The following is a 57,671-nucleotide window of genomic DNA, read 5'->3' as shown; positions in this document are numbered from 1 at the left end:
CCAACGTGACTACCCCGACCGGGGGCGACGACCTGGGATCCCAATCGCCCCGATCGACCGCCCTGCCCACATCCTGACGGAGTTTCCCTTGCTGAACGCTAGGGCCGTGCCGCGCCAGCGCCATCGGCCCCAACGATCACAGGCCCGGCTTTCGGTGACTCCTCCGCAGGCAGCGAGACGGGGCAACCGGGCAGAGCCGGCGCGCCCGGCCCACGCCACTGCGCCGTGCGCCTCGCGCCGGGCAGCAGGATTTGCGCTTCAGGACTTGTGATTCACATCACAGGGGAACATCGCCAACAGTACCCTTTCGGGGAATATCCGAGTCGCCGGTAGGGGCTCGCCGGATCAACGGCAGGCTGGGTTGACCGCCCCACTATCACCAGCCTCGGACATTTCCCGCCGCCAGCAGTCGCGATCCATCGGTGCGCACAGGAACCTTCAAGGGCTTGCGCGCCCGCCTCGCGACCCAGGGTCGACCACTCGCCTCGGACGCGCCCACTGGCCAGCCAATGCCCACAGCAATCGGTCGCAAGTCCCAGCCCTGCCACCGTGCTTCGCCTCCCTGACAGTGCGGCTTGCGCCCTCGCTCACCGTACACGGGCCGTCTGACATCTGGTCCAAGATCCCTATGACTGAAGGCACTTGATCATTTGTCAGAAATTTCCCAAGGTGCCTATGGTCCCTCCATCGCCCATCCGACGGCTCGCCTGATCTCGGCGGCGAAGAGCCTGCGCCGCCAGCTCCCGGTTGCCGTCACTTAGTTGTCGAGGAGGAGTGGCGCCTTGCCTTCGCTGCCCGGTTTCAGTGTGGTGGCTTCGCCGTGCGTCCTGGTACGGATTCGCGCCGACGCCGACGACGGAGAGGTGGCCGGGCTAGTGCCGGGCGCCCTCCCGGGTGAGGCCGTCCAGGTGAGCGTGCGCCAGGTGCTGGTGGCCGCGCACCTGATTGCTGACCTGCAGGTGCCGCATGTCGCCGTCGAAGCAGCGCTGCGGCGGTTCCTGACCGCTCTGGCCGTGCGCGTGACGGGGCTGGACGTGCCGGACGAATACGAGTGGCAGGACGTGCAGCAAGCCCTGCTGCTGGCCGGCCGCTTCGACGCTGCAGCAGTGGACGGCTACCTGGATCAGTTCCCGGGCCGGTTCGACCTCTACGCCCCGGCAAGGCCGTTCCTCCAGGACCCGCGCCTGGCTGCCGAGTGCACGAAGGCCGCGGCGCCGGGACGGTTGGCGATGACCCGCCCGTCGGGCAACACGCAGCCATGGCGCAGCCGGGTGCCACAGGAGGTTCCGGTGGCGTCGGCGGACGCCTTCGGGTGGCTGCTCGCGTGGCGGGATTACGGGCCGTGCGGGATGGCCGCCTTGCGCAGTCACGGTGGGCAGAGCACGAAGTCGTCGAAGGCGGGGCCCAACCGGCGGACGGTCTCGTACTTCCCGATGGGCGAGAGCCTGTTCACGTCGCTGGTGCTGGGGTGTCCGCCGCCGTCGCGGTGGCCGCAGCTGCCGGGTGAGGACCTGGCGCCGTGGGAGCGCGAGGAACTGCCGGATCCGCTGGCTCCCGTCGCGGCGTGCGGGCCGGTGTCGTTGCTGACGGACCGGGCGGCTCACTCCGTGCAGCTGGCGCCCGGGGTAGACGGTGCGGAGACGACTTCGTGCTGGATCGCCTGGGGTACGCGCACCGATCTGCCGGCGGCCGTCGATCCGTTCACCATGACGACGTCGGCGGGCAAGGCCCGGCTGGCGAACGCCGGCCGGTCGCTGCTGCGGGACTTCGACGCGCTCGCGCACGCGCAGGACGCGTCGGCGAGCGCCAAGGTGTCGAGCGTGCCGCCGGTCTGGCTGAGCACGTTCGCGGACCTGCCGCCGAAGGTCTTGAACGTCCTCTCGGACGTCCGGGTGCGGGTGCTGGGGTGCCAGCAGGCTGCACAGGCCGGCGGCATGGAGCACTGGTGGGCCGAGACTACCCCCGTGGCAATCGCCCCGTACCTGCCGTCACGTGATCCGCAGCGGTCCGCGCTGGTCTGCCGGACCCGCAAGGCCGCCGAGGACGCAGCCAAGTCGCTCGGCGCCGCTTTGCGGGCCGCGTGGCGGGACATGGGCAGCAACCCGAAGCAGAACGCCTGGACGGAGGCGGCGGACGCCGCGTTCTGGGACCGGGCCGAGGCGCCGTTCTGGGCTGCGATCACGGCCGAGCCCGCGGTCGAGGGTGCCCCCGAGGACGCTGTCGAGGACGGGCCGCGGCCGTCCGGTCTGGGCTTTCGGCGGATCGCGCTGCAGGTCTACGACGCCGTGACCGCGCCGCAGGCCGCCACGGTCGACGGCATGGATCCGATCGCCTCCCACCGCCGCTCCATCGTCTCCCCTCCCGCTTCCCGCCGTGGAAAGGCCAAGCCCGTGACCGTCGACACCGCGCCCGCCGAGCCGCCCACGGCGACGGCCGCTTCCAGCCGGCCCAGTCCGCTGGAGGTGTTCGACGATTTTCTGCGCCTGGTCGCCAAGGTCTGCTCGACGTCCGGCGGCCGGGCCCGGCTCGCCGACGGCCTGGCCTGCGATCTGACCGAGGGCGCCCCGTTCCACCTCGTCGAGGTGCTGCTGGACGCCGAGCCCACTGACCGTGTCCGCAGGTCCATCGTCGATCAGCGGCAGGCCCGGTTGTTCATCCTGATCGCCTGCCTCTACGCATTCCATGACGCCCCGAACCCCAAGACGTCCGGAGAGCGCAGGCCCCGGCCGCCGCGGCCGGGCGTTCTGCGGCACAACCTCGGCTGGACCTACCGCGAGGCGGCGAACCGCGGCATGCGCGCGGGCAACGCCCGCGACGCGCTGCTCTCCCTGGCCGGCCTCGAACTCGACGACCTCGTCCTCACCCTTCCCGGCGCGATCAGTCAGCTGCGCTCGCAGAAGGTTCCCGTCACCTGGTCCGTGCTCCTGCGCGATCTGACCCGCTGGCCCCGCCACGCCGATGCGATCCGCCTGGACTGGATCCACGCCTTCCACCCCGCCACCGCTTCGAAGGAGAACGCCGCATGACCACCATCATGGACGCCAAGGCCACCACGGGCACGGTCTTCGACCCGGAGCAGAAGGTGCACGTCGACGTCCACCTCATCCAGTCGTTCCCGTACTCCAACCTGAACCGCGACCGCCAGGGCGCGCCGAAGACCGCCAACTACGGCGCAACGGTACGCGGACGGCTGTCCGCGCAGAACACCCGCCGCCACACCCGCACCGATCTGGAGAAGACCCTCGGTGTCCGGGCGCTGCGCACCCGGCAGGTGCCCAAGGAGGTCGCGGCGATCCTCGCCGAACGCGGCTGGGACGCGCAGGAGGCCCTGGCCACCACCCAGATGCTCATCTACTGCGCCCACGTCAAGGGCCTGGGTGTGGCGGACAACGGCGGCACCAACGCCCTGCTGTTCCTGCCCGAAGCGGCCCTCACCGACTTCGCCGACCTCGCGGAGGCCGAGCGCGAGCAGCTGGCCGGGGCCCTCGGCAAGGCCGAGGCCGAACTCGCCAAGGCCAAGAAGAAGCGGCCCGCCAAGAGCAGCGACACGGCCGACGCCGACGACCAGGGCGAGGCGGACGACGAGGACGAGGAGGCGGAGTCCGCCGCCGGCACGGTGATGGCCAAGCACGCCCCGAAGGAGCTGAAGACCCCGGTGCTGGCGATCCTGCGCTCGCGCAACGCCGCCGTCGCCGCCTACGGACGCATGCTCGCCAACGAGGCGGAGTCCAGCGTCAACGGCGCCGTCCAGGTCGCCCACGGCCTGACCACCCACCGGCTGTCGGTCCAGGTCGACTTCTTCTCCGCGGTCGACGACGTCCTCACCGGCGGCACCGAGACCGGCGCCGGACACATCGGTGACCAGCGGTACACCACCGGCGTGTACTACCGCTACGCCTCGCTCAACTGGCACGAGCTGGTCCGCAACCTCGACGGCGACGAGGCCACCGCCCGGGAGGTCCTGGAGGCGTTCACCCGCTCGTTCATCACCACGGTGCTGCCAGCCAAGGGCAACAACACCGCCGCATTCACCCTGCCGCACCTCGTCTACACCGCGGTACGCACCGACCGTCCGATCAACCTCGTCGGGGCGTTCGAGACCCCGGTTCGGGCCGCCGAGGAGGGCGGGTTCCTGCCCGGTTCCCTCACCGCGTTCGGCAAGCACGCCGCGGCCACCGACCGCTTCCTCGGCACCAAGGGGCGCGCCTTCCACGCCCACACCGGCCTCGTCGACGACGACATCCCGTCCCTCGGCAAGCGCCTGGACGGCCTCGACGACCTCATCGACGGCATCACCGGTGCCATCGCCGACCTCGGCAAGCCCGCCAAGTAACCCTCCCTGTAGCTCTGTTCACGGGGTGCCCGCCGCCCACCGGCGGCCCGGGCACCCCGCCCCGTCGTCCCTGGAGGCCCCGTTGACCGGCATCCTCGCCCACCTGTCCGCGCCTTGGCAGTCCTTCGGCCTGCAGGCCGAGCACAACATCCATCCCACCGAGAAGCACCCCACCCGCGGCGCCCTGATCGGCCTGATCGCCTCCGCGATGGGCCGCTCCAGCCACCACCCCAACTCCGACCTGCAGCACCTGGGCTTCACCATCCGCATCGACCGCGCCGGCGAGCGGGAGGTCGATTTCCACACCATCGGCGGCGGCCTGCCCGCGCACCTGGCCGTGCCCAAGGCCGAGGGCGGCCCCCGCGACGAGGGCACCAGCACCATGGTCACCGAACGCGCTTACCGCGCCAGCGCCGCGTTCACTCTGGCCATCACCGGCCCCGCCGACACCATCGCCCATGCCGCCCACGCCCTGGCCAACCCCGTGTACGGGCCCTATCTGGGACGCCGCTCCTGCCCGCCCGACGTGCCGATCTTCCTCACCACCAACCCCGACCCCGTGGCCGCCCTCGACCACATCCCGCTGCACCGCCCCGCCCCCGCGCCCTGGGACGAGCGCCAGGGCGTCGGGTTCGTCTACGACAGCGCCCCCGAGCCCGGCGCCCGGCCCGACCGCCAGCTGCGCGACCAGCCCATGCCCGGACGGCACTTCACCGACCGCGACGTTTGGTACCGCACGCGCCACATCCCCGCCCCGGACGCCGGCCTCGGCACCACCTACCTCACCGCTCTCACCGACTACCTGGAGAACGCCCGATGACCGCCCTCACCGAAGGCCTCCACCTCGCGCGGCTCTCCCTCAACCCCTACTCACAGGAGGCCCGTGACGACCTGAAGGAACGCGGCTCGCTCCACCGCCGCATCCAGGCCCTCTTCCCCGACCAGCTCGGCGCCGAGCCCCGCGCCGCCGCCCGCATCCTGTTCCGCCTGGAACGCACCATCCAGTCCGCCACCGTCCTCATCCAGTCCGCCATCCCCATCAACCGCAACGCCCTCCCCACCGGCTACACCAACGCCGACGTCGAGTACCGCGACCTGACCCCGCTGCTGGACTGGGCCGGCACCGGCCGCATCGTCCAGTACCGCATCGACGCCTACCCCGCCCGCGCCGTGCGGGCCCCGCACGAACCGGGCATCGCGCGCCCCCGCGGCAAGCGCGTACCCCTGCAGGGGCAGGACGCGATCGACTGGTGGCACCGCCAGGCCACCCTCGCCGGCCTCCAGCCCCACGTCGTCCTCGACCTCGAACAGCCTGCTGTCACCGCCAACCGTGACAGCGGCAAGCGGATCTCCTATCGCGTCACCCGCTTCGAAGGCACCGCCACCATCACCGACCCCGACTCCCTGCAGGAAGCGCTGCGCCAGGGCATCGGCCAGGGCCGCGCCTTCGGCCTGGGCCTGCTCTCCATCGCCCCCACCCGCGCCTGATCACCCCGCACCGGAGAACGACCGACGTGCCCGCACCGCTCGACCCTCGCCTGCCCGCCAAGGAACACGGCCTCAAGGAGCCCTACCCCACCGGCTGCCACGCCCTGGACGCCGGCGCCATGGCCGAACGCCTGTGGAACACCTACCTCACCCCCGCCCAGCGCCGCGTCATCGCCACCGGCTGGGGACTGACCGAAGACCAGGCCCGCACCCTGGTCGTCTTCCTCGCCGCCCTCCACGACCTCGCCAAGATCAGCCCCACCTTCCTCCGCGGCCTGGGCGACGCCGACCAGCTCACCGGCACCCCCGGCTACCCCGCCGCCCCGCCCGGCGAGCGCCTGCGCCACGACCGCGGCGTCCACCTCGCCCTGCCCGACCTCCTCCACCGCACCCACCAACTCCCCCTCGACGACCGCCCCCTGCGCCTGGTCGCCCACCAGCTCGCCCAGATACTCGGTGGCCACCACGGCCTGTGGCATCCCGCCCTGTCCCACCAGGGCAACCAGCTCACCTGCCCCCTCGACGCCGCCCCCGGGCTCGGCCGCGAACAGTGGGACAACCAGCGCGCAGCCCTCCTCCGGCTGACCGCCGACCACCTCGGCGACCCGGTCATGCCCAATCGGGTCGCCCCCGCACCGGCCGCCGTCCTCGTCACCGGCACCGTCATGCTCGCCGACTGGCTGGTCTCCCAGATCGGCTGGATCCGCGCCCGCCAGCGCCAGTGGAAGAAGAACCCCGGCAACTGGACGGCCCACCTCGCCGCCGCCCGCCGCGCCGCACCCCGCGCCCTGCGCCGCGCCCAGCTCACCACCGCACCCCGGCCCAAGACCACCGCCTTCACCGGCCTCTTCCCCCACCTCGCCGGCCACCCGCTCCACCCGCTCCAGGAAGACCTCGAACAGCACCTTCCCGCCCTCATCCAGGACGGCGGCGCCGGCCTGCTGCTCGTCACCGCCCCCACCGGCGACGGCAAGACCGAATCAGCCCTCCTCGCCAGCGCGATCCTGGCCGCCGCCAGCGGCGCCGCCGGCCCGTGCATCCTGCTGCCCACCATGGCCACCACCGACGCCATGTGGAAACGCCTGCGCGACCACTGCCGCCACCTCGCCGCCCTCACCGGCCGCCGCCACCCCACCGCCCTCCTGCACTCCGCGGCCTGGTACCACGCCGATTACAACCCCGCCGGCGACACCGCGCACTGCGACCACGCCACCGTCGACGAATGGCTGCGCGGCCGATACCGCGGCCTGCTCACCCACGCCTGCGCCGGCACCTGGGACCAGGCCGCAACCGCCGTCCTCCCGGTGAAGTACAACGCCATGCGCTGGCTCGGCCTGTCCCGCCACGTCGTCGTCATCGACGAAGCCCACGCCTACGGCGCCTACGAGCACTACCTCACCGCCCGCCTCCTCGAATGGCTCGGCGCCCTCGGCACCCCCGTCGTCCTGCTGTCCGCCACCCTCACCGGCCGCACCGCCGCCAGCCTCATCAACGCCTACCGCACCGGCCAGAACCCCAAGGCGATGCCCGAGAAGATCCAGCCCACCTACCCCGGCTGGTCCTACACCGACAGCAACGGCACCACCACCGTCTCCCGCGACGACATCCCCTCCAGCCGCGCCCACCAGCTCACCATCACCATGCCCGACGCCACCCCCGACGACGACCCCACCACCACCGGCAGCCGCACCCACGCCCTCCTCAACGCCCTCGCACCACTGCGCGACACCCACACCGGCAGCGCCCTCGTCGTCTGCAACACCGTCGCCGCCGCCCAGGACACCCACCAACTCCTGCGCGCCACCTGGGGAACCGGCCCCGACACCCCCCGCCTGCTCCTGCTCCACTCCCAACTGCCCGCCCACCGACGCACCGCCATCACCCGACGCATCGAACGCTGGACCGGACGAGGCCGTACCCGCCCCAACCGCCCCTTCATTGTGGTGAGCAGCCCCGTCTGCGAACAGAGCCTCGACGTCGACTTCGACCTCGTCATCTCCGACCTCGCCCCCGCAGCCCAGCTCCTCCAGCGCGCCGGCCGCGGCCACCGACACCACCGCACCGACCGACCCACCTGGGCCCAGCTCCCCACCCTCGTCGTCCTCACCCCACCCGGCGCCATGCCGCCCGCCTGGCTCCACATCTACGACAAGAGCCTGCTCCTCAACACCCGCCAGCAGCTACGCGATCTCGACCCCACGAAGACCGGGACCGCCTCCCTCGCCGTGCCCCAGAAGGTCCAGGAGCTCATCGACGCCGTGTACGCGGACGACTTCACCACCCCCGACGGCCGCGCCCGCGAAGTCCAGGACCACCAGCGCACCGCCCAAGCCGCCATCACCGCCATCAACCCACCCAATAAGGTCCACGACCTCCACCTCCTCTCCGAAGGCCTCGTCGACGACCCCGCCACCCGCCTCGGCGCCGACAGCCTGCGCATCCTGCCCGTCTACACCCAGCCCGACGGCACCCGCTGGCTCAACCGCCGCTGCACCACCCCACTCCCCGAAACCATCAACCCCGACGACCTCCACACCATCCGCCACCTCATGAACCTCACCCTCCCCATCCGCGCCAACCTCCTCCAACACCACGCCCCCGACACCAACCCACCCCCCACATGGCGAACCATCGGCGGCCTACGCCACCTCACCCTCCTCCCCCAACCCACCACCCCAACAGGAACCCGCCCCTACCGAACCCCCACCACCACCCTCCACCTCCACCCCACCCTCGGACTCACCACCACCCGATGATGACGACCACGTAAAGTCAGACCAGGTCCAAACAGCCCACGTTCCTTGATAAAAAACAGCAAAACCCTCCTAACACCGCAGGTCGCGAAGGGCCCTCTCCGCCCGCGCGGAGGTTGGCCGGGCGGTTACGGCGACGCCCTTTCGGAGGTGCGGTCCTCTCCGCCCACGCGGAGGTTGGCCGTTGGTGATGTACCGGGACAGCGCCCCGACGTAGTCCTCTCCGCCGCGCGGAGGTTGGCCGACCACCGCGATACAGGTGGCCGCCGACGCCGTCTCCTGTCCGCCTGCGCGGAGGTTGGCCGTCGACCTGCTCGGCGGCGCGGATCGGCGTCACGTGCTCTCCGCCCTCGCGGAGGTCAGCCGACTGCCACAATGTTAATGACGGCGCTCAAGCTGTGCTCTCCGCCTTCGCGGCGGAGGTTGGCCGGCCCTGCACCACCGGCTCAAGTGAGCACTGGCGCACCCTCCGCCCGTGCGGGGGTTGGCCGGACGGCATCCCAGTCGCGTTCACCAAGCGCGGGTGCTCTCCGCCTGCGCGGAGGTGGGCCGATCATCACCATCTTGATGACGCCGATCAGCAGGTACCTCCGCCCGCGCGGAGGTTAGCCGGACGCCGTGGAGACCCTGGCGACCAAAAATGTTTTCTCCGCCCACGCGGAGGTTCGGCGAGGTCCTCCTTCTCCTGGGCGTTCCTAGCCTCGTGCTCTCCGCCCACGCGGAGGTTTGCCGATCTTCGCGGCCTCGTCCTTCGGAGCGTACATGTGCCCTCCGCTCGCGCGGAGGTTGGCCGCCGACGCCGCCCTTGAGCAGGCCGCCAATGCTGTGCTCTCCGCCGACGCGGAGGTTGGTCGCCGCACCTGATGCTCGCCCAGACGCCTTGGCCGCGCTATCCGCCCGCGCGGAGGTCGGCCGCAGCCGTCAAAGGTTCGGATATTGAGATCGACTCACTCTCTGCCGCACAGAGGTTGGCCGCTGTTCGGGCACGTCCGCGGCCTGAATGCCCGGCTCTCTCCGCCCGCTCAGAGGTTGGCCGCACCCGTGGATGATGGACAACGTCGTGCGCCAGTCCTCTCCGCCCGCGCGGAGGTCGGCCGTCGACGGCGCTCGCGGTGCCGGCCGTGCTGCGGTGCTCTCCGTTCGCGCGGAGGTTGGCCGAACCCCGCCCTGCAAGCGCAGATTGCCGCACAGTTCTCTCCGCCCGCACGGAGGTTGACCATGCTGCACAACCAGAGTCCGTGTCAGAATGATGTCTCCACCTACGCGGAGGTTCACCGTCGTAGTTCCAGACGGCGGCCTGCTTCACAGTGCTCTCCGCCTGCGCGGAGGTTGGCCGTAGGCGTTCGCGAACTAATGCGTCCCGACGACGTGCACTCCGCCCACGCGGAGGTTGGCCGGGCCGGTTCGGGGGCATGAACGGGATCATCGAGCCCGCTCCGCCCGCGCGGAAGTTGGCCGGACCGCGCCCAGGGTTTTACCACTGACACTGCGTGCCCTCCGCCCGCGCGAAGGTTGGCCGTCCGTCATAGAACAGACAGTTCGAGCCCTGGTGTCTCTCCGCCCTCGCGGAGGGTGTCTCGGCAAGGGTGAAACTGACCCCTGAGCGGCGATGGTCGATCACCCCGACGACTCGGAAGCCGCACTGCTTGGCGAGGTCGGCGGTCCGGGGCACCTGGTCGATGCTGCCCTCGCCCCCGTGCCGACCGCGGCAAGCCGACCGCCGCGGGCGGAGAGGGGCAGCTTGGTCGGCGGGCGGCGGTGGTTGGCCGCGACGAGGATCGCGACATCGAGCGGGAATTCGGTGACTGCGACGGCCAGCGCCGTGATCGCGGGCGGCAGCTGCGTGGGAGCTACCTACGGTCGCCCTATGACGGCGCTGCCGCCCCGCCCGGCCGCTGCGGAGGGCCGGCGCCACACCCCGCTCTTGTGCAGTGTCAACAACGGGGCGGAGCCATGCGGACGGTGTCGAATTCGGCAGATCGGCCCGCATTTGGGCTGTGGACCGGGCGAACTTCCGATTCCTGGCTCCAGGGTCGGAACGCATCCACTACCCGAGCCGGAATCCGTTTCCCGCCGCCACCCGGTGTTGCACCGTGGAGACGTCCTGAAGCCCAGTGGAATTCGCCGAGCAGGGTTTTCACGCGGCCTGCGCCGCCGGTACCCTGGCCGAAAGGGGACACGTGGGCCTTCGGCTGGCTGGTCCCCGGGGGCAGCTCCTCACGGCCCGCCCGGAGGGTCCTGGTCCCCAGCTGGTCCCCAGCAAGATCGTTTAGGGGTGTTCGCAGGTGGCTCGTTTCCCTGACGGGGCGTCATGCGAAAGGCCGCTGACCTGGGATTTCTCCCGGCCAACGGCCTTTCCGACTCGCGTCGGGACGACAGGATTTGAACCTGCGACCCCTTGACCCCCAGTCAAGTGCGCTACCAAGCTGCGCCACGTCCCGTGGTCTCGGCGCCTGCAGCGGGGCCTGGGGGGCTCTGCTGTGGGCTTCTCGACCTTGTCTCCGGTTGTCCCGGCGACGTGGAAAACAATACAGCACGTCGGGGGGTGCTCGCTGCCAGGTTTGGGTGGGTGGGTCAGGGGGTGGGGTGGCGGGCGTCGTAGGTGAGGAAGGCGGGGCGGCGGGCGGCGAGGAGGAGGACGGCGGCGACGCAGGCGAGGCCACCGGTGATCACGGAGGTGGCGGGGTTGGTGAGGGCGGCGACGGTGCCGGACTCGAAGTCGCCGAGGCGGGGGCCGCCGGCCACGACCACGATGAAGATGCCCTGGAGGCGGCCGCGCATCTCGTCCGGGGCCGCGACCTGCATCATCGTGTTGCGGAAGATCATGCTGACAGTGTCGGCGCAGCCGGCGACCGCGAGCAGCAGGAGCCCGAGCCAGAGGTTGTGGAGGGCGCCGAAGGCCGCGATGGCCAGGCCCCAGGCGGCGACGGCGGCGAGGATGGCGGCGCCCTGGCGGTGCACGCGGCCGACCCAGCCGGAGAAGAGCGCGCCGATCAGGGCGCCGACGGCCGGGGCGGAGACCAGCAGGCCGACGGTGCCGGCGTCGCCGCCGTAGAAGGTGACCGCGATGGCCGGGAAGAGGGCGCGCGGCATGCCGAAGACCATGGCGGCCAGGTCGGCGAGGAAGCTGGTTCGCAGGTTGGGCTGGTCGCGCAGGAAGCGGAGGCCGTCGAGGACGGAGGCGCGGCCCTTGCGTTCGCCGAGCGGCCGCATGGCGGGCAGGCGCCACATCGCGTAGAGGGTGCCGGTGAAGGCGACGGTGTCGATCAGGTAGGCGGCCTGGGCGCCGTAGGTGCCGATGAGGACGCCGCCGAGCATCGGGCCGACGGTGAGGCCGAGGTTCATGCTGACGGTGTTCAGGGCGTTCGCCGCCGGGAGTTGGTGGCTGGGCACCAGGCGGGGGATCATCGCGGACCGGGCGGGCGAGCTGATCGCGAAGAACCCGGCCTGGGCGGCGACGGCGGCGTACAGGACGGCGACCAGCCCGAGGCCGGCCAGTGCCTGCGCGGCCAGGGCGGCGGAGACGACGGCCAGACCGGCCGAGCCGATCAGGCCCAGCCTGCGCCGGTCGACGGTGTCGGCGATCGCGCCGCCGTAGAGGCCGAAGGCGACCAGCGGGACGAGGGAGAAGATGCCGACCAGGCCGGTCGCGAAGGCGGAGCCGGTCAGTTCGTAGACCTGGACGGAGACGGCGACGGCCGTCATCTGCTGGCCTATGGAGGAGATGGCCTGCCCGGCCCAGACCCGGCGGTAGTCGGGGTGGTCGCGCAGCGGGCTGAGGTCGGCGAACGCCCGCCGGTACCAGGGTGAGCCGGCCGCCGGTCCCGGCCCGGGTCCGCCTCCCGGCCCGGGATCGGGTTCTGACTCGGCGGCGGAGTGCGAGGAGGTGGAGGGGGCCGGGGAGGGCGTGGACGCCGAGGGGGCCGAGCCGTGCGAGGTGGGCGGGGCGGGCGACGAGGACCGCGACGACGACGGGGACGACGTGGAATGTTGATTGTTCGACATAGTCCCCCATGCTCCGCTCCGCCCCCGGACGGTCTCCCACCGGGGCCCGTGCCAGGGCCCGCCCGTGCCAGGGCCCGCCCGAGCCGGAAGACGCCCGGGCCGAGCCGCGGCCCGGACCCGCCCGAGCCGAACCGCAGCCCGGCCTCGCCCCGTCCGGGCCGCTACCGGCTCAGCACCTGCCTCTCCCCCGCCTCCACCGCGAAGTCCAGCCGGTTGCCCGGCGGCGGGAAGGGGCAGATGAAGTGGTCCGAGAAGGCGCACGGCGGCAGGTAGGCCCGGTTGAGGTCGAGGACGGTGCGGCCCTCGGCGTCGGGCGCCGGCAGGGTGATGAAGCGGAAGCGGTAGGTGTCGATGCCGCTGGTCGCGTCGGCGATCACGCCGCTGAGCCGCCCGCCCGACCCGCTGACGGTCAGGGTGCGGTGCTCGCCCGCCACGGTGAAGGCGATCTGCCCGGAGACGGCCAGCGGGCGTTCCCTGCCGTCGGCGTTCGGGACGACGACCGACCGCGCGTCGTCGTCCTCGAACGGGGTGAAGACGGCGGGCACGGCCCACTCGGGCGCGTACGGGTAGGCGGAGATGCCGGCGAACGCGACCCGGCGGGGTGCGGCCGGGTCGAAAACCCGCAGGGCCAGCTCGCCCTCGCGCTCGATCGGGACGAGCAGCAGGGCGCCCAGGGTGGCGGTGTCGGCGGCCGGGTCGCTGTCCGGGCGGAGCAGCACCTCGCCGTCCACGGGTGCGCCGGCGCCGTCGACCGTGATGCCGTCGGAGGCCGCGGCCCGGACCCGCACGCCCTCGGCGTCGGCCCACCAGTGCCCGGGCAGGCCGGGGACCTCGGCCGGCTCGGGCTCCAGCCAGTGCGTGCCGGTGAGCGCGAGCTGGCCGTGCTCCGCGCTCACCGACGCCGCCCGGCCGTCGCTCCAGTGCTTCCAGTCCTCCGCGGCTGTCGCCGTCATCGGTCCACCCTCCCGGTCGGTTCGCGGACGGCCCGCCGTTCGGGCCGCCCCTCTCGGTCATCCACAACACCGTCCGCTCGGACGGATCATTCCCGTCGGCCCGGAACCGCCGGAACCGCAACACGGCGGCAACGCGCCGACACGCGGCACAACCCGGGGCACGGAACCGGCCGCACGCATCGCCTACCGGTCACCTACCCGTCGCGGCGCTTCAGCGGACGGAACAGTCCCTCCTGCATCACGGACACCACCAGCCGACCGTGCCGGTCGAAGATCTGTCCGCGTGCGAGGCCGCGCGCGCCGTGCGCGATCGGGGACTCCTGCTGGTACAGCAGCCAGTCGTCCGTCCGGAACGGCTGGTGGAACCACATCGCGTGGTCGAGCGAGGCCATGTCGAAGTTCCGGTCGCCCCACAGCGGCTCGACCGGGGCGCGGACGGCGTCCAGCAGCGTCATGTCGCTGGCGTAGGTGAGGGCGCAGACGTGGATCAGCGGGTCGTCCGGCAGTCGGCCGTTGGTGCGCAGCCAGACGCCGCTGCGCGCCTCGACGCCCTCCAGTTCCTCCTCGGTCCAGCGCAGCCGGTCGACGTAGCGGATGTCGAAGGGCTGGCGGCGGCTGATGAACGGGGGCAGCTCGCCGAGCCGGGAGCCGACCTCGTCCAGGGCGCTGGGCAGGTCCTCGGGGGCGGCGACGGCCGGCATCGGGTACTGGTGCTCGATGCCGCCCTCCTCGGGTCTGTGGAAGTCGGCGGTGAGCGCGAAGATCGACCGGCCGCCCTGGATGCCGAGCACCCGGCGGGTGGTGAAGGAGCGGCCGTCACGGATCCGGTCGACCTGGTAGACGATCGGCACGCCGGGGACTCCGGGGCGCAGGAAGTAGGCGTGCAGCGAGTGGACCGGGCGCGCGTCGTCCACCGTGCGCCCTGCCGCGACCAGTGCCTGCCCGGCGACCTGGCCGCCGAACGTCCGTTGCAGCGCCTCCTCGGGACTGCGCCCACGAAAGATGTTGAGTTCGATCTGCTCAAGGTCGAGCAGATCGACCAGGTCGTCGACGGGGGTACCCATGCGCACGCTTCCTCTCCGGACTCCGAATGCATTCTCCAGCTCACTCGAATTCTCCGGCGACCCGGGTCATTCCCGCGCAGCAGTCCGGAACCCCCGGTTCACTCGAACGAGTAGACGAGCGACGGCCCCGTCTCCCGGGGCTACTCCCCCAGGCCCGACTCCCGGACCGTGATGTTGAGCCGCCCGACCAGTCCAAGGGCCGGATCGGCCGTCCCCGGCAGCGTCCGCACCACCCCGTGGTACGCGAACCGGGCCGGACCGCCGAACACCAGCAGGTCCCCGCTGCGCAGTTCCAGGTCGGTCCACGGACGGGTCCTGGTCTCGGCGTTCCCGAGCCGGAAGACGCAGCCGTCGCCCAGCGAGAACGAGACCACCGGCGCGTCCGCCCGCTCGTCGCGGTCCTGGTGGAGCCCCATCTTCGCGCCCTGCGCGTAGTGGTTGACGATCGCGATGTCCGGCTCGTACGACGCCGCGCCCGCGATCTCCCCCAGTGCGGCCCCGTACGCCTCGGCGACGGCCCTGCGGGCCAACTCCCCGAGCAGCGGCGGGAACGGCTTGACGGGCGCACCGTCCTCGGCGACCCGCCGGTACCCGTACGGGTACCAGTGCAGGCCGAGGCTCACCATCCGGACGGACATCATCCCGCCGGTGGGCATCCGCACGGCGTGCAGGCCGGCCGGCGGGCGGGCCCACTCCCGGCAGGCGGCGACCAGGCGTTGCTGAGCGCCGGGGTCAAGCCAGCCGGGCAGCAGGACGGCGCCGGGGGCCGGTTCGGAGCGCTCGCGCCCGTCCGGGCACCCACCCGGGTCGCCGAACAGCTCACCCTGGATCACCCCACCATCCTCCCGCACCGCGCCGGCCCACGAACGCCGACGGCCGCTCCCCCGGTCGGCGGGAAGAACCCGCGCGACGGAGAAGCGGCCGTGGAAGCCGTGCACATGAACACATCGGAACGTCAGCACATCCGTACGTCGGTACATCCGTACATCGGTACGTCAGCACGTCCCTACGTCCTGATGTCCGTACGTCGGCACGTGGGCACGTCCGCACGTCGGCACATCGGTTCGTCAGCACCTCGACAGGTCGGCGCATCGCCACCCGGTCGGGCACCGGCGCCGTGAACCCGGCAGCCGATGCCGGCTGCGCACGGGACCGACCTCAGCGCTCGGTGAGACCTCAGATGCTGAGGGTCTGGCCCGGGAAGATCAGGTTCGGGTTGCCACCGATGACCTTGGCGTTGTTCTGGTACAGGTCGTGCCAGTCCAGGCCCTGCGCGGCGGCGATGGAGCTCAGGGTGTCACCGGCCTTGACGGTGTAGTCGCCCTTGGCGGCCGGCTTGGCGTCGTTCGAACGGTTCCAGGACTTGGCGCCCTGGTCGGCCTTCGGCGCGGACTTCTGGGCGTCGGCCTTCGACGCATCGGCCTTCGGGGCGGCAGCCTTCGGCGCGACGGCGTCGGTCTTCGGCGCGGCCTGGGCCTTGGGGGCGGCCTTCGGGGCCTCGGCCGGCTTGGCGGCGGCCTTCGGGGTCTGCGCCGGCTTGGCGGCGGTCGAGCCGGAGGTGGAGCCCGCCGAGGTGTCGACGGCGGCCGGGGCGCCGCCCTTGGTCAGACCGGCCTTGACGGAGCAGACGGGCCAGGCGCCCGGGCCCTGCGAGGCGAGGACCTTCTCGGCGACGGCGATCTGCTGCGCCTTGGTGGCCTGGTGGGCCTGCGGGGCGTAGGCGGTGCCGCCGAAGGCGGCCCAGGTGCTGGAGGTGAACTGCAGGCCGCCGTAGAAGCCGTTGCCGGTGTTGATGGCCCAGTTGCCGCCGCTCTCGCACTGGGCGACGGCGTCCCAGGTGGAGACCGAGGCGGCGGAGGCCGAGGTGGCCGTGACGAGGCCGGCCACCGGCAGGGCCGCGACAGCGGCGCCCGCCACGACCGCCATCCGAACGCGGTTGCGCTTGGTGACGGTGGAGGTGGTGGCAGCGGCGGTCTCGTTACGGAAGGTCATGGGGTTCCTCTCGACAGCCCCGGGCGGACATGCGGAACCAGGCCCTGGAAGGGGCCTCGTTCGCTTGCCGCGTCCGTCGGACGGCCGTGCACGTGTCGGACGTGCCGCTGCCGCCCCGGCCACCCAGCCGCTCGCCGACGACCTGTTCGAGCGATCGCGTCGGCGGGCACCTGCCGCACCCGGCGGACCGGGGGGCTGTGCGTCGGGGGTGAACCCGGGTGGCGCTCGTTGCGCCGACCAAGAAGCTACGAGCCGGTCGACGAGGAAGCCAAAACTTCAACGATTTGCCCAGCTCAGCCGGGGGTTACCGCTGGTAATGACCATGCAATCATGACCGAAATGTCCGCTTTGGCCGTTGATTCCTAGATCAAACATCAGTGCGGCGTGACCCACCTCACTGTTTGATTCCGGCAGTCCCGGCACCGACATCGACAGATTGCGACCACGGGAACACGCCACGCGGTCGGATCAGACGCAATTCCCGTCAGCCTCGACGGGCACCCGTGACGCCTGACACAAGGGCCCGTTGGGCATGGCGACCTCCCTGTGTCCGCACCGAACCCCCATCCGCACCCATCCGAGGAGACCCTGTGCCGCGCATGCTCGACGTCAGCGACGAGGTCCGGTCCGAGATCGGCGACGACGAGGCCGACCGGCTGCTAGGCGGTGACCGCGCCCCCGACAGCTACGAGTGCACCTCCTGCCGGACTCCCGGCGACACGCACGTGGAGCCCACCAGCACCGTGCTGTTCGTCGGCGAGGAGACCGCCGTCCTCGCCTTCGCGCACGCCCGCTGCATCCCCTCCCAGGTGGTCCCGGTCTCCGAGGAGCAGCTGGCCGGCGCCGTCCGCAGCATCAGCCAGTCCCAGCCCGGCGGCCCGGACCTGGCCGTCCCCGCCGCCGCGCCGGGCGCCCCCGCGCCGGGCGCCCCCGCACCAGTCCCCGCCCCGGCCCCGGCCGCGCCCGGCGGACCCACCCCGACCCCGCCGGCCGCGGCCGGCCAGGCCGCCATCCTCGGCATCACCTGCGGGCTGGTGCTGCACGGCAAGGTCGGGCACGCCTCGCTGGTGGTCGAGCCGACCGGGCCGGTCGGCCGCCCCGGCAGCACCTCGGGCGAGGACGAGTTCCTCGACCTGCTCCACGACGCCGGCTTCCAGCCCGTCACCGACCTGGACGAGACCCCGGACCAGCTGCCCGGCTGGTCCGTCCTGGTCGCGATGGGCAAGCTGCACGCGGTCCTCCAGCCCGCCGCGGCCGGCGGCAGCACCGGCTGGTGGCAGGCGCACCAGCCGCTCCAGGTCACCGACGCCTGGCGGATGGCCGCGAACCAGCTGTCCGAGGTGACGATGTACGCCGTCCCGGCCGGCATGGTCGGGCGCCAGCCCCGCGAGGACCTGCTGCGCCAGGCGCTGGAGCGGGCGGTGGCGCTGGGCCAGGTGGTCGCCGCCTCCCTCCCGCTCGCCGGGACCTGATCCGTCCCGGCGCCCGGTCCCGCCCCGTACCCGCCGGAATGCGGCCTCCTCCCCCGTGGCCGTCTTCCGGCGGGCGGGCGCGCGCCCAGCGCCCCAGCGCCCCAGCGCCCCGATACGCCCAACACCCCGGCGCACCGCCCGGCCCGTACCCCGGCGCCCCCGTACTCCGCCCGGCGCGCCCTCCCCCTCCACGCTCCGGCGTGTGGGCGCACCCACACCCCGGCGCCCCGCATCCCCCCGCCCCTCTCACTCGTTGGCTCCTACGTGTACAGCTACGACGTCTCCGCAGCCCCCGGCCGGTCCGCCACCGCCTCGCGCTCGATCCCGGGCATGCGCCCGTCGTACGACGCCGAGCACCCGCACTCCGCCACGCCGATCTACGACGAGCTGTACTCCGAGTACCGGCGCCTCTTCCGTGCCCTGCCCGGCGACCGCTCGGGGGAGGAGGACCTGAAGTTCACCGGCTTCGCGGTCCGCGACGGCTACCCGGTGCTCGGCGAGCAGCGCCCGTACCCGCCCCAACAGCAGGCCTTCCACACCCTCGCGGGCCAGGCACCGGGCCTCCCCCAGCTCATGCCGAGCTCCCAGCACCACGGGTCCGGGCCGACCGGCGGCCACCAGCACGGCCCTGCCGGTGCCCAGCAGCACAGCCACAGCGGCGCTCACAGCGGCACCCACACCGGCGCCCACGCCAACACCCACACCGGCAGTCACCACGGAAGTCACACCGGTGATCACAACGGCGCGCACACCACCGGAAGCCACGTCGGCGGCCACACCGGCGCCCACACCGCGAGCCTCACCACCGGCCGTCACCACGGCCACCCCGGCAGCCACTCCGGCAGCCACCCCGAGCCCACCGCCACCACCCCCACACCCGCCGGCGACAGCCCGGGCCACGCCACCGCAGCCCCGGCCCAGGAGCAACCCGCCCTCCCCGCCGCCCAGTTCACCAACGGCCAGGGCTGGGTCGCGACCGGCTACCTGGGCTCGTCCCCGCACCCCACGCCGATGCCGGTCCCCGCGCCCCAGCCCCCGGCACCGCCCGCACCCTCCCCGGTGATGGGCACGGTCTCCGGCCTCGCCCCCACCCGGTCCACCGGCGGCCGCCACCGCCAGATGCTCTCGCTGCCCCCTGGTCCCACGGTCGACCACCGCTGACGACCGCCGGGCCCCGGGCGGACCCGAGCGGGGCCCCAGGCCGAACCGGATCGACTCAGACCGAGACGGGCCAGGCCGGGCCTGACCAGGCCAGACGCGCCCCCGCTCCCCCCGTCCCCCGAAAACGCCGGAGGGCCCCGCCACCACTGCGGCGAGGCCCTCCGGCCGTCGGTCGGCGGACCGACCACTCCTTCTCCCTACTACTACTTCTTCTTGCGCTTCTCCCGGACCCGCACCGAGATCGAGATCGGCGTCCCCACGAACCCGAACTCCTCACGCAGGCGGCGCTCGATGAAGCGCCGGTAACCGGCCTCCAGGAAGCCCGAGGAGAACAGCACGAAGCGCGGCGGACGGACGCCGGCCTGGGTGCCGAACAGGATGCGCGGCTGCTTGCCGCCGCGGATCGGGTGCGGGTGGGCGGCGACCAGCTCGCCGAGGAAGGCGTTCAGGCGCGCGGTCGGGATGCGGGTCTCCCAGCCCTCCAGCGCGCTCTCGACCGCCGGGACGAGCTTCTCCATGTGCCGACCGGTCTTGGCCGAGACGTTGACGCGCGGGGCCCACTGCACCTGGACGAGGTCGCGCTCGATCTCGCGCTCCAGGTAGTAGCGGCGCTCCTCGTCCAGCTGGTCCCACTTGTTGTAGGCGATGACGACGGCGCGCCCCGCCTCGACGGCCATCGAGATGATCCGGGTGTCCTGCTCGGCGAGGGTCTCGCTGGCGTCGATCAGGACGACCGCGACCTCGGCCTTCTCCAGTGCGGAGGAGGTGCGCAGCGAGGCGTAGAAGTCGGCGCCGGCGGTCAGGTGGACCCGGCGGCGGATGCCGGCGGTGTCCACGAACTTCCAGGTCTTGCCGCCGAGCTCGATCATCTCGTCGACCGGGTCACGGGTGGTGCCGGCCAGCTCGTTGACGACGACGCGCTCCTCGCCGGCGACCTTGTTCAGCAGGCTGGACTTGCCGACGTTGGGCCGGCCGATCAGCGCGATGCGGCGCGGGCCGCCGGGGGCGGCGTCGCCGAAGGTCTGCGGCGGGGCCTCGGGCAGCGCGTCCATGACGGCGTCCAGCAGGTCGCCGGAGCCGCGGCCGTGCAGGGCCGAGACCGGGAACGGCTCGCCCAGGCCGAGCGACCAGAGGTAGGCGGCCTCGGCCTCGGTGGAGGGGCCGTCGACCTTGTTGGCGCACAGGACGGTCGGCTTGCCCGCCCGGCGGATGAGCTTGATCAGGGCCTCGTCGGTGTCGGTGGCGCCGACGGTGGCGTCCACCACGAACAGCACCGCGTCGGCCTGCTCGATGCCCAGCTCGGCCTGGGCGGCCACCATGGCGTCGATGCCGAGGACGTCGATCTCCCAGCCGCCGGTGTCGACCACCTTGAAGCGGCGGCCGTTCCAGCTGGCCTCGTAGGTGACCCGGTCGCGGGTGACGCCCGGCTTGTCCTCGACGACGGCCTCGCGGCGGCCGATGATGCGGTTCACCAGGGTCGACTTGCCGACATTCGGGCGGCCGACGACGGCCAGCACCGGCAGTCGGACGTGCTCGGCACCGTCCACGGCGTCGAAGCCGTCGAGGTCGAAGCCCTCTTCGGCGGCGAGTGCCATGAACTCGGCGTAGTCGGCGGCGTCCAGCTCACCGTGGCCGGTGGCGGCGTGCTCTGCGGTCATGTTCGTCTGTTCCGTTTCCCGGCCCGGCCCTTCCCAGGGGCGTGCCGTGCGTACCTGCCCCGCTCGGGGCAGCGCGATGGTTGTCTCCGCGGCACCTCGACGGCCCGCGGTTCACTTCGGTCGTTGGTCGGTCGGCCCGGGTGTGCTCGGACCGGTCCTGATCGGACCGGCGGCCGCCGGTCAGACCGCGGACAGTCCGGCCCGCTCCTCCACCAGCCCGGCGATCCGGTCGATCACCTGCTCCAGGGTGAGGTCGCTGGTGTCGACCAGGACCGCGTCCGCGGCCTGGGCCAGCGGGGCCGTCTTCCGGGAGGAGTCGGCGGCGTCGCGGCGGGCGAGGTCGGCGGCCATCGCGGTGATGGTCGCCTCCTCCACGCCCTTGGCGCGCAGCTCGGCCGCCCGGCGCGCGGCCCGGGCCTGCTCGGAGGCGGTCAGGAAGACCTTGACGGTGGCGTCCGGGAACACCACGGTGCCCATGTCCCGGCCCTCGGCGACGATGCCGCGCTCGGCGACCTCGGCGCAGCCGCGCTGCAGCTCCACCAGCCGGGACCGTACGGCGGGGACCGCGGACACGGCGCTGACCTTGGCGGTCACCTCGGGGCCGCGGATCGGGCCCGACACGTCCTGGCCGTCCACCGTGATGGTGGGGCCGTCGGCGTCGGTGCCCGAGACGATCACCGGCTTGCCGCACGCGACGGCCACCGCCTCCGGGTCGTCGACGTCGACCTCGTTGGCCAGCATCCACCAGGTCATCGCCCGATACATGGCGCCGGTGTCCAGGAAGCTCAGGCCCAGCCGGGCGGCGACCGCCCGCGAGACGGTCGACTTGCCGGAGCCGGAGGGTCCGTCGATGGCGACGACGACCGGGGCGTGCGCTCGGTCGGCAGTGTCCACGGGGCGAACCTCTCTCGAAGCATGGGAGCCGGAGCCTGGGCAGGCGGACGGCCGGGGATTGTCTCCCTCAAGGTTAATGGACCGCCGCCGTGACACTCTCCGCCGCTGTCCGGCCCGCCCGGTCGAGACGGACCGACCGGTCAAGACGGACCGACCGGTCGAGACGGCCCGGGTGGCGTGAACCGGTCGACCTCGGCCAGTCGACACGAATTGGTCGGTAAAGACTAATCGATACCGACCGGTCGACTCGGACCGGTCGAACTCCCAACATGCCGGTACGCCGGTATGCCAGTACCCCGTGTACTGGTACCCCAGGTACACCCGGTACACCCGGTACACCGGGCACAGGCCGGGCCGCTCGCCGGGGAACGTCAGTCCCGGACGCTCCAGCCGCTCGCCCGCAGCGCCTTGGTCAGCCGCTTCACCGCCGTCGGCGCGACCGACAGCTGGACGAAGCCGACCTGCTGCCCGGTCGAGTGCTCGATGACGACGTCCTCGATGTTGACCCCGGCGTCGCCGACCTCCCCGAACAGCCGGCCCAGCTCGCCCGGCTGGTCGCCCAGCACGACCGCCACGGTCTCGTACCGGGTGGGCGGTGCCCCGTGCTTGCCGGGGATCCGGGCCTGACCGGTGTTGCCGCGCCGCATGACGGCCTCGATCCCGGCCGCTCCGGCCTGGCGCTCGTCCTCCTCGACGGCTTCCATGGCGCGCAGCGCGGTGACCGTCTCGGCGAGGTCGCGGGCGACCCCGTCCAGGACGTCGGCGACCGCGCCCGCGTTGGCGGAGAGGATGTCGACCCACATGCCGGGGTTGGAGGCGGCGATCCTGGTGACGTCGCGCACGCCCTGACCGGACAGCCTTATGGCGGTCTCGTCGGCGTTCTCCAGCCGGGCCGCGACCAGCGAGGAGACCAGCTGCGGGGCGTGCGAGACCAGGGCGACCGCCCGGTCGTGCTCGGCGGCGTCCATCACGATCGGCACCGCGCCGCAGAGCGCGACCAGCTCCAGCGCGGCGTTGAGCGTCTCGGTGTCGGTGTCCGCGGTCGGGGTGAGCACCCAGGGGCGGCCCTCGAAGATGTCGGCGCGGGCGGCCAGCGGGCCGGACCTCTCACGGCCGGCCATCGGGTGACTACCGATGTAGTGGACGGTGTCGCAGCCGAGCTCGGCGATCTCGCCGCTCGGGCCGGCCTTCACGCTGGCGACGTCGGTGTACCAGTGCGCCAGGTTGCGGCGCTGGCAGTCGGCGAGCACCTTGCCGACCAGCGCGGGCGGGACGGCGATGATCGCCAGGTCCACCGGGCCGTCGACCGGGTCGGTGATGCCCGCGCCGAGCGACTCGGCGGTACGGGCCGCGTCCGGGTCGGCGTCCTCCAGATGGACGGTCAGCCCGCGAGCGGTCAGCGCGAGCGCGGCGGAGGTGCCGATCAGTCCGGTGCCGACGACGACGGCAGTGCGCATGGCGGGTCGCTCTCCTCATCACGAATCTCGACAGGTGCCGGGACCGTTCGGGAGCACCCGCGCCCCATCCTCCCTCATCCACCCCGCCGAAGTCCCCACCCACTGCCCGGCAACCCGAACGGCAGCCCCGGCAGCTTCCGGCACCGGCAACCGCCACGGACCCGCCCCCGTCCCACACAGTGCGCACGTCGGACCCGGAAATCCTGCGACGCCCGCCCCGAAGCGGGGCAGACTGGCCGCCCGGAGGAAGGCGCGGGCTGCACGGAACCTGGGCAACGCAGAAGAAACGGACCGGCAGCAGAACGGTTCAGGACAGTCAGAACAGCAAGCAGAGGCGAACAGGGCAGGCATGCGGGCGAGCCGGAGGCCCGCACGGCACAACAAGCACCGCAGGACGAACACCGCACAACGAACGCCGCACAACAAGCACCGCACGATGAGCACCGCACCGCCGACGCCACGCGGCGGGGGAACACCTCGGGGAACACGCGAACGAAGGGGTTGCGCATGGACGATCAGCACAACGGCCGGAGCGGGCAGTCGAAACCGCCGGCCGTACCGGCCCACCCGTCGGTCCTGGACTCCGTCGTGGTGTACGCCGAAGGCGCGGTGTGCCGCCGACGGGCCACCGTCCCGGTCCCGCCCGGGGGACGGCTGCGGCTGACCGGTCTGCCCGCCGCCCTGGACGGCCGCTCGCTGCGCGCCCGGGTGCTCTCCGGACCGGCCGGCACCGCCGTCACCGAGGCCCGGCTGGAACTGCTCGCCGAACTCCGAGAGCCGGATGAACTCCCGGACCTGAAGCGGGCGCTGGACGAGGCCACAGAGCGCCGCAGCACGCTCGCCGAGCGCCACCGGCTGGTCCTGTCCTCGATCGCCGAGACCGCCGCACTGCGCGCCGTCCCGCCGCAGCGCCGACGCGACGAGCCGCTGCGCCGCACGCCCGCCGACGCGTGGCTGGAGCTCGCCGACTTCGTCGACGAGCGGCTGGCCCGGCTCCAGGAACGCGCCGAGCAGCTCACCCGGGAGCTGGAACTCGCCGATCACGAGCTCGACTTGGCCGCCGACCGGCTGGAACGGGCGTCCACCGCCGACCGAGCCGAGCCGATCGGCACCAGCACCACCGTCCTGCTCACTCTCACCGCTCCCGACACCACCCCCGACACCACCCCCGGCACCACCCCCGGCGCCACCGCGGGCACCGCCGCCCTCACCACCCCCGGCACCACCGAGGACACCGCCCCCGACGGTGACCACCTCGACGTGGAACTGGAACTGGAGTACGGCGTCCCCGCCGCCCGCTGGGTGCCCGCCTACCGGTTGTCCTACCGGACCGGCTCCGACACCGCCCACCTGGTCCTGCGCGCCGCCGTCGCCCAGCGCACCGGCGAGGACTGGACGGGCGTGCGCCTCGCCCTGTCCACCGCCGACCTCGACCGCCGCACCGACCTGCCCCGGCTCGCCTCGCTGCGGATCGGGCGCAGCCAGCCCGCCCCGCCGCCCTCCGGCTGGCGCGAGCCCCCGGCCGGTCTGACCGACCTCTTCACCGGCTACGACGCGGCCGACGCCGACCGCCCCGCCCCGCACCACCGCCTCCACGGCACCGCATCCCGCCCGATCGTCGCCTCCACCCCGACGCCCGTCTCCGCCGCCCCTGCCGCCCGCTCGGCCCGTCTCGGCGGCGCACGTCCGGGCGGTCCCCGGGCCGAGGCCTTCGGGGCCGACGAGCAGATCGCCCCCGCGGCCGGCCCGTACGGCGGTGGCCTGCTGAGCGCCGACGAGCCGATGCCCCCGCCCCCGGGCGGCCCTGGTGGCTTCGCGGGCTACGGCGCCCCGCCGCCGCTCCTGTCCCCGGCCCCGGTCGCCGCCTACGCACCGCTGCCGCAGGCTCCGGGCGGCCTCCCGCCCGGGGAGGCCCGCCGCCGCGTCGGCCACGCCGCCCCACCGCCGCCTCCGCCCGGCCTCGCCCCGGACGCGACTCTGCTCGACTACCCCGACCTCGTCCTGGCCGGCCCGGAGGAGCCCCCCACCCGGCGCGGCACCCTGCACGCCCGCCCCGAACGGATCGAGCGCGAGGAGCAGGCCTGGCCCCCGCCCGGCGGCAGCGGTACCGCGCAGCTGCGCACCCTCGCCCTGCCCCGGCACGCCGTCCCGCCCCGCGAGTCGGCCGGCTCCTTCGACCACCGCTTCGACGCCGCCGCCCCCGCCGACATCCCGTCCGACGGCACCTGGCACACCGTCACCGTCGGCGAGATCCCCCTCGCCGTCCGACCCGAGTACGTCACCGTCCCCGCCGTCGAGGAGAAGGTGTACGCGACCCTGGTGCTCGCCAACCGCACCGACCAGGCCGTCCTGGCCGGCCCGGCCGAGGTCACCGTGGACGACGAGTTCCTGCTCACCGCCGCCCTGCCCACCCTGGCGCCCGGCGGCACCCGGCGGCTGGGCATCGGCGTCGCCGAGAGCATCGAGGTGGCGCGCCGCACCGAGCTGCACGAGTCCACCACCGGCATGCTGAAGGGCAACAGCACCGTCCTCGACCACCGGGTGCACGTCCGGCTGGCGAACCGGCTCGCACGCGCCGTCACGGTGGAGGTCCGCGAGCGGGTGCCGGTCGCCTCCGACGCCGAGATCCGGATCGAGGAGCGGGCCGACTGGCACGCCCCGACCGTCTCCGCACCGGACTGCCCGCCCAGCACCCGGCTCTGGCGCGTCGACCTGCCGCCGGGCGGGCGCACCGAGCTGGACGGCGGCTACCTGATCAAGATCCCGGCCGGAAAGGCCATCGTCGGCGGAAACCGGAGGAACTGAGCGATGACCGTCGAGAACCTTCCCCTCCCCGTCACCGCCGTGACCTGCCTGGAGGACCGCAGCCAGGTCGAGCGCACCACGACGGTCGGGCTCGCCGCGGGCGTGCAGCGGCTGCGCCTCGGCCCGCTCACCGCCCTCGCCGTCGACCGCACCCTGCGCGCCGAATCCGCCACCAACGGCGTCCGGGTGCTGGACGCCCGGCTGGTGCGCGACTGGACCCCGCGCGCCCCACTGCCGCCCGGCCCGGAGGACTCCGAACTGCGCCACCGGCTGCACCGGCTGGACGCGGAGACGCGCCTGGCCGACCAGACCCGGGCCCGGTTGGAGGCCCGCCTGGCACTGCTCGCCCAGCTCTCCGCCGACCTGCTGCGCGAGATCGGCGAAGGCGCCGGCCTCGGCGAGCTCGAACCCAACCGCTGGGCCCGGGAGCTCGGCCGGGTGGACACCGAACGCGAGCGCTACGGCGAGGACCTGCGCGCCACCCACTCCCGGCTGCGCCGCCTGGAGCAGGAGCGCTCACAGGCCCTGATCGCGCTGGACCGGGCGGAGGAGGACCCGGCCGAGCTGACCGCCCACCTGGAGCTCACCGTCGAGGCGGCACGGCCCGGCCCCGCCGCGCTGACCGTCTCCCACCTGGTGCCCTGTGCGCTGTGGCGGCCCTCCTACCGGGCGACCCTGGACGGCACCGACCTGCGCCTGGAGTCGGAGGCGGTGGTCTGGCAGCGCACCGGCGAGGACTGGACGAACGCCCGGCTCACCTTCTCCACCGCCCGCTCCGCCCTCGCCACCGCCCCGCCCGCGGTCGCCGAGGACGTCCTGGTGCTGCGCGAGCGCACCGACGAGGAGCGCCGCACGGTCGAGGTCGAGCTGCGCGAGGAGGCGGTCGCCACCCTGGGCGCGGACTCCCGGGTTCCGGGCGTGGACGACGGCGGCGAGGTCCGGGTGCTGCCCGCCCCCGCCCCCGCGACCGTGCCCTCCGACGGCCGCGCCCACCGGGTGCCGCTGGGCGCCTTCACCGGGCCGGCGAGCAGCGAGTACGCCTGCGCCCCGGAACTGTCCCCGCTGGTCACCCAGGTGGTCCGATTCCGCAACACGGCCGGGCACCCGCTGCTGTCCGGCCCGGTCGAGCTGGTCCGCGGCAGCGGCTTCACCGGCCGCGGCGAGCTCCGCTTCACCGCCGCCGGAGCCGAGGCCGACCTGTCCTTCGGCAGCTCGGACGGCTACCGGGTGGTCCGGGAGACCGAGGAGCGCCAGGCCACCGCCGGCCTCACCGGCCGCCAGACCACCACCCGGACGGTCCGGCTGCACCTGTCCCGCTTCTCCGGCCCGGAGGAGCGCGACGAGCGGATCGTCACGGTGCGCGAGCGGGTCCCGGTCAGCGAGGTGTCGGCGGTCGAGGTACGGCTGCGCAAGGAGGAGTGCGCCCCCGCGCCGGATTCCTTCGACACCGAGGGCATCGTCCGCTGGGACGTCCCGCTCGCCCCGGGCGCCCGGCGCACCCTCACCCTGGTGTACGAGGTGTCCGCGTCCGCCAAGGTGGCCGGACTCTGACCGCTGCGGTCGGCACGGCGGACACCGCCGTGCCGATGACGGCCGCTCAGGACCAAACCGGAGACAACGGGTAGAAAAGGAAGCATGATCCTCCACCTTGCTCCCCTGGACGACTGGCTGGCCGACCCCGGCCGCCCGTACGCCACCGCGTCGCTGCTCACCGACGGGTTCATCCACTGCTCGGCGGACGAGCAGACGGCGCTCGCGGTGGCCAACGCCTTCTTCGCCGACACCCCCGAACCGCTGATGGTGCTGCTGATCGAGGAATCGCTGGTGGAGCCGATGGTGAAGTGGGAGGCCCCGAACGGCGCCCCGCCACCAGGGGCCACCCCCGGTGTGCTGTTCCCGCACATCTACGGGCGGCTGAACCGTACCGCCGTGGTCGGCCTGGAGAAGGTCGAGCGCGGCGCGGACGGCCGCTGGGCCGCACTCAGCCCCTGGAGCTGACGGGACACGACCGGGGAAAGTTATGACAATTCCCGGGGTTCACGCCGCTCTGGGGGTTCACGCGAATCCCGGGGTTCACGCGGTTCCGAGGAGCCGGCAGCTCCCCCGCTCCCCGCCGTTCCCGCGGAACACAGGGAACACATGGAGCACACGGAACACGCGGAACACGCGAAACACGCGAAATGTCATAACAATGCGGATGGCCACGACTCCACGAACCGTCGCGCCGTCACGACACCAAGAATTGTCACAACATTCCCTACAGCCACCCCCGCTCCCTGGCCGCCATCCCGGCCTGGAAGCGGGTGGTGGCGCCCAGCGAGCGCATCAGGCTCTGGAGGCGGCGCTGGGTGGTCCGGGCGCTCCAGCCGAGCGAACGGGCGATCGACTCGTCGGTGAGCCCGGCCGCCAGCAGGCCCAGCAGCTTGCGGTGGTCGGCCTCCGGTCCCGACGCACCATCGTCCGATCCGGCCTCCGCCTGCAACCGCACGGCCCGCTCCCACTCCGCCTCGAACAGCGTGTCCAGCGCCTGGAGCAGCGCCGAGGGGTGGATCACGTACGCGGCGTCCAGCACGCTGTCGCCGACGCTGATCGGGATGATGGCCATCCGGTCGTCCGAGATGATCATCTTCATAGGCAGCGCCGGCCGGACCCGCGCCTCCTCGCCGTCCTCGACCCCGGCCAGGATGTTCTTCTCCAGCCGCCCCGGCCAGGCCACCGCCTCCCGGTCGTAGATCGTCCGGAACTTCACGCCCTCGCGCAGCCGCCGCCTCTGCAGGGGCATCGGCGCCACCGGGTCCTGGATGTACGGCGGACGGTCGAAGCCGCGCACCTGGTACTGGCTGGTCTCGGTGATGTGCTCCAGCCGCTGGGCGATCGCCTCGCCGCCCGTCAGCACCTCCACCGAGTGCGCCGGGTCGGTGTACCGCGAGGCCTCCCGGAAGGCGTCCATCAGCCGGTGCATCTCGGCCCGGGCGTAGCGGAGCTCCGACTCCCGGTGCCCGATCAGCGTGCCGATCGCGACGTCCGGCGGGACCGGCAGGTAGCGGTGCCGGTCCACCGGCGCCCGGGTGGCCATGCCCTGCTGCGCCAACCGGTCCAGTGCGCGCACGCTCTGCTGGAACGTCAGTCCGCAGCTCTCCGCCAGCTCCTCCGCCGTGGACTGCGGGTTGGCCACCAGTGCCGCATAGACCTGCCCGTCCGGCTCCGCCAGTCCCAGCGCGCCGAGGGCCTGTCCGCCGGCCCGTCCCAGTGCTGCATCGGACACGACGCCCTCTCCCCCTGCTCGCCCGTTCCCGTTGGCTCGTTCCCGCCCCGACCCGCGCGCCCCGTGCTGGCGCAGTCCCGCCACACCGCGGCGTGGTGCTCCGGTGGCCATCCTCGGCCACGGATCATGACGCTGACAAGGTCGTGACCAGCGGTTGCGTCCCGGCTCACACCACTCGTCCGAAACGTGGACGCCCGCAGTGCCCGCCCGCACACACCCCACACGTGAACACCCGCACATCGACACCCGCCCGCCCCGGCCCGGCATCCCCGGGAACGCCGGAGCCCCCGGCCGCAGCAGGTGCGGCCGGGGGCTCCGGCAGAGCGGGCAGGGACGGGCCTACAGGCCGACCTCGCGCATCAGCTGGCCGACCTCCGGGTTGGTCAGACGGCGCAGCCAGCCCGACTTCTGGTCGCCCAGGGCGATCGGGCCGAAGTGGGTGCGCACCAGCTTCTCGACCGGGAAGCCGGCCTCGGCCAGCATCCGGCGGACGATGTGCTTGCGGCCCTCGTGCAGGGTCACCTCGACCAGGTAGTTCTTGCCGACGTTGGAGATCACCTTGAAGCTGTCGGCGCGCGCGTAGCCGTCCTCCAGCTCCACGCCCTGGGCCAGCTGCTTGCCCAGGTCGCGCGGGATCGGGCCCTGGATCGCGGCCAGGTAGGTCTTGGTCACGCCGTAGCGCGGGTGGGTGAGACGGTGGGCCAGCTCGCCGTGGTTGGTGAGCAGGATGATGCCCTCGGTCTCGGTGTCCAGGCGGCCGACGTGGAACAGCCGGGTCTCCCGGTTGGTCACGTAGTCGCCCAGGCACTGGCGGCCGTCCGGGTCCTCCATGGTGGAGACCACGCCGGCCGGCTTGTTCAGCGCGAAGAACAGGTAGGACTGGGTGGCGACGGTCAGGCCGTCCACCTTGATCTCGTCCTTCTGGGGGTCGACCCGCTTGCCCTGCTCGGTGACGCGCTTGCCGTTGACGTCGACCCGGCCCTGCTCGATCAGCTCCTCGCAGGCGCGGCGGCTGCCGACGCCGGCCCGGGCCAGCACCTTCTGCAGGCGCTCGCCCTCGGGCTCGCCGAAGGTCTTGGGGAGCTTGACGGCCGGCTTGTCGTGCCGGGCGAGGACGGCGTCCTCGATCTTGGCCTGCAGCTCGCGCGAGCGCTGCGGCTGACGGCGCGGGTCGCCCGGGGCGCCCTGGCCCTCACGGCGCGGGCGCGGGGCCGGGCCGGGGCGCCGGCCGGTGTAGCCGCCGCGGGCCGGGGTGGCGTTGGGGCCGCCGCCGTACTCGGGGCGGTCGTACTTGCGCTCCTCGGGCCGCAGCGGGCGGTCCGGGTAGCGGCGGTCGTCACGCCGGTCGTCACGGCGGCCCTCGCGCCGGTCGTCACGACCGTACGAGCCGCCGCGCGCGCCCGACCCCGAAGCGGAGCCGCCGCGGCCACCGCCGCCGCCGTACGAGCCCGACCCCGAGCCGGAGCCGCCGCGGCCACCGCCGTACGAACCCCCGCGCGCGCCCGAGCCGCCGCCGCGGCTGCCGCTGCTGCTGCCGTAGGAGCTGCCGCCCCGGCCCCCGCCCTGCCCGCCGCGACCGCTCCCGCCGCCGCTGCTGTTCCTGCCGTTGCCACTGCTACGCATCAAAGTGTCCGTACGTCGTTCCGTCTGGGATGTGCGGTCGTTTCGGCCGACCTCACCGCCCCCTACCGATCGGGCCCGGCCCGATCGGCCTCGCCACTGCCGTCCGCGGCCTGCGCGGCAGCGGCGGCGACCGCCTCCGCGATCATCGTGCCCTCCAGGGACTCCGCTTCCACGTCGTCGACCTCGGGCAGGAAGGGAGCAAGCTCCGGCAGCTCGTCCAGGCCGCGGAGCCCCATCCGTTCCAGGAAGTAGTTCGTCGTCCGATACAGGATCGCACCTGTTTCGGGCTCGGATCCGGCCTCTTCCACCAGTCCTCGCTGTACCAGGGTACGCATCACGCCGTCACAGTTCACACCGCGGACGGCGGAAACCCGCGATCTGGACACCGGCTGCCGGTAGGCGACCACCGCCAGGGTCTCCAGTGCGGCCTGGCTGAGCCGGGCCTGCTGCCCGTCCAGGAGGAAACGGTCGACGGCCGCGGAACAGGTGTCCCGGCTGTAGAACCGCCAGCCGCCCGCGACCAGCCGCAGGTCGAAACCGCGGCCCTGGGCCGTGTACTCGACGGACAGCTCCCGCAGCGCGGCCGCCACCTCGGCCCGGGACCGCTCCAGCACCGCTGCCAGCCGCTCCTCGGCCACCGGCTCGTCGACGACCATCAGGACGGCCTCCAGCTCGGCCCTCAGCCCGGCGTCGGCGGCCCCCTCGGCACCGGAAGTCGGCCGGGCCGACTTCTGACGCACGAGACGGGCCTCCGCCACCGCCCCACCCCCCGCCGGTCCCTCGGGTACTGCGGGCTCCGCAGGCCCGGCGCGCTCCCCCGACTCCACCAGCCCGACCGGCGCCGCAGGCTCGACCGGCTCGACCGGCTCGACACGCTCAGTGCGCTGCACGCGCTCCGCGGGTTCCACCGGCCGGACCGGGTCCACCGGCTCCGGCAGCAGCTCGAAGGCCGGTTCCAGCCACTCCTCGGCCCGCGGCCGCCCGGGCAGCCCCAGCGGGCGCCGCACCAGCCGCCCGCCCTCGTTCCCGCCGCTCATCGCCGCTCGCCCTCCTCGCCCTCGCCGACCTCGCCGCCCTCGCCGACCTCGCCGACCCCGCCGCCCTCACCGACCTCACCGACCTCGCCGACCTCGCCCGCCGGCCGGTCGAACTCGTCCGTGACCTCGACCGCCACCCGGCCCTCCTCGGCCACCCAGCGCACCACCAGCTCGCCGAGCGCCTCCGGCTGCTCGAAGGCGAGCACCCGCTCCCGGTACAGCTCCAGCAGCGCCAGGAACCGGGCGACCACCACCAGGTCGTCCGGCGCGTCCTCGACCAGCCGCTGGAACGAGGCCTCGCCCAGCTCGGTGAGCAGCCCCACCACCAGGGAGGCCTGCTCGCGCACGCTCACCGGCGGGGTGTGGATGTGGTCCACGTACACGACCGGCGCGGGCCTGGGCGCCATCGCCTTGGCCGCCAGCTCGGCGAGCCGCTGGGGCCCGACGCTGATGACGACCTCCGGCAGCAGTTCCGCGTGCCGGGGCTCCAGGGCGGCGCTCCGGGGCCGGCGCAGCAGCTCGGCCGCCCAGCGTTCGCCGAACAGCGCGGCCGCCCGCTTGTACGCCCGGTACTGGAGCAGCCGTGCGAACAGCAGGTCCCGGGCCTCCAGCAGGGCCAGGTCCGCCTCGTCCTCGACCTCCGCCACGGGCAGCAGCCGGGCCGCCTTGAGGTCGAGCAGGGTGGCGGCCACCACCAGGAACTCGGTCGCCGCGTCCAGGTCCCAATCCGGGCCCATCGCCCGGATGTACGCCATGAACTCGTCCGTGACGGTGGCCAGCGCCACCTCGGTGACGTCCAGCTTGTGCTTGGCGATCAGGCTGAGCAGCAGGTCGAAGGGGCCCTCGAAGTTGTCCAGCCGTACCCGGAAGCCGCCCCGCGACTCGTTCTCGGCCGCGCTCACGGCAGTGGCGGTCGCGGTCGCGCTCACAGCAGAAGCAGTGACGGTCGCGCTCGCGGCGGTGGTGCCCGGTGTTTCGGAGGTTCCGGAGGCTTCAGCGGTTTCAGCGGTTTCGGCGGTACTGGGCATGACGGTCCATCTTCACCCGGTCCCGCCCCCAGCCCCGCCCCGGGGCCACCGACACGCCGTTCCGCCGGGCCCGGACCAGCCTCCGCCGGCCTTCCGCCCGCCTTCCGCCTGCCTTCCACGTGGCCTCCGCCCGGCGCTCCCGGGCCCGTACGAGGTCCTCGGCGCGGCAGCCGACCCGTTGGACCGACCCCGGATCCCCGGGAACGCCCCTCCGGAGCCCGACACGGTCCTCGGGCGCCGGGACCCCGCCCCGGCCCCACCCCGCGCCCCTGGGCGCCTTCCCGACGCTCCGCGCCCCCTCCGACGCCCGCGCGCCTGCGCGCCCTGCGGTGCCACGCCACCCGCCCGGCGGCCTCCCCACGCCGGGCCCGCGGCCCCTCGACACCCGGCGGTACAAACCGCCCCCACGAAGCCGGCGGTACGGACCGCCCCCCTCGACGCCCGGCGCCAACGGCCGGCCGCCCTTCCGCGCCGCCTACCGGCCGCGCAGGCGCCGAACCAGGATCGAGGCCTCGCCGCGCTGCTCCAGGTCCGCCAGGACGACCGCGATGGCCTCCCGGACGATCCGCCCGCGGTCCACGGCCAGGCCGTGCTCGCCGCGCAGCACCAGCCGGGTGTGCTCCAGGTCCATGAGCTCCTCGGCGGACACGTACACCGTGATCTTCTCGTCGTGCCGCTCGCGCCCGCTGGGCCGGCGCGGCGCGCGGCCGCGCGGCCGGGCGCGTCCGGCGGCACCGGGCTGCTCCTCGGCGGCGCCCTGGTGCGTCCGGGCCGCCGGGGCGGAACCGGCTCCGCGGCCGCCCTGGACGGTCTTCCCGGCCCCGGCGGCGCCTGCGGCCACGGGCCCGACGGTCGCGCCGGAGCGCTGGACGGGCGGCTGCGCGGGCGCCGGCACCGAGCCGGGCGCCTGCTGCCCCGGCGTCACCTGCCGGTCGTCCTGGACGCCCTGGGCGGAATCGGTGCCCTCGGCGCCGTCCGGCTGGCCGTTGACGGTCCGCGCGGTCTCCGGTCTGGCTGCCTCGGCGGCCGGACGCGGCGCGAGGGAGGGCGACAGCGCCATCCCTCCCGTGGTCCGGAACAGCTCGTCGGCACCCGGGAGACTCACTCGGCGGGGCGGCACCGGTCGAGCACCTCCCTGGCGAGCTGGCGGTAGGCGGCGGCACCGACCGAGTTGGTCGCGTACGTCGTGATGGGCTCGCCGGCGACGGTGGTCTCCGGGAAGCGCACGGTCCGCCCGATGACGGTGTGGAAGACGTGCTCGCCGAACGCCTCGACGACGCGCGCCAGCACCTCGCGGCTGTGCACGGTGCGCGAGTCGTACATGGTGGCCAGGATGCCGTCCAGGCGCAGCTCGGGGTTGAGCCGCTCGCACACCTTCTCGATGGTCTCGGTCAGCAGCGCGACACCGCGCAGCGCGAAGAACTCGCACTCCAGCGGGACGATCACGCTGTGAGCGGCCGTCAACGCATTGACCGTCAGCAGGCCCAGCGAGGGCTGGCAGTCGATGATGACGTAGTCGTAGTCGGGCAGCAGCGGCTTCAGGGCGCGCGCCAGCGCGGACTCCCGGGCCACCTCGCTGACCAGCTGCACCTCGGCGGCGGAGAGGTCGATGTTGGAGGGCAGCAGGTCCATTCCCGGGACCGCCGTCTTCAGCAGCACTTCATCGGCCGTCAGGCCCCGCTCCATGAGCAGGTTGTAGACGGTGACGTCGAGCTCCATCGGGTTGACGCCGAGGCCGACCGAGAGCGCGCCCTGCGGGTCGAAGTCGACGAGCAGCACCCGGCGGCCGTACTCGGCCAGCGCCGCGCCCAGGTTGATGGTCGACGTGGTCTTGCCGACGCCGCCCTTCTGGTTGCACATGGCGATGATCTGGGCGGGGCCGTGCTCGGCGACCGGCGCGGGGATCGGGAAGTACGGCAGCGGACGGCCGGTGGGGCCGACCCGCTCGCGGCGCTGCCGCGCGGCGTCGGGGGCCAGCGTGGCGGCGTACTCCGGGTCCGGCTCGTACTCGGCGTCCGGGTCGTCGTAGGCGCCGTAGGCGAACTCGCCGTAGGCCAGGCCGTAGGCCGCCAAGTCGGCGTCGTGATCGGTCACCGTGGTCACCTGTGCTGTGTTCTGGCGTGCTTCGAAAGTACGGAGTGCGACCGAGCCGACCTCGGCCGAGCCCACGGAGGGCTGCCGGGCCCCGGACTCCTCACTCGGCTGGCCGGCGGTGAGCTCCGCCAGTCCTGGCTGACCACCCCCGGGAGCAATTGTCGACTCATTCACAAGTCGTCTTACCTCCTTGGGTCATCCAGGACTCTATGTCGATTCGTCAGCGTGGCAGCATGCCGACGGTTTGCGACTCTAGGCCGTTCAAGGCGTTCGCAGCAACACAATCCACGGTAGTGGGCAGGATGTGTCGAGTATCGAGCGGGCTGCTGTCAAGGGATGAGAGGGTCACCGGCCCCAACGTTTCTGCGGGCGGGTGACGTGACCGACAGATATTGACGACAGAGCGACCTGCCCGGTCCACCCGCTGATCACGGGCACGGCGAAGCCCCCGGCCCGAAGGGATCGGGTCGGGGGCGAACGACCGCCGGGCGGTCAGGGGGTTCAGGCGAGCACGCTCTCCAGGGAGACCGACTCCAGGCCGAAGGCCTCGGCCACGGCCGGGAAGGTGATCTGGCCCTCGTGCACGTTCAGGCCCTTGGCGAGCGCCTCGTCGCGGCGCAGCGCCTCCTTCCACCCGCGGTTGGCCAGCTCCAGCACGTACGGCATGGTGGCGTTGGTCAGCGCGTAGGTGGAGGTGTTCGGGACGGCGCCCGGCATGTTGGCCACGCAGTAGAAGACCGAGTTGTGGACCGTGAAGGTCGGGTCGTCGTGCGTGGTGGCGTGCGAGTCCTCGAAGCAGCCGCCCTGGTCGATGGCGATGTCGACGAGCACGGAGCCCGGCTTCATGCGGGAGACCAGCTCGTTGGTGACCAGCTTCGGGGCCTTGGCGCCCGGGATCAGCACGGCACCGACGACCAGGTCGGCCTCCACGACGGCCTTCTCCAGCTCGAAGGCGTTCGACACGATGGTCTTGACCTTGGTGCCGAAGATGCGGTCGGCCTCGCGCAGCTTGTTGATGTCGCGGTCCAGCAGGGTCACCTCGTAACCCATGCCGACGGCGATGGTGGCCGCGTGCCAGCCGGAGACGCCACCGCCGATGACGACGGCCTTGGCCGGGTGGGTGCCGGGCACGCCGCCCGGCAGGGTGCCGCGGCCGCCGGCCGGGCGCATCAGGTGGTACGAGCCGACCTGCGGGGCCAGGCGGCCCGCGACCTCGGACATCGGGGCGAGCAGCGGCAGCGCGCCGTTCGACAGCTGCACGGTCTCGTACGCGATGGCGGTGGTGCCCGAGGCGACCAGCGCGTCGGTGCCGGCCCGGTCGGCCGCCAGGTGGAGGTACGTGAAGAGGGTCTGACCCTTGCGCAGCCGGTGGTACTCGGAGGCGATGGGCTCCTTGACCTTCAGCAGCAGGTCGGCGGTGGCCCACACCTCGTCGGCGGTGGGGAGGATGGTGGCGCCGGCGGCCACGTACTCCTCGTTCGGGATCGAGGAGCCGACACCGGCGTTGTCCTCGATGTAGACCTCGTGTCCGTTACGGACCAGCTCATGCACGCCGGCGGGCGTGATGGCCACGCGGTACTCGTGGTTCTTGACCTCGCGGGGGATGCCGACCTTCACGGGTGAACACGTCCTCTTGCCATGGGGGTCCCGACCGGAGAAGACCGGTGGGCGACGCGCACGTGGGGAAGCCTCCGGGGCAGCCCGGGGCGGGATCGCTGCGCGACTGAGTCCGAGTGTAATGAAGCCCAGTCGGCGTGTCAGCCTTCCAAAGTGAATAATTTTCCCGCACACATTGGCAGGTTCGTAGGCTTCCCCTGCGACTTACCCGCCAAAGACGTCCCAACCGGGCATCTTCGACAATACCCCCGAAATGCCTGTCACCACCCGGCATCCACGCGTTCCCGCAGGTCCGCGAGGGCCCCGCCGACGGCCTCCCGGCCCCGCTCGTCGCCCAGCCGGCGCAGCACCGCGAGCGCGGCCCGGTACTCCCGGTCGGCCTCGTCGAAACGGCGCTGCGCGGTGTGCGCCTCGGCCACCCGGGCCAGCAGCCGGGCCTCGGCCGCGTGGTCCCCGAGGGCCTGCCGCAGGCCGAGCGCCCGCCCGTACCAGTCGGCGGCCCGCACCGCGTCGCCGAGCGCCCGGTGACAGTTGGCGGCGCTCTCCAGGGCCCGGGCGCAGAGCGGTTCGTCGTCGGCCCTGCGGGCGTGCTCCAGGGCGGCCCGGTAGTGGACGGCGGCCGGCTCCCAGCGGCCCGCCGAGGCCTGGAGGTCGCCCAGGTTGAGCAGCGCGGCCGAGGCCCGGCGGGGCCGGCCTGCGCGCTCGGCGACGGTCAGCACCAGCTCGTGCAGCCGGTAGAGGTCGGTGGGGGCGGCGGCTCCGGTCAGCGGCAGCGTCCGCAGCAGCGCGGTGACCAGCCGCCCGGCCGAACCGTCCAGGTCGCCCTGGCCGATCGCGTCGGCCACCGCGCCGAGCAGCAGCTCCCGCTCGCCGAGCAGCCATTCGCGGGCGTGCGCGGCCGACCGCAGCCGCAGCGGGGCGGGCAGCGGCTCCGGGACGGGGCCGACCGCCGGGTCGAGCAGCGCGCGGGCCGACTCGGTGAGCCGGACCATCCGCTCCAGCAGCCGGGCCCGGGCGAGCTCGGTCTCGGTGGGCCGGTCCTCCTGCTCGCGCAGCCGGACCAGCCGGGGGTACAGCCGCCCGGGCACCCGGTATCGCGCGGTGCCGTCGGCGGCCGGCGCCTCCTCGCCGAGCAGCTCCCGCTCGGCGAGCGCGGCCAGCGTCACGGCCGCGTCCGGTACCGGGCAACCGACCAGCGCGGAGGCGGTGCGCGGGTCGGCGGTCTGCGCCGGGGCCAGGGTGAGGGTGCGCAGCATCCGCGCCTGGGCGGCCGGCAGCCCGCGGTACAGCAGGGTGAACGCGCCGAGCAGCGGGTCGTTGTCGGGGACGGGCACCGGCTCGGCCGGCTCCGGGCCGGGCTTCACCCAGGCCGCCGGATCACCGGCCGACTCCGTCGCCGCGGCAGCGGAAGCGGCACCGGCACCGGCACCGCGAGAGACAGCCGCACCGGCACCGGGAGCGGACTCACCGGCCCGGCCCTGCGGCGCCGCCCCCGTCCCCGTCCCCGTCCCCGGGAGCGCCTTCCCCGGGACGGGCTTGCCGGCCCCCTGCTTGCCCGACGGACCCGACGCCGCCCCGCCCGCCCCTGTGGCCCCGATCACCCCCGTGGCACCAGCAGCCCCGGCGACCCCGGCCGGAGCGGCCCCGGAGGACCTCGCCGCCCGCTCCCGCTCCCGCTCCCCTTCCCTCTTCCCCGGTGCCCTGCCCGGCCCCTTCTGCTTCTCCCTCTGCTTCTCCCTCTCCTTTTCCTTCTGCCTGTCCTTCTCCTCGACCCCGGCGCCCGCGCCCGCACCCGCACCCGCACCCGCACCCGCACCCGCACCCGCACCCGCACCCGCACCCGCGGCAGGGTCCACCGAAGCCCCCGTGACCGTCGTCTCCTCCCCCACCACCCGGTTGAGCTCGCGCGCCGCCTCGGTGACCGCGATCTTCGGGTTCCCGCGCAGCCACCCCGCCATCAGCCGCAGCGCGGCCGGCCGGGCGGCGCAGGCCTCGGCCAGGTCGGCACCGCCGACCGGGTCGCAGGAGATCCGGGTGCCGCCGACCAGGTCGGCCAGCAGCTCGCCGGAGGCCTGCCGGTCCAGCCCGCCGAGGATCACCGGGTCGATGTCCTCGATCCCGGTGAGCGGTCCGGCCGTGGTGGCGAGCACCAGGCAGCCGGGCTCGTCGGTCAGCAGCGGCCACACCTGCCCGGCGTCCCGGACGTCGTCCAGCACGAGCAGCACCCGCAGCCCGGCGAGCGCCTCGCGCAGCGCCGCACAGCCCGGTTCGTCCCGCCCGTCCTCGCCGGCGCCGGGCAGCGGCACGACGGCCTGCGGGTCGAGCTGTTCCAGCAGCAGCCGGGCGGCCCGGGCCGGCGGCACCCGGCCGCCGTCCGGGGCGGACAGCCGTACGAACAGCACGCCGTCCGGGTAGTCGGCGGCGACGGTACGGGCGAAGCGGGCCGCCAGCACGGTCCGGCCGGAGCCGGGACGCCCGGCCAGCACCAGCACCGGGCAGCGTCCGCTCGCCGGGCGGGCGGCGGCCGCCCGCAGCGCGGCCAGCTCGGCGCGCCGCCCGACGAACAGCGCGGGCCCGGCCGGCAGCCGCTCAAGGCCCGGGACGGCCCCGGCGGGCGCGCCGGGGCCGGGGTCCATCGTCGCCGTCTTCCTCGCCACCCGTGCCACTCCCGACGTCATCACGCGCTCGGCATCCGACGCTCGGCATCCGGTGCCCAGCCTCCGGAGTTCAGCGGAGGCGGCCCGGGACGGGCGCCCTGTCTGCGAAGCGTAGTTCGACCGTCCGGCTCAGCCGAGGTGACATCCGGTCGTACGAATCGGCAAATCACCCCAACGACTCAACGCACGGCGGCCGGCCGTCCCCCGACCGGCCCTCTCGTCCCCCGTCTGCCGCCCCGGACCCGGACCGACCACCCCGCCCCGTCCGCCCCCGCCCAACCCGCCCCCCGGGGCCCGACCGGCCGCCCCGGAACCCGACGGAACCGCCTCAGGCCTCGAAGGGACGGGCCGGCCAGGGCGAGTCCGCCGGGCGCAGCGCGTCCAGCCCGTCCGGGCCGGTGAGCGCGGCGTGCACCGCGAGGGTGCCGGTGACCAGGGTCGGGTTGTGCAGCTTCCCGGCCTGGATCAGCCGGATCAGCTCCGGCACCGGCACCCAGGCGACCTCGATCTCCTGCTCCTCGCCCTCGGCCGCGTAGCGCTCGCCCTCGGCCGGCGCCAGGTCGGTGGCCAGGAACATCCGCAGCGCCTCGTCGGTGCCGCCCGGGGAGGTGTAGTAGTCGGCGAGGATCCGCCAGGTGCCGGCCTTGCAGTACGCCTCCTCGTACAGCTCGCGCTGCGCGGCGCGCCACGGGTTCTCGCCGGGCACGTCGAGCAGGCCGGCCGGCAGCTCCCACAGCCGCTGGCGCACCGGATGGCGGTACTGGCGCAGCACCAGCACCCGCTGCTCGTCGTCCAGGGCGAGCACCGAGACCGAGCCGGGGTGGGTCTGGTAGTCGCGGCGCGCCCAGCTGCCGTCGGGCATCCGGACCTCCTCGCTGCGCACCCCGGTGACCTTGCCCTGGAACGGCGTTCCGCTCTCCCGGACCTCCCACTCCTCGGCCACGTCGAAGATCCCCTGGCGGCCCTGCTCGTCCATCGCTCTCCCCTTTTCGTCAGTACGACACAATCTAACGCCGAACGGCGGCCCCGCGGGAATCGCGGGGCCGCCGTCCGGTGAACGAGCGCTGTCGACGACTGCGGCCGACGACAGCCGACCGCAACGACCGGGGACTACTCGGAGGCCGCGGTCTTGATCTCGATGGCCGCCTTGACCAGGCCCGCGAACAGCGGGTGCGGGCGGGTCGGGCGGGACTTCAGCTCCGGGTGGGCCTGGGTGGCCACCAGGTAGGGGTGCACCTCGCGCGGGTACTCGACGTACTCGACCAGGTCGCCCTTGGGCGAGAGGCCGGAGAACACCAGGCCGGTCTTCTCCAGGTCCGCGCGGTAGGAGTTGTTGACCTCGTAGCGGTGGCGGTGGCGCTCCTCGACGTACTGCTCGCCGTCGTAGACCTCGCGGACGATCGAGCCCTCGGCGAGCTTGGCCGGGTACAGGCCCAGGCGCATGGTGCCGCCCAGGTCGCCCTTGCCGTCGACGATGGCCAGCTGCTCGGCCATCGTGGAGATGACCGGGTGCTTGGCGGCGGCGTCGAACTCGGTGGAGTTGGCCTCCGGCAGGCCGGCCAGGTTGCGGGCCGCCTCGATGACCACGCACTGCAGGCCCAGGCACAGGCCCAGCAGCGGGACCTTGTTCTCGCGGGCGAAGGTGATCGCACCGACCTTGCCGTTGACGCCGCGGTCGCCGAAGCCGCCGGGGATGCAGATCGCGTCGACGTCGCCGAGCTGCGCCCGGGCGCCCTCGGGGGTCTCGCAGTCGTCCGAGGTGACCCACTTGATCTCGACCCGGGCGTTGTTGGCGAAACCGCCGGCGCGCAGCGCCTCGGTCACCGACAGGTACGCGTCCGGCAGGTCGATGTACTTGCCGACCAGGGCGACCTTGACGATGTGCTGCGGCTCGTGGACGCGGCGCAGCAGGTCGTCCCAGGTGGTCCAGTCCACGTCGCGGAACGGCAGGTCCAGGCGGCGCACCACGTAGGCGTCCAGGCCCTCGCCGTGCAGCACCTTGGGGATGTCGTAGATCGACTTGGCGTCGATGGCCGCGACCACGGCCTCCTCGTCCACGTCGCACATCAGCGAGATCTTGCGCTTGATCGCCTGCGGGACCTCGCGGTCGGCGCGCAGCACGATCGCGTCGGGCTGGATGCCGATGTTGCGCAGCGCGGCGACGGAGTGCTGGGTGGGCTTGGTCTTCAGCTCGCCCGAGGGGCCGATGTACGGCAGCAGGGACACGTGCACGAAGAACACGTTGTCCCGGCCGACCTCGTGGCGGACCTGGCGGACGGCCTCCAGGAACGGCAGCGACTCGATGTCGCCGACGGTGCCGCCGACCTCGGTGATCACCACGTCGACGTCCTCGGTCGCCATCCGGCGGATCCGGGACTTGATCTCGTTGGTGATGTGCGGGATGACCTGGACGGTGTCGCCCAGGTACTCGCCGCGGCGCTCCTTGGCGATGACGGTCGAGTACACCTGGCCGGTGGTGACGTTCGCCGAGCCGTGCAGGTTGGTGTCCAGGAACCGCTCGTAGTGGCCGATGTCCAGGTCGGTCTCGGCGCCGTCGTCGGTGACGAACACCTCACCGTGCTGGAACGGGTTCATGGTGCCCGGGTCCACGTTGAGGTACGGGTCGAGCTTCTGCATCGTCACGCGCAGGCCGCGGGCCTTGAGCAACGCGCCGAGGCTGGAGGCGGTGAGCCCCTTTCCGAGAGAAGAGGCGACACCCCCGGTGACGAAGAGGTGCTTGGTCGTCACGGCGCGGCCGTTCGCTGCCTTGCCGGAATGGGGCTGTGCCAAGAGGGGGCTCCCGTGGGTCGCGTGTCGAAGCAGACGTGGGCGGGAGGCTCGGGGTTCGCCGGGCGACGGAGGCCGGCTCGGTGCGCGGCGCTCGTTGGGTCGTCGGTTCGGCTGGTCCGGGGCGTTTGATCCCGCCGGTCCACGGGATACCAGGGTATCAGCGACCGGACCCGAACGCCGTTCCGGGCCGCGCGCGCCGTTCCGGGGGCGCGCGCGGGGCGCACCACCGGCGCATCACGCGCCACAGATTTCACACCGGTCGCACAACCCGCCGGACCGGGCCAGAGCGCGGTATCCGTCCGGACCATCGCGGCTCATCCGGCCGGACCAGCCGGAGGTGATCCTTCCGGACCATCCTGCGCCGCGCCCTCGCGATGCACGGCATTTCCGCCGAATTGCGGCGCCACACCGGGCTGCGCCCGCGTGCTTCGCCCCTTTCGTCCGTCGTAAGCTGCTCGGACGCATCGCCGACAGCACGAGCACGCGGAGGGCGTGGGAGGGTCAGGACACTCCCGGTCCCCGATGCGCGACCGGACCTCCCCGTATTCCAGCCCATCCCCACCCACTCCAGGGGCTCGACCGAGCCCCGCGGACACTCCAGCAAGGCCTGCCACCACCCCCGGCAGGCCGGACGTCCCGGGGTGGACCTCCGGCCCCGCAGACCGCTCGCTCCCTCCGCTCGCCGATGCCCTGACCACATTGCGAACTGGAGATCCACGTGGCCGGCCGTATCGAGGACTACGCACTCATCGGGGACATGCAGACCGCTGCCCTGGTCAGCAGGGACGGGGCGGTGGACTGGCTCTGCCTTCCCCGCTTCGACTCGCCGGCCGTGTTCGCCGGCCTGCTCGGCACCGATGAACACGGCTTCTGGCGGATCGGCCCGGCCGAGGCCGTCCTGACCGAGGTCCCCGCGCCGGCCGCCGCCACGCCCCCCGCCGACACGGGCCGGGCCCGCGTCGCCGACACCGCCGACCTGCGGGTGCCCCCGCCCACCGCCGCCGCCCCCGCCGTGCCCGCCGACCGCCGCCGCTACCGGGGCGACTCGCTGGTCCTGGAGCAGGAGTGGGACACCGAAGGCGGCACCGTCCGGGTGATCGACTTCATGCCGCCGCGCCCGCTGGCCGGCAAGGACGCCGTCCCCCAGGTGATCCGGATCGTCGAGGGCGTCACCGGCACCGTGCGGATGCGCTCGGCCGTGCGGATGCGTTTCTCCTACGGCCGCATCGTGCCCTGGGTGCACCGCGTCGAACAGGCCGACGGCGGCCACCGCACCGTCGCCGTCGCCGGCCCCGACTCGGTCTGGCTGGACGGCGAGGCCGAGACCTACGGCCGCGACCTCACCACCTACGCCGACTTCACCGTCACCGCCGGCGAGCGGATCGCCTTCGCCCTCACCTGGCAGGCCTCCCACCTCGACCCGCCCAGGCCCCCGGACGCCGAGGGGATGCTCGACGCCACCGCCGACTTCTGGCACGAGTGGGCCGACCAGTGCACCTACCAGGGCCCCTACCGCGAGGCCGTGATCCGCTCCCTGATCACCCTCAAGGGCCTCACCTACGCCCCCACCGGCGGCATCGTCGCCGCCCCCACCACCTCCCTGCCCGAGGACATCGGCGGCGAACGCAACTGGGACTACCGCTACACCTGGCTGCGCGACGCCGCCATCACCCTCTCCTCCCTGCTGCGCACCGGCTACCGCGAGGAGGCCCGCGCCTGGCGCGAGTGGCTGCTGCGCGCGGTGGCCGGCGACCCGGAGAACCTCCAGATCATGTACGGCATCGCCGGCGAGCGCGAGCTCACCGAGTCCTCGCTGGACTGGCTGCCCGGCTACGAGGGCTCCCAGCCCGTCCGGGTCGGCAACGGCGCCGCCGGACAGCTCCAGCTCGACGTCTACGGCGAGGTCGTCGAGGCCCTGCACCTGGCCCACATGACCGGCCTGGTCCGCAACGACCACGCCCACCACCTCCAGCTGCGCCTGATCGACTACCTGGAGGAGCACTGGCAGGAGCCGGACGAGGGCATCTGGGAGGTCCGCGGCCCGCGCCGGCACTTCGTCCACTCCAAGGTGATGGCCTGGGTCGCCGTCGACCGGACCATCAAGCTGCTGGAGCAGACCCCCGAGGACGAGCCCACCCCTGGCCACCTGGAGCGCTGGCGCGCGCTGCGCGCGCTGATCCACGCGGACGTCTGCGAGAAGGGCTACGACCCGGAGCGCAACACCTTCACCCAGTACTACGGCGGCAAGGAGCTGGACGCCTCGCTGCTGCTGATCCCCCAGGTCGGCTTCCTGCCCCCGGACGACAAGCGCGTCATCGGCACCATCGAGGCGATCCAGCGCGAACTGTCCACCGAGGACGGCTTCGTCCTGCGCTACCCGACCCACGACGAGAGCGGCAACAACGTCGACGGCCTCTCCGGCCACGAGGGCGCCTTCCTGGCCTGCTCGTTCTGGCTGGCCGACGACCTCGCCATGATCGGCCGGGTGCAGGAGGCCCGCGAACTGTTCGACCGGCTGCTGGCGCTGCGCAACGACCTGGGCCTGCTCGCCGAGGAGTGGGACCCCCGGCTCAAGCGCCAGGTCGGCAACTTCCCCCAGGCCTTCAGCCACGTCCCGCTGATCGACACCGCGCTGCGGCTGACCGCCTGCGGCGCCGCGTACCTGTCCGCCCAGCCGGACGGCCCGGCCGCCGACCGGGTCGAGCGGGCCACCGTCTAGCGGGCCTCCGTCCAGCGGGCCTCCGTCCGGAAGCGGTCTAGCCGCGCTGCACCAGCTCGTCGTAGGTGCTGAGCACCTGGGCGACGGTGGCGGCCTCGTCCGGCCAGGTCTCGGCCTGCTGCCGGCCCGCCGCCACCAGCTGCTCGCGGCGGGCCGGGTCGGCCAGCAGGGCGCGCACCGCGCGACCGAGCGCCTCCGGGTCGCCGGGGGGCACCAGTACGGCGGCGTCGCCGACCAGTTCGGGGATGCCGCCGACGGCGGTGGCGACCACCGGCACGCCGGCCCGCATCGCCTCCTGCACCACCAGCGAGCGGGCCTCCCAGCGGCTGGAGATCACCACCACGTCGGCGGCGGCCAGCAGGTCGGGCACGTCGGTGCGGTAGCCGAGCAACCGCACCGGCAGCTTCTCCGCGGCCGTCCGCTCGCGCAGCACGCCCGCCTCCGGGCCGTCCCCGGCGAGCAGCACCAGCGGCTCCGGGTCCAGCGCGGACAGCTCCCGGGTGGCGTCCAGCAGCACTCCGAAGGCCTTCTGCGGGACGAGCCGGCCGACCGCCAGCACCAGCGGGCGGTCCGGGTCCGCGCCGAGCAGCGCGGTACGGGCCTCGGTGCGGGCGAGCTGCCCGTCGGGCATCGGCGGGGCCGCCACCGGGCCCAGCCGGGCGTCGGTGGCGCCCAGTTCGCGGGCCCGGGCGACCAGGTCGGAGGAGGCGCCGAGAACCAGGTCGGCGGCGCGCGCCACCCGGCGCTCCATCAGCCGCTGCAGCCGGCGCTCCATCCCGGTGGCCAGCAGCGCGTGGTGCGAGGTGACCACCAGCGGGGTCTCCGGGCGCAGGCCCGGGAAGCGGCCGGCGGTGCGCAGCGCCAGGTCGGACAGCAGCCCGGCGCGCAGCCCGTGGGCGTGCACCACGTCGGCGCCGGTGAAGGCCCGGCGCAGCTCGCCGATCGCGGTGGCGTCGCTGCGGGCACCCGCGGTGGGGGTGATGTCGACGGTGTGGAACCGGGCACCCGTGCGGGAGAAGCCGAACAGCGCGTCCGCGCCGGCCGGCGCGCAGACCGTGACGTTCACTCCGTGCGCGACCAGGCCCTGGGCCAGGGAGCGCACGTGCGCACCGATGCCGCCGGTGCTGGCGGCCAGGACGAGTACCACGTGCAGCTGCCCCGGTTCGGGGACGGCCGCGGTGGCCCGGGCGGCGGAATGGTCCACGTCGTCTCGCATCCGACTCGATCAGGTTCGCGCGCCGCCTCGCGAGGATTGCCCGCCCGGCGGCGCTCGGGGCTGGAAAGCCAGTTGTCCAGGCGCCACCATGCCAGGTCGGCGGCCCTCTTGGACAGTCGGCGCCACCGGGGCGCGTCGCCGGTGTCCGAGGGGGCCGCCGGCGCCGGCTACCGGCGGCGCGGGGCCCGCGCGGCGGCCAACAGCTCCTCGGCGTGGGCGCGGCCCAGCTCCGAGTCCTCCAGGCCGGCCAGCATCCGGGAGAGTTCGCGCACCCGCTCCTCGTCGTTCAGCACCTTGACGCCGCTGCGGGTCACGGTGCCGTCGTTGGTCTTCACCACCACCAGGTGCCGGTCGGCGAACGCGGCGACCTGCGGGAGGTGGGTGACCACCACGACCTGGGCGGACTCGGCCAGCTTGGCCAGCCGGCGGCCGATCTCGACCGCGGCCTTGCCGCCGACGCCCGCGTCCACCTCGTCGAACAGGTAGGTGGGGACGGGGTCGGCGCCCGCGAAGACCACCTCGACGGCGAGCATCACGCGGGACAGCTCACCGCCGGAGGCGCCCTTGGCGATCGGGCGCGGCTGGGCGCCCGGGTGCGGGGCCAGCAGCACCTCCACCTCGTCCACGCCGTGCGGACCGTAGGCGACGGTGCGCCCGCCGACCTCGATCCCGGCCAGGTCGTCGACCTGGCCGATCGAGAAGGTCACCCGGGCGTGCGGCATGGCCAGTTCGGCGAGTTCCGCGGAGACCGCGTCGGCGAACCGTCCGGCCGCGGCGTGCCGGGCCCGCGAGACCTCGGCGGCCAGCTCGGCCAGCTCGGCCCGCAGCTCGGTCTCCCGGGCGCCCAGCTCGTCGATCCGGTCGTCGTCGCCGTCGAGTTCGGCGAGCCGCACCGCCCCGGCCTCGGCCCAGGCGATCACCTCGGCGAGCGAGTTCTCCTCGCCGCCGTACTTGCGCAGCAGCTGGGCCAGTACGGCCCGGCGGTCCTCGACGGCGGACAGGCGCACCGGGTCGGCGTCCAGGTCGTCCGCGTAGCCGGCCAGGTCGCCGGCCACGTCGGCGAGCAGGTAGCCGACCTCGTTGAGGCGGTCGGCCAGGGCGGCCAGCCGCTCGTCGTGGTGGCGCACGGCGTCCAGGGCCCGGCGGGACTGGGCGAGCAGGGTGCCCGCGTCCAGCGCCTCCGGGTCGACCGGGTCGCCGGCCAGGGCGGCGTGGGCGAGGGTCGCGGCGGAGGACAGCGCGTCGGCGTGGCCGAGCCGCTCGGCCTCGGCGGCCAGCTCCGCGTCCTCGCCGGCCACCGGCTCGGCGGCGGCGATCTCGTCCAGGCCGAAGCGCAGCAGATCGGCCTCCTGGGCGCGCTCGCGGGCCCGGGTGGTCAGCTCCTCCAGGGTCGCGGAGACCTCGCGCAGGACGCGGTAGGTCTCCCGGTAGCGGGCCAGCGGCCCGGCCACCGAGGCGCCCGCGTACCGGTCCAGCGCGCCGCGCTGGCGGGCCGGGCGCAGCAGGCGCTGCTGGTCGGTCTGGCCGTGCACGGCGATCAGGTCCTCGCCGAGCTCGGCGAGCAGCCCGACCGGGACGGACCGGCCGCCGACGTGCGCCCGGGAGCGGCCCTCGGCGGAGACGGTCCGGCTGATCAGCAGCGCGCCGTCGTCCAGTTCGGCCCCCGCCTCGATCGCGCGGGCCGCCGCCGGGGAGTCGGCGGGCAGCTCCAGCCGGCCCTCCACGACGGCGCGTCCGGTGCCGTTGCGCACCAGGCCCGGGTCGGCGCGGCCGCCGAGCAGCAGGCCCAGGCTCGTCACGACCATGGTCTTTCCGGCGCCGGTCTCACCGGTCACGGCGGTGAAGCCGGGGGCGAGTTCGACCACCGCGTCGTCGATGACCCCAAGATCCCGTATCCGCATCTCGTCCAACACGGAGACGACCTTACGAGGTTCCGCCCCCGGCGCGCGACGAACGACAACGGCGCGCGGCAACTCCGTGCCCGGAAGTTCATCCCTTCCGGGAGTCCTCGGCGGCCACCGGCACGGTGCACCAGCGCAGGAAGAGCTGCGCCATCGGGCCGATGGCCAGCGCGTACGCGACGGTGCCGACCCCGGCGGTGCCGCCGAGCAGCACACCGGCGGTGAGGACCGTCACCTCGATGCCGGTCCGGAGAAGTCGCAGCGAACGGCCGGTGCGCCGGTGCAGGCCGGTCATCAGGCCGTCGCGCGGGCCGGGGCCGAGCCGGGCGCCGATGTAGAGGCCGGTGGCCAGGCCGTTGAGGACGATCGCCCCGGCCGACAGCGCGATCCGGACGGGCAGGGCGCCGGGGCCGCCGACGACCCGCAGGGTGAGGTCCATGGCCGCGCCGATCAGCAGCACGTTGGCGACGGTGCCCAGGCCGGGGCGCTGGCGCAGCGGGATCCACAGCAGCAGGACGAGGGCCCCGCAGATCGTCACCCAGGCGCCGACCGACAGCCCGACGGTGCGCTGCAGGCCCTGGTGCAGGACGTCCCAGGGGTCGAGGCCGAGGCCGGAGCGGAGCATCAGCGCCATGCTCACGCCGTACAGGACGAGGCCGGCGAACAGCTGCGGTATCCGGCGGCCGAGGGCGTGGGTGTCGCCGAACACCCGGACGGCGAGGCTCCGCCCGGCGGCCGGTGCGGGGGCGGTGGTGGCGGCCGATGCCGGTGTGGTCGTGGTGGCCAAGGCGTGCTCCTGCGGTGGTGCTGCACCACCGGGGCACCCGGTGGTGGCGGCCGGCACGGCCGCCCTGCCATGATGGCCAGTCCAAAGCGGCCTGCTCCAGGGCCAATCTCTAGCAAGTGGACTTATTCAGCCATGGTCGACTGGCACACCACCGTCACCCCGCCCGCCCTGGCGCGACTGCTCGCCACCGCCCGGCTCCCCGAGCCGGCCGCCGCCCGCCGCCCCGCCTACCGCACCCTGGCCGGGCAGATCCGGCTGCTGGTCACCGAGGGCCGGCTGCCGGTCGGCGCCCGACTGCCCGCCGAACGCGAGCTGGCCACCGCCCTCGCGATGAGCCGCACCACCGTCGCCACCGCGTACGAGACCCTGCGCGGCGACGGCTACCTGCGCAGCCGGCGCGGCGCGGGCAGCTGGACCGCCCTGCCCGAGGGCGCCCCGCCACCCAGCGAGGCCCTGCACCCCGTCCCGCCGGACGAGCAGAGCCGCATGCTGGACCTCGGCGTCGCCGCCCCGCCCGCCCCCCAGCCCTGGGTCGGCCAGGCCGCCGCCCGGGCCGTCGAACAGCTGCCGCACTACGCCGCCGGGCACGGCCACTACCCCACCGGCGTCCCGGTGCTGCGCGAGGCCGTCGCCCGCCGCTTCACCGAGCGCGGACTGCCCACCACCCCCGACCAGATCCTGATCACCACCGGCGCCATGGGCGCCCTGCACCTGCTCCAGCGGACCCTGATCGGCCGCGGCGACCGGGTCGCCGTCGAGGCGCCCAGCTACGCGAACACCCTGCAGGCGCTGCGGCTGGCCGGCGCGCGCCTGGTCCCGGTGCCGTACGCCTGGACTCCGCGGCCCGCCTGGGACCTCGACGAGTGGCGGCGGGTGCTGCGCGGCGCCGGCCCCAAGGTCGCCTACCTGATCCCGGACTTCCACAACCCGACCGGCACCCTGATCGACGAGGAGCAGCGCCGCGAACTGCTGGCCGCCGCCCGGGCCGCCGGAAGCATCGTGCTGGCGGACGAGACCACCGCCGAACTCGGCTGGGGCGTCCCGCCCTCCGCCCCGCTGCCGCGACCCATGGCCGCACTGGACCGCTCCGCCCAGGTGGTCACCGTCGGCTCGGCCGGAAAGCTGCTCTGGGGCGGTCTGCGGATCGGCTGGGTCCGGGCCGCGCCGGCGCTGGTGCGCCGCCTGGCCACCGAGCGGGTCTACAGCGACGTCGGCACCCCGGTGCTGGACCAGCTGATCGCCGCCGAACTGCTGGGCGAACTGCTGCCCGACGTCCGGGAGCACCAGCTGACCCGGCTGCGGGCCACCGCGCGGGCCTTCGCCGCCGCCCTGCCCGAACGGCTGCCCGACTGGAGCTTCACCGTGCCGACCGGCGGTCTCTCGCTGTGGGTCTCCACCGGCGGCCTGTCCGGCGCCGCGCTGGCCCGGGCCGGGGAGCGCGGCGGGGTCCGGATCGCCTCGGGCAACCGCTTCGGCTCGGACGGCGCCTTCGAGCACCACATCCGCCTCCCGGTCACCGTGCCCGCCGCGACCGTCCCCGCCGCCGTCGAACGCCTCGCCGCCCTGGCCGCCCAGGCGGCGGCCGACGGACGGCTCGAACCGGCCGACGAGGCCCAGCCGCTGGCGGTCTGACGGTACGCCAGCGGCCTGCGATCGGCCGGTGCGCGACCCCGGGACAGGCGAAAGCCCCTGGCGCGCACCGGCCTCGGCACATCCGGACGAGCCGCGGCCGGCCGCCCGCCGGCCTGCCCGTCCGCCGGCCTCCTGCCGGGAGGTGCTAGCAGTGGTCGGCCCGGCCGCGCCAACCCGTCACCGGCAGCGCGAACTTGGCCACCAGCCGGTCGGTGAACGGCGCCCGGTGCAGCCTCGCCAGCCGCACCGGAGTCCGGCCCCGGCGGACCTCCACCCGCGCCCCGGCGGGCAGTTCGACCGAACGCCGCCCGTCGCACCAGAGCACACCGTGCGGGGTCTTGGGCTGCACCTCGACCGCCAGCACCGACTCCGGCGAGGTCACCAGCGGGCGGGCGAACAGCGCGTGCGCGGAGATCGGCACCATCAGCAGCGCCTCCACCTCCGGCCACACCACCGGCCCGCCGCCGGAGAACGCGTACGCGGTGGAGCCGGTCGGCGTCGCGCACACCACGCCGTCACAGCCGAAGTTGGAGACCGGACGGCCGTCCACCTCGGTCACCACCTCCAGCATCCGCTCCCGCGCCGCCTTCTCGATCGAGGCCTCGTTCAGCGCCCAGTCCTCGTGGACCACATCGCCGTTGGTGCGGACGATGACATCGATCGTCATCCGCTCCTCGACCTCGTAGTCGGCGTCCACCACCCGCTCCACCACCACGGCCAGGTCGTCCCGCTCGGCCTCGGCGAGGAAGCCCACCCGGCCCAGGTTGATCCCGAGCATCGGCAGCCCGTGCGAGCGCGCCAGCTCCGCCCCGCGCAGCAGCGTCCCGTCCCCGCCGGCCACCAGGATCAGCTCGCAGCCGTCCGCCGCCCCGGGGCCCTCCGCCACCTTCTCGACGCCCTCCGGCAGGTCCAGGTCGACCGCCTCGGCCTCCAGCAGTCTGATCCGAAGACCCGCCTTCAGCAGCCCGTGCACCAGGGCCTCGACGCTGCGCAGCGCCGCCTCCCGGCCGGTGTGCGCGATCAGGAAGACCGTACGTTCTTCATCGCTCATGCCGCTGCCCTCTCCCTAACGCCTGCCGGGTCGCCCTTGGCCCCGGTGCGGCCGCGCCATACGGCATGACGGGCCGGACGCTCGCAAGGCACCCTACCGGGGCCCCTCCGCCACGGCCCGGTCCGCCTCCGCGGGGTCCAGCTGCGGGGCGTCCCGGCGCAGCCAGAGGAAGTACTCGACGTTGCCGGACGGCCCCGGCAGGGGGCTCGCGGTGACCGCGCGCACGCCCAGCCCGAGCTCCCACGCCTGCCCCGCGACCTGGCGCACCATCTCGGCGCGCAGCTGCGGGCTGCGCACCACACCACCGCTGCCCAGACGCTCCTTGCCGATCTCGAACTGGGGCTTGACCATCAGCACCAGGTCGGCGTCCCCGGCCGCGCAGGAGGCGAGGGCCGGGAGCACCAGGCCCAGCGAGATGAACGACAGGTCGCCCACCACCAGGTCCACCGGGGTGCCGCCGATCAGGTCCGGAGTCAGCTCGCGCACATTGGTGCGGTCCATCACGGTGACCCGGTCGTCGCTCTGCAGCGACCAGGCCAGCTGCCCGTACCCGACGTCCACCGCCAGCACCCGCGCGGCCCCGGCCCGCAGCAGCACGTCGGTGAAGCCGCCGGTGGAGGCGCCCGCGTCCAGCGCCCGGCGGCCCTCGACCACCAGGCCCTGCGGCACGAAGGCCGCGAACGCGCCGGCGAGCTTGTGGCCGCCGCGCGAGACGTAGTCGGGGTCGTTGTCGTCCTTGGCCACCACGACCGCCGCCGAGGTCTCCACCTGGGTGGCCGGCTTGGTCGCGGTGGCGCCGCCGACGGTCACCCGGCCGGCCGCGATCAGCTCGGACGCGTGCTCACGCGATCGGGCCAGCTTGCGGCGGACCAGTTCCGCGTCGAGTCGGCGTCGTGCCACTGCCACTGGTGTTCAGCTCCTACGGATCCTGCGGGTCATACCTGATCGAGCGCGGCCAGTGTGTCGACCAGCCGCTGGTGAACATCTTCGTACACCGCGACGTGTGCCTCGGCCGGGACCCCGTCCAGAGCCTCCAGCCGGGCCAGGCCGGCGTCCACTCCGGGGTGGCCGGTGAGGACCGGCTCGACGCCCAGCGGCTCCACGGGGGCGATCATGTCCGACGCCCCGGCGTCCCGGACGGACTCGGGCGGTTCACTCGTCCCGGGCATCGGGCTTCTTCGTGCTGGTGGCCTTGCGGACGGTGGTCTTCCTGGTCGCGGCACGCTTCGCGGGCGTCCCGGACCGGGTGGCGGCCTCGGACCGGGCCTCGGTCTGCTTGGCGGTGGCGGTCTTCTTGACGGTCGTCGTCCTCTTCTTCGCGGTGGCCTTCCCGGCCGCCGTCCCCTTCCCGGCCGTCCCCTTCGTCGCCGGCTTCTCGGCCGTGCTCTTCCTCGGCGTGCTCTTCTTGGCGGCGCTCTTCTTCGCCGGACTCTCCCCGGCGGCGCTCTCCCCGGCCGGGCTCTCCTCGGCCGGGCCCTTCTTCGCCGGGCCCTTCTTCGCCAGGCCCTCCCCGGCGGAACTCACCCCGGCCGCGGGCGCCTCCGGCGGGACCGGGGCGGCCCGGGACACGGGCGGAACCGGTGGATCGACCTCGACCGGCTCGTCCACCTCCACCCGCTCGGCGACTATCGGCTCCCCCGTCGCCGGGACCGCCGAGCGCTCCTCCTCGAACTCCCAGCCGCGCCCGAACAGGTCACCGGCCCGCGGCGCCGGCACCGGCTCCTCGGCCTCGTACGACCCCGGCCCGGATCCGGCCGCCGGGGCCTCCTCCTCGACCTCGCGCAGCTTGGTCTCCAGGTACGCCAGCACCACGCCGACCTTGGTCACCTGGTCGCCGACCTTCTCGAAGACCTTCTCCGCCTCGTTGCGCGCCACACCGACCGCCAGGTCCACCCCGGCGCGCCCGGCGGTGACCGCCTCCCCGGCCAGGGTCTGCAAGGTCTCCACCGACGGCGGGAACTGGCCGCCCAGCCGGCGCTCGACCCCGGCGACGTCCACCCCGGCCTTCTCCAGGATCGAGGTCGCCGTCCCGACGACCAGCTTGCCGACCTCCTCGACCACTCCGGCGGCGGTCTCCACCACTCCCCGAACCGTCCTCGGCAGCATCCGGGTGCCTCCCAATCGCGTACGTGCGTCGCTCCGTCGCCCTCACTACCCGGGCCGTTCCGGGCACCCCACGGACGACGTCCGGGCACCCCACGGACGACGCTACCGCCAAAACCCGCCTGAGGTACCGTGGCCCGCAGTCAGCACCGTAGCGACCGGGGGAGGGAGCCGCCCGTGGCGAACGCCGAGGAGTGCCGGGAGGCACTGGAGCAGCTCAGCCGGAACATGGCGAAGTCCACCGGCGACGTCCGCAAGGCCGCGGCCCTCGACCGTTCGCTCAGCTGCCGGATCACCGACCTCGACCTGACCTTCACCGGGCGACTGCGCGACGGCCGGATCCAGGACGTGGTGGTCTCCCCCGGCGCCCCGGCCGGGAAGGCGGAGATCCGGCTCACCATGACCAGCGACGACCTGGTCGCACTGGTCGGCGGGCGGCTCGGCTTCGCCTCCGCCTGGGCGAGCGGCCGGGTCAGGCTGGAGGCGGGCTTCCGCGACCTGCTGCGACTGCGCACCCTGCTCTGAGCCGGGCCGCCGAACCGGTCCCGGGTTCGGCCGCCGGGCCCGTCCCGGACCCGGCCCGGATTCGGCCCTCGGACCCGGCCGTCGGACCCGGCGCTGCCGAGGGCGGCCCCGGGTCGACCGCCGACCTGTTCTCAGAACCCCAGATCGGCCAGCGCCTTGCGGCCGTCCACCGGCGCGCCGCCCGCGTCCAGCACCGTCCACGCCGCCGCGCACAGCGCCCGCAGGCCGTCCCAGCGGTCCCCCGCCCCGGACAGCCGCAGCACACCGGCCTCGACGCCCGCGACCCAGCCGCCGCACCCGAAGCCGCCGTCCACGGCCGCCACCGCGGGGTGGGGGACGAGCAGTCCGCGCAGGTCTGCGGCCAGGTAGGTCGGCCGGTGCTCGACCGGGGCCGCCAGCAGCAGCTCCGGCGTGGTCACCCCGGTGAACACCAGCAGGCTGTCCACCCCGCCGTTGAACGCGCCCTCGATGTCGGTGTCCAGCCGGTCCCCGACCACCAGCGGACGCTCCGCACCGGTACGCAGCACGGTCTCCCGGTGCATCGGCGGCAGCGGCTTGCCCGCCACCTCCGGCTCCACCCCGGTCGCCGCCCGCACCGCCGCCACCAGGGTGCCGTTGCCGGGCGCGATGCCACGGGCCCTCGGCACCGTCAGGTCCAGGTTGGACGCCACCCACGGCAGACCGCTCTGCACGGCGTACGAGGCCTCCGCCAGGTCCGTCCACCCCACCGAGGGGTCGAAGCCCTGGACCACCGCGAGCGGGCCGTCGGCCAACGAGCGGACCGCGACCAGCCCCAGCTCGGCCAGCGCCTCCTCCAGTCCGAGCCCACCCACGACCAGCACCTTCGAGCCGGCCGGCACCTTCTCGGCGACCAGCCGGGCGGCGGCCTGGGCCGAGTTGATCACGTCGGCCGGCTCGGCCGGGACGCCCAGCTCGGTCAGGTGCTCGGCCACCACCCGCGGCGGGCGGGAGGCGTTGTTGGTCACGTAGGCGAGCCGCATCCCGGCCGTGCGGGCGGCGTCCAGCGCGTCCACCGCGTGCTCGATCGCGTGCGCGCCCGCGTAGACCACGCCGTCCAGGTCCAGCAGCGCGGTGTCGTACGCGTCGGTCAGCGGCCGCTCGCTGCCGCCGGGGGCGGTCCGTCGCACGGGGGTGGCCGTCTCGGTCATGGCTGCGCTACCTCATTCACTGCGTCGTCGTTCACTGCGTCGTCCGCGCCGCACGTCCTCGTGCGGTGCGGCTTCCGTCACTCGTGCGTGGCGGAGCCTGTCACGGCGTCCGTCACTGGTCCGCCACGGTTTCCGTCACTCGTCCGTCACGGCGTCCGCCACGGCTTCCGTCACGGCGTGCGGCCGGTCGTCGCACCGACCGGTCAGGCGCCGCTGTCGGCACCGTTGCCCGCGCCTGCGTCGTCCGCCGACCCTCCGGCCGGGCCCTCGGCACCCGCCGGGGGCGCCGCGTACCCGGGTGCTCCCGGCAGCAGCGGGCCGTACGCCCCGGCCCGGGCCGCCAGGGTCGCGCGGGTCTGCCGCAGCGCCTGCCGGTAGTGGTCGCTCTCCGGCCGCATCGCCACGGCCAGCGCCAGGTGCTCGGCGGAGGTCTCGAAATCGCCCAGCCGGGCCGCCGCGACGCCCCACCCGAACTGAGCGTAGTCGTCCGCCGGGTCGGCGAGCGCCACGGCGCGGAAGTTCCCGAGGGCCGCCGCGTACGAGCCCGCGTCGAACTGGGCGCGCGCCAACGCCTCCCGGATGCTGCGCGAGTGCGGCTCGGCCGCCACCGCCCGGGCGAGCAGCTGCTCGGCGGCCGCCGGATGCCCCTGGGCGAGCAGCTGGGCACCCCGGCGGAACCAGTCGTACACGTCCCCGGCGGGCTCCCCGGAACGGCTCTGCCGCGGCACCCCTCCGACTCCGGTGCCGCCGACCCCTGCGCCGCCGACCCCTGCGTCACCGCCCGGTGCTTCGTCGCCCGGTGCACGGCCCGGCACGCCGCCGGCCGGAGCATCCCCGCGGGTGGCACCGACCGGCCCGACCGGTCCGCCCGACTCGACCGGGCCGCCGCCGTCCACCCGTTCCTGCCCGTCGTCCATGCCGTACCTCGCCCTCGGTCGCACACCCGGCCCACGACTCGGCACGGGCATTCCGATCTCTCAACAACGCGTACCCGGTTACGATGCCCAGAATGAGCACACCCAGTGCAGAAGACGGAGTCGAGACTCCCGAGGGCGGCCCCGGTGATCCCGGGCACGTCGCCACCGCCGGCCTGTCCCTGTCCCCCTTCCGCGGCCTGCGCTACGTCCCCGACCGGGTCGGCGCCCTGGCCGCGGTGATGTCCCCGCCGTACGACGTCGTGGATCCGGGCCGCCGGCTCGACCTGGAGACCGCCGACCCGCACAACGTGGTCCGGCTGATCCTTCCCAGGCCCGAGCCCGAGGACGCCGGCGACCGCCCCGACCGCGACACCCGCTACCGGCACGCCGCCCGGCTCCTGGCCGCCTGGCAGCGCGAGGGCGTCCTGGCCGCCGACCCCGAGCCCGCGCTCTACGTCTACGAGCAACGGGTGCCGGCCACCGACGACTCCCCCGAACTGCTCCAGCGCGGCCTGATCGGCGCCCTCGCGGTGAGCGGCCGCGAGGGCGGCGTGGTGCTCCCGCACGAGGACGTGATGCCGCGGCCCGTCGCCGACCGGGTCGGCCTGATGCGCACCACCCGGGCCAACCTGGAACCGCTGCTGCTCACCTACCGGGGCAACGGCGGCGCCTCCGGCGTGATCGAACGGACGGTCGAGCGCGAGCCGCTGCTCTCCACCGCCACCAGCGACGGCACCCATCACCGGCTGTGGGCGGTCACCGACCCCGCCGAGATCGCCGGGATCAGCCGCGACCTCGCCACCTGCCGGGCGCTGATCGCCGACGGCCACCACCGCTGGGAGATGTACCTGCGCCTCCAGCGCGAGCACCGCCACCTGCCGCGCAGCCCCTGGGACCGCGGCCTGGTGCTCCTGGTGGACACCGCCCGCTACCCGCTGCGCGTTCGCGCCATCCACCGCGTGCTGTACCGGCTGCCGGTGGCCGAGGCACTGGAGCGGCTCGGCGACCAGTGGAAGGTCAAGGAGGTCCCCGGGCCGCTGTCCGCCGCGCTCCAGGCCCTCGCCGAGCAGAAGCGGCACGGCGGCAACGGCTTCGTCCTCACCGGCGGCGACGGCGTCTACTGGCTGCTCGGCGAGCCCGAGGAGTCCCTGCTCGACGCCACCGTGCCGCAGGGCCGGCCCGAGGAGTGGCGCCACCTGGACGCCACCGTCCTGCACGCCACCCTGCTGGACCACACCTGGCACGTCCCCGACGGCCCGGACGACATCGGCTACCTGCACACCGCGGTGGCCGCCGAGCAGGAGGCCGCGCGCACCGGCGGCACCGCCGTCCTGCTGCACCCGGTCCGGGAGTCGGTGGTGAGACGGCTGGCCGAACAGGGCGTCACCATGCCGCGCAAGTCCACCTCCTTCGGGCCGAAGCCGGCCACCGGGCTGGTGCTGCGCAACCTCGCACTGGGCTGACGACCCCGCCGGCCCGGGCACCGGGCCGGAACGCCGTGAGGC

General features: G+C 73.9%; 41 protein-coding genes and 1 tRNA gene. 14 read left to right on the top strand and 28 right to left on the bottom strand.

Translation table 11 applies throughout. The features are described 5' to 3' along the window. Positions 1-782: 782 nt before the first annotated feature. The 5 genes from casA to cas3 all read left to right on the top strand — a co-directional run bounded on the left by casA (position 783) and on the right by cas3 (position 8,577). Positions 783-3,026 carry a type I-E CRISPR-associated protein Cse1/CasA gene (casA, locus tag ACFVHV_RS02015; RefSeq protein ID WP_380348135.1) on the top strand — a complete coding sequence of 748 codons (2,244 nt, stop codon included), beginning with the start codon at positions 783-785 and terminating at the stop codon, positions 3,024-3,026. Continuing rightward, the gene (locus ACFVHV_RS02010; protein WP_380348133.1) at positions 3,023-4,333 is read left to right on the top strand and encodes a type I-E CRISPR-associated protein Cas7/Cse4/CasC; all 1,311 of its coding nucleotides are present in this window, start codon (positions 3,023-3,025) and stop codon (positions 4,331-4,333) included. Before casA ends, ACFVHV_RS02010 begins: the two co-directional genes overlap by 4 nt. A gap of 82 nt (positions 4,334-4,415) precedes the next feature. After that, positions 4,416-5,153: a type I-E CRISPR-associated protein Cas5/CasD gene (cas5e, locus tag ACFVHV_RS02005; RefSeq protein WP_380348131.1), complete on the top strand. Its 738-nt coding sequence runs from the start codon at positions 4,416-4,418 to the stop codon at positions 5,151-5,153. Continuing rightward, a complete protein-coding gene (gene cas6e, locus ACFVHV_RS02000; RefSeq protein WP_380348129.1) occupies positions 5,150-5,821 on the top strand; it encodes a type I-E CRISPR-associated protein Cas6/Cse3/CasE in 672 nt (223 codons plus the stop codon). The genes cas5e and cas6e overlap by 4 nt, the downstream gene beginning before the upstream one ends. Positions 5,822-5,847: 26 nt before the next feature. Continuing rightward, complete coding sequence (cas3, locus tag ACFVHV_RS01995; RefSeq protein ID WP_380348127.1) at positions 5,848-8,577, top strand: CRISPR-associated helicase Cas3'; 2,730 nt, start codon at positions 5,848-5,850, stop codon at positions 8,575-8,577. A gap of 2,364 nt (positions 8,578-10,941) precedes the next feature. Here cas3 and ACFVHV_RS01990 read toward each other — a convergent pair. The 6 genes from ACFVHV_RS01990 to ACFVHV_RS01965 form a co-directional block, all read right to left on the bottom strand. Next, a tRNA-Pro gene (locus ACFVHV_RS01990) sits at positions 10,942-11,015 on the bottom strand. Between the two features lie 133 nt (positions 11,016-11,148). Further along, positions 11,149-12,579 (bottom strand): MFS transporter, encoded by a 1,431-nt coding sequence (locus ACFVHV_RS01985; protein ID WP_380348125.1) that lies wholly within the window; start codon positions 12,577-12,579, stop codon positions 11,149-11,151. Between the two features lie 161 nt (positions 12,580-12,740). After that, positions 12,741-13,532, bottom strand: a complete 792-nt coding sequence (locus tag ACFVHV_RS01980) for a DUF1684 domain-containing protein (RefSeq protein WP_380348123.1) — start codon at positions 13,530-13,532, stop codon at positions 12,741-12,743. Positions 13,533-13,726: 194 nt separating this feature from the next. Then, positions 13,727-14,596, bottom strand: coding sequence for an acyl-CoA thioesterase (locus tag ACFVHV_RS01975; protein ID WP_380348121.1), 870 nt, complete (start codon positions 14,594-14,596; stop codon positions 13,727-13,729). A 140-nt stretch (positions 14,597-14,736) separates the two neighbouring features. Next, positions 14,737-15,426, bottom strand: coding sequence for an alpha-ketoglutarate-dependent dioxygenase AlkB family protein (locus tag ACFVHV_RS01970; protein ID WP_380348292.1), 690 nt, complete (start codon positions 15,424-15,426; stop codon positions 14,737-14,739). 346 nt (positions 15,427-15,772) lie between these two features. Continuing rightward, positions 15,773-16,588 (bottom strand): transglycosylase family protein, encoded by an 816-nt coding sequence (locus tag ACFVHV_RS01965; RefSeq protein WP_380348119.1) that lies wholly within the window; start codon positions 16,586-16,588, stop codon positions 15,773-15,775. Positions 16,589-17,178: 590 nt separating this feature from the next. On the opposite strand from ACFVHV_RS01965, the gene ACFVHV_RS01960 reads away from it, so the two are divergent. Further along, a complete protein-coding gene (locus ACFVHV_RS01960) occupies positions 17,179-18,060 on the top strand; it encodes a hypothetical protein (RefSeq protein WP_380348117.1) in 882 nt (293 codons plus the stop codon). 264 nt (positions 18,061-18,324) lie between these two features. Further along, positions 18,325-19,221, top strand: coding sequence for a hypothetical protein (locus ACFVHV_RS01955; RefSeq protein ID WP_380348115.1), 897 nt, complete (start codon positions 18,325-18,327; stop codon positions 19,219-19,221). Positions 19,222-19,424: 203 nt separating this feature from the next. Here ACFVHV_RS01955 and der read toward each other — a convergent pair whose 3' ends face one another. From der to ACFVHV_RS01940, 3 genes are all read right to left on the bottom strand, one after another. Further along, a complete protein-coding gene (der, locus tag ACFVHV_RS01950; protein ID WP_359899217.1) occupies positions 19,425-20,879 on the bottom strand; it encodes a ribosome biogenesis GTPase Der in 1,455 nt (484 codons plus the stop codon). Positions 20,880-21,059: 180 nt separating this feature from the next. Beyond that, complete coding sequence (gene cmk / locus ACFVHV_RS01945) at positions 21,060-21,773, bottom strand: (d)CMP kinase (protein WP_359899216.1); 714 nt, start codon at positions 21,771-21,773, stop codon at positions 21,060-21,062. Positions 21,774-22,144: 371 nt separating this feature from the next. Beyond that, positions 22,145-23,230: a prephenate dehydrogenase gene (locus ACFVHV_RS01940; RefSeq protein ID WP_359899214.1), complete on the bottom strand. Its 1,086-nt coding sequence runs from the start codon at positions 23,228-23,230 to the stop codon at positions 22,145-22,147. Positions 23,231-23,737: 507 nt separating this feature from the next. Between ACFVHV_RS01940 and ACFVHV_RS01935 the strand changes: the two genes are divergently transcribed. From ACFVHV_RS01935 to ACFVHV_RS01925, 3 genes are all read left to right on the top strand, one after another. Beyond that, positions 23,738-26,035: a DUF4139 domain-containing protein gene (locus ACFVHV_RS01935; RefSeq protein ID WP_380348112.1), complete on the top strand. Its 2,298-nt coding sequence runs from the start codon at positions 23,738-23,740 to the stop codon at positions 26,033-26,035. 3 nt (positions 26,036-26,038) lie between these two features. Next, the gene (locus tag ACFVHV_RS01930) at positions 26,039-27,586 is read left to right on the top strand and encodes a mucoidy inhibitor MuiA family protein (protein ID WP_380348110.1); all 1,548 of its coding nucleotides are present in this window, start codon (positions 26,039-26,041) and stop codon (positions 27,584-27,586) included. Positions 27,587-27,670: 84 nt separating this feature from the next. Then, the gene (locus tag ACFVHV_RS01925; RefSeq protein WP_380348108.1) at positions 27,671-28,033 is read left to right on the top strand and encodes a DUF952 domain-containing protein; all 363 of its coding nucleotides are present in this window, start codon (positions 27,671-27,673) and stop codon (positions 28,031-28,033) included. Between the two features lie 259 nt (positions 28,034-28,292). Here ACFVHV_RS01925 and ACFVHV_RS01920 read toward each other — a convergent pair whose 3' ends face one another. From ACFVHV_RS01920 to ACFVHV_RS01875, 10 genes are all read right to left on the bottom strand, one after another. Next, positions 28,293-29,300 carry a helix-turn-helix domain-containing protein gene (locus ACFVHV_RS01920; RefSeq protein WP_359899207.1) on the bottom strand — a complete coding sequence of 336 codons (1,008 nt, stop codon included), beginning with the start codon at positions 29,298-29,300 and terminating at the stop codon, positions 28,293-28,295. Between the two features lie 339 nt (positions 29,301-29,639). Next, positions 29,640-30,923 (bottom strand): pseudouridine synthase, encoded by a 1,284-nt coding sequence (locus ACFVHV_RS01915; protein WP_380348106.1) that lies wholly within the window; start codon positions 30,921-30,923, stop codon positions 29,640-29,642. A 62-nt stretch (positions 30,924-30,985) separates the two neighbouring features. Next, on the bottom strand, positions 30,986-31,579 hold the full coding sequence (locus ACFVHV_RS01910; protein ID WP_380348290.1) for an SMC-Scp complex subunit ScpB: 594 nt from the start codon (positions 31,577-31,579) through the stop codon (positions 30,986-30,988). 377 nt (positions 31,580-31,956) lie between these two features. Beyond that, the gene (locus ACFVHV_RS01905; RefSeq protein ID WP_380348104.1) at positions 31,957-32,889 is read right to left on the bottom strand and encodes a segregation and condensation protein A; all 933 of its coding nucleotides are present in this window, start codon (positions 32,887-32,889) and stop codon (positions 31,957-31,959) included. Between the two features lie 574 nt (positions 32,890-33,463). Beyond that, entirely contained in the window at positions 33,464-34,048 is a 585-nt protein-coding gene (locus ACFVHV_RS01900; RefSeq protein ID WP_380348102.1) for a hypothetical protein, read from the bottom strand. A gap of 41 nt (positions 34,049-34,089) precedes the next feature. Continuing rightward, entirely contained in the window at positions 34,090-35,157 is a 1,068-nt protein-coding gene (locus ACFVHV_RS01895) for a ParA family protein (protein WP_030245868.1), read from the bottom strand. 426 nt (positions 35,158-35,583) lie between these two features. Continuing rightward, entirely contained in the window at positions 35,584-36,699 is a 1,116-nt protein-coding gene (gene ald, locus ACFVHV_RS01890; RefSeq protein ID WP_359899199.1) for an alanine dehydrogenase, read from the bottom strand. Positions 36,700-36,959: 260 nt separating this feature from the next. Continuing rightward, complete coding sequence (locus tag ACFVHV_RS01885) at positions 36,960-39,356, bottom strand: AAA family ATPase (protein ID WP_380348100.1); 2,397 nt, start codon at positions 39,354-39,356, stop codon at positions 36,960-36,962. A 328-nt stretch (positions 39,357-39,684) separates the two neighbouring features. Next, entirely contained in the window at positions 39,685-40,332 is a 648-nt protein-coding gene (locus ACFVHV_RS01880; protein ID WP_380348098.1) for an NUDIX domain-containing protein, read from the bottom strand. Between the two features lie 134 nt (positions 40,333-40,466). Then, positions 40,467-42,146, bottom strand: a complete 1,680-nt coding sequence (locus ACFVHV_RS01875; protein ID WP_359899194.1) for a CTP synthase — start codon at positions 42,144-42,146, stop codon at positions 40,467-40,469. Positions 42,147-42,864: 718 nt separating this feature from the next. Here ACFVHV_RS01875 and ACFVHV_RS01870 point away from each other — a divergent pair. After that, entirely contained in the window at positions 42,865-44,865 is a 2,001-nt protein-coding gene (locus ACFVHV_RS01870; RefSeq protein ID WP_380348096.1) for a glycoside hydrolase family 15 protein, read from the top strand. Between the two features lie 37 nt (positions 44,866-44,902). On the opposite strand, the gene ACFVHV_RS01865 is transcribed toward ACFVHV_RS01870, so the two are convergent. From ACFVHV_RS01865 to ACFVHV_RS01855, 3 genes are all read right to left on the bottom strand, one after another. Beyond that, positions 44,903-46,081: a glycosyltransferase family 4 protein gene (locus ACFVHV_RS01865; protein WP_359899190.1), complete on the bottom strand. Its 1,179-nt coding sequence runs from the start codon at positions 46,079-46,081 to the stop codon at positions 44,903-44,905. 167 nt (positions 46,082-46,248) lie between these two features. Then, on the bottom strand, positions 46,249-47,982 hold the full coding sequence (recN, locus tag ACFVHV_RS01860) for a DNA repair protein RecN (RefSeq protein WP_359899308.1): 1,734 nt from the start codon (positions 47,980-47,982) through the stop codon (positions 46,249-46,251). An 88-nt stretch (positions 47,983-48,070) separates the two neighbouring features. After that, positions 48,071-48,691 (bottom strand): hypothetical protein, encoded by a 621-nt coding sequence (locus ACFVHV_RS01855; protein ID WP_359899306.1) that lies wholly within the window; start codon positions 48,689-48,691, stop codon positions 48,071-48,073. Positions 48,692-48,901: 210 nt separating this feature from the next. Here ACFVHV_RS01855 and ACFVHV_RS01850 point away from each other — a divergent pair, with 210 nt between their 5' ends. After that, on the top strand, positions 48,902-50,401 hold the full coding sequence (locus ACFVHV_RS01850; protein WP_380348094.1) for a PLP-dependent aminotransferase family protein: 1,500 nt from the start codon (positions 48,902-48,904) through the stop codon (positions 50,399-50,401). Positions 50,402-50,546: 145 nt separating this feature from the next. On the opposite strand, the gene ACFVHV_RS01845 is transcribed toward ACFVHV_RS01850, so the two are convergent. From ACFVHV_RS01845 to ACFVHV_RS01830, 4 genes are all read right to left on the bottom strand, one after another. Then, complete coding sequence (locus tag ACFVHV_RS01845; protein WP_359899187.1) at positions 50,547-51,452, bottom strand: NAD kinase; 906 nt, start codon at positions 51,450-51,452, stop codon at positions 50,547-50,549. Positions 51,453-51,545: 93 nt separating this feature from the next. Then, entirely contained in the window at positions 51,546-52,352 is an 807-nt protein-coding gene (locus ACFVHV_RS01840; protein ID WP_380348288.1) for a TlyA family RNA methyltransferase, read from the bottom strand. A gap of 35 nt (positions 52,353-52,387) precedes the next feature. Next, positions 52,388-52,621 carry a hypothetical protein gene (locus ACFVHV_RS01835; protein ID WP_380348092.1) on the bottom strand — a complete coding sequence of 78 codons (234 nt, stop codon included), beginning with the start codon at positions 52,619-52,621 and terminating at the stop codon, positions 52,388-52,390. Then, positions 52,605-53,534: a hypothetical protein gene (locus ACFVHV_RS01830; RefSeq protein WP_380348090.1), complete on the bottom strand. Its 930-nt coding sequence runs from the start codon at positions 53,532-53,534 to the stop codon at positions 52,605-52,607. Before ACFVHV_RS01830 ends, ACFVHV_RS01835 begins: the two co-directional genes overlap by 17 nt. A 198-nt stretch (positions 53,535-53,732) precedes the next feature. Here ACFVHV_RS01830 and ACFVHV_RS01825 point away from each other — a divergent pair, with 198 nt between their 5' ends. Next, positions 53,733-54,080: an SCP2 sterol-binding domain-containing protein gene (locus ACFVHV_RS01825; protein WP_359899181.1), complete on the top strand. Its 348-nt coding sequence runs from the start codon at positions 53,733-53,735 to the stop codon at positions 54,078-54,080. Between the two features lie 131 nt (positions 54,081-54,211). Here the strand turns inward: ACFVHV_RS01825 and ACFVHV_RS01820 are convergent, their stop codons facing one another. Both ACFVHV_RS01820 and ACFVHV_RS01815 read right to left on the bottom strand, forming a co-directional pair. Then, on the bottom strand, positions 54,212-55,249 hold the full coding sequence (locus ACFVHV_RS01820) for an HAD-IIA family hydrolase (protein ID WP_359899179.1): 1,038 nt from the start codon (positions 55,247-55,249) through the stop codon (positions 54,212-54,214). Positions 55,250-55,452: 203 nt separating this feature from the next. Next, on the bottom strand, positions 55,453-56,166 hold the full coding sequence (locus ACFVHV_RS01815; RefSeq protein WP_380348087.1) for a tetratricopeptide repeat protein: 714 nt from the start codon (positions 56,164-56,166) through the stop codon (positions 55,453-55,455). A gap of 92 nt (positions 56,167-56,258) precedes the next feature. On the opposite strand from ACFVHV_RS01815, the gene ACFVHV_RS01810 reads away from it, so the two are divergent. Next, on the top strand, positions 56,259-57,629 hold the full coding sequence (locus ACFVHV_RS01810) for a DUF1015 domain-containing protein (protein ID WP_359899175.1): 1,371 nt from the start codon (positions 56,259-56,261) through the stop codon (positions 57,627-57,629). The last annotated feature ends 42 nt before the right edge of the window (positions 57,630-57,671 follow it).

Origin of the sequence: Kitasatospora sp. NPDC127116, assembly GCF_042677365.1 — a bacterium.
Lineage (GTDB): Bacteria > Actinomycetota > Actinomycetes > Streptomycetales > Streptomycetaceae > Kitasatospora > Kitasatospora lactacystinica.
Note: the sequence above shows the minus strand (reverse complement) of the source record. Positions and strands in the feature narration are given on the sequence as shown.

Bases quoted from the DNA above. Each gene is read 5' to 3' on its own strand.
- ACFVHV_RS01900 (WP_380348102.1), bottom strand. From the start codon at position 34,048: ATGGCGCTGTCGCCCTCCCTCGCGCCGCGTCCGGCCGCCGAGGCAGCC.
- ACFVHV_RS01965 (WP_380348119.1), bottom strand. From the start codon at position 16,588: ATGACCTTCCGTAACGAGACCGCCGCTGCCACCACCTCCACCGTCACC.
- ACFVHV_RS01810 (WP_359899175.1), top strand. From the start codon at position 56,259: ATGAGCACACCCAGTGCAGAAGACGGAGTCGAGACTCCCGAGGGCGGC.
- ACFVHV_RS01850 (WP_380348094.1), top strand. From the start codon at position 48,902: ATGGTCGACTGGCACACCACCGTCACCCCGCCCGCCCTGGCGCGACTG.
- ACFVHV_RS01820 (WP_359899179.1), bottom strand. From the start codon at position 55,249: ATGACCGAGACGGCCACCCCCGTGCGACGGACCGCCCCCGGCGGCAGC.
- recN (WP_359899308.1), bottom strand. From the start codon at position 47,982: ATGCGGATACGGGATCTTGGGGTCATCGACGACGCGGTGGTCGAACTC.
- cas6e (WP_380348129.1), top strand. From the start codon at position 5,150: ATGACCGCCCTCACCGAAGGCCTCCACCTCGCGCGGCTCTCCCTCAAC.
- ACFVHV_RS02010 (WP_380348133.1), top strand. From the start codon at position 3,023: ATGACCACCATCATGGACGCCAAGGCCACCACGGGCACGGTCTTCGAC.
- ACFVHV_RS01975 (WP_380348121.1), bottom strand. From the start codon at position 14,596: ATGGGTACCCCCGTCGACGACCTGGTCGATCTGCTCGACCTTGAGCAG.
- ACFVHV_RS01815 (WP_380348087.1), bottom strand. From the start codon at position 56,166: ATGGACGACGGGCAGGAACGGGTGGACGGCGGCGGCCCGGTCGAGTCG.
- ACFVHV_RS01980 (WP_380348123.1), bottom strand. From the start codon at position 13,532: ATGACGGCGACAGCCGCGGAGGACTGGAAGCACTGGAGCGACGGCCGG.
- der (WP_359899217.1), bottom strand. From the start codon at position 20,879: ATGACCGCAGAGCACGCCGCCACCGGCCACGGTGAGCTGGACGCCGCC.
- ACFVHV_RS01915 (WP_380348106.1), bottom strand. From the start codon at position 30,923: ATGCGTAGCAGTGGCAACGGCAGGAACAGCAGCGGCGGCGGGAGCGGT.
- ACFVHV_RS01880 (WP_380348098.1), bottom strand. From the start codon at position 40,332: ATGGACGAGCAGGGCCGCCAGGGGATCTTCGACGTGGCCGAGGAGTGG.
- ACFVHV_RS01930 (WP_380348110.1), top strand. From the start codon at position 26,039: ATGACCGTCGAGAACCTTCCCCTCCCCGTCACCGCCGTGACCTGCCTG.
- ACFVHV_RS01935 (WP_380348112.1), top strand. From the start codon at position 23,738: ATGGACGATCAGCACAACGGCCGGAGCGGGCAGTCGAAACCGCCGGCC.
- ACFVHV_RS01985 (WP_380348125.1), bottom strand. From the start codon at position 12,579: ATGTCGAACAATCAACATTCCACGTCGTCCCCGTCGTCGTCGCGGTCC.
- ACFVHV_RS01925 (WP_380348108.1), top strand. From the start codon at position 27,671: ATGATCCTCCACCTTGCTCCCCTGGACGACTGGCTGGCCGACCCCGGC.
- ACFVHV_RS01910 (WP_380348290.1), bottom strand. From the start codon at position 31,579: ATGGTCGTCGACGAGCCGGTGGCCGAGGAGCGGCTGGCAGCGGTGCTG.
- ACFVHV_RS01865 (WP_359899190.1), bottom strand. From the start codon at position 46,081: ATGCGAGACGACGTGGACCATTCCGCCGCCCGGGCCACCGCGGCCGTC.
- ACFVHV_RS01940 (WP_359899214.1), bottom strand. From the start codon at position 23,230: ATGCGCACTGCCGTCGTCGTCGGCACCGGACTGATCGGCACCTCCGCC.
- ACFVHV_RS01845 (WP_359899187.1), bottom strand. From the start codon at position 51,452: ATGAGCGATGAAGAACGTACGGTCTTCCTGATCGCGCACACCGGCCGG.
- ACFVHV_RS01835 (WP_380348092.1), bottom strand. From the start codon at position 52,621: ATGCCCGGGACGAGTGAACCGCCCGAGTCCGTCCGGGACGCCGGGGCG.